The organism is Mesorhizobium sp. B2-3-4 (assembly GCF_006442315.1).
Classification (GTDB): domain Bacteria; phylum Pseudomonadota; class Alphaproteobacteria; order Rhizobiales; family Rhizobiaceae; genus Mesorhizobium.
This window is the reverse complement of sequence record NZ_VFVY01000012.1, coordinates 1-57,671: the sequence shown is the minus strand read 5'-3', so window position 1 is coordinate 57,671 and position 57,671 is coordinate 1. Positions and strand designations below refer to the sequence as shown.

The window sequence follows — 57,671 nt, the reverse complement described above, 5'->3', positions numbered from 1 at the left end:
AAGAACAGGCTGCGCAACAGCACATTGCGGCGCAGTTCGTTCATGACGAAGTGACAGCCGACGATCGCCACGGCAAACAGGAAGCGCCAATTGAGCAGTGCTGAAAGCACGCCGCCCTGGCCGAAGGCCCATCTTGCCAGAAGGCCGCCGACAATGGTGGCGAACAGCACGATCACCGCCCAGAAGATCGCATCGGCGGCATGGGTGAGAACGATGCTGGCGGCGCGGATCGGCAGGATCATCATCAGCATCGCGCTGAAGAAATAGACCGCCGCCAGCGGGATGAAGGTCGCGGCATCGGCAATGCCGTCGAGGCGCTTCACGCCGATAGCGCCGTAGGGGTAGCCGTGCCTGGCCACGGCCAGGCTCAGCGCCATGAGCAGAGCGGTAAAGACCGTGACCAGTGCGAAGGACGAAAGGGCTTTGCTCATGATGTTCCTGTCCAGTGCGAATCAGACAGGAACTTATGTAGCCGATGGTCGTAAACTGCGGGTAAGCTTCCCCGCCGCCAGTACCGCGAGGACAGTAACCGGCGGCGGCGAAACCACCCGGCGAAATCAGCTCCAGGCGTGCAGCGGCGGGTTTTCACCGTTGAGGAAATACTTGCCGAGGATGGAATATTTCCAGCGCACGGGATCGTGCAGCGTGTGCGTGCGGGCGTTGCGCCAATGGCGGTCGAGATTGTGCTCGGCCAGAGTCGAGCGTGTGCCGGCCAGTTCGAACAGCTTGTTGGTGGCGGCTATGGCGATCTCGGTCGACAGGATCTTCGCTTCCGCCGTGACTATCTGGGCATGCGCCACGGTTTCCGTGGTTGGCTCCGCGACCGCTCTGTCGATGGCGTGGCCAGCCTTCTCGAGCAGCGCCTGCGCCGCGTGCAGGCGCAGCGTCAGGTCGCCGATTGCCTGGATGGTGTAGGGATCGTCCCAGGCATTGTCGACGCCGCTGTCGATCCAGGCGCGGCTTCTCGTTCTGATGAAGTGAACCGTCTCGTCGATCGCCGCCTGGGCGATGCCGGTGTCGACCGCCACCTGGATGATCTGGAAGATGGCGCCGTCGGCGGTCGGCCGGTCAAAGCCCTTGTAGCCAGGCACCAGATGCGTCTTGGGCACCTTGACGTTGTCGATGATGACGGTGCCCGACAGCGTCGTGCGCTGGCCGAAGCTCGACCAGTCGTCGATGACGGTCAGGCCCGGCGCGCCCCGATCGGCGATGGCGTACCAGGCGCGGCCCTCGTCGTCGACGGCGACGATCGGCACGAGATGGGCGAGCAACGCGCCCGACGAATAGAATTTGCGGCCGTTGACGACGACATGATCGCCGGCATCGGTGAAGCGGGTCTCGAAATCGGCGGCGCGCTTGGAGCCGAATTCGGAAAAGGCGTTGCCGAACCGCGTGCCCTTCAGCGCTTCGGCAAACAGCAGCTTCTGCTGATCGAAATCGGAGACGGTACGGATGGCGGCGACGACGCCGAGATGGTTCTGGGCGATCTGGCCGATCGAGGAATCCGCCGCCGAGATGATCTCGACCACCTTGGCCAGCGTCGCATAGGACACTTCGGGCCCGCCGAACGCCCTGGGTACGTTGATCGACCACAGGCCGCTCTGCGAGAAGGCATCGAGCTCGGCGACCGGCCAGATCCGCTCGCGGTCGCGCTTGGACGAATCCTTGACGAACTCGGCGGCGAGCGCGTGGGCGATCGCGATCGCCTCGGCGTCGTTCTTGATGATGTGCGCCGGCGCCGATGGCCTGGCTACGGGCGGGACCGCGGCGGAAGCCTGGTCGGTCTTGACGGTTGAGACGGTCATTTCACTGCTCCTTCAAATTTTCGGTTCAAGCGACGGCATGGAGGTGGGTCGGCTTGGCGGCGGATGACGGCTGCTGGCCGAGATAGAGCGCCCTGATGTCCTCGCGCTGGCGAAGATCGGCGGCTGTGCCGGAGAGCACGGAGACGCCGTTTTCGAGCACCGTGGTCCGGTCGGCATAGCGAAGCGCCACCGCCGAATTCTGTTCAGCGACCAGGATCGACAGGCCGGTCTCACGGTTGAGTTTCCGCAGCGTCTGGAAGATGTCCTGGACGACGAGCGGGGCGAGGCCCATCGACGGTTCGTCGAGGACCAGCAGGCGTGGCCGCGACATCAGCGCCCGGCCGATCGCGGTCATCTGCTGTTCGCCGCCCGACGTCAGGCCAGACAAGGTCCGGCGTTTCTCCTTCAGGCGGGGGAAATAGACATAGATCCATTCGAGGTCCGCGCTGATCTCGGCGCGGCGGCCACCGCGGCCGATGCCGCCGGCGACCAGATTGTCCTCGACGGTGAGGCTCTTGAAGCAATGGCGGCCTTCCAGCACCGGCACCAGCCCGGCGCGCACGAGGTCGCCTGGCGTGCGGCGTGACACGTCCGAACCATCATAGTGAATCGAGCCGGCAGTGACCTGGCCGCGCTCGGCCGGCAAGAGGTTGGAGACAGCCTTCAGAGTGGTGGTCTTACCGGCGCCGTTGGCTCCCAGCAGCGCCAGGATTTCGCCGCGCCCGACCTGGAAGCCGACGCCATGCAGCGCGGTGATTGCGTTGATATAGGTGGCGTGGACGGTGTCGACGGCAAGGATGATTTCTGTGTCGGGCATGGTTGTTTCCGCGCTTCTCGAACCTGGACAGGCCGGGCGCTGCGGAGGCATCCGCAGCGCCCGATCTTGCGATCAGTTGGTGGTCACGGCGTTGGCATCGTCGGCGGTGCGCAGCTTGATGCCCTTCTCCTTGGCATAGGCTTCGGCTGACTTTTCGATGATCGGCCGCAGCAGCGCCCAGTCGGGGGCGATCCAGTCGGAGACGACGTTCCACTTCTTGCCGTCCCACTGCTGGAAGGTCACGTAGCCTTCGCCTTCGTGGTTGTCCCAGCTGACATTGATGGAATGGAACAGGTCCTTGGCGCCGAGTGCCTCGACCTTGGCCGGATCGAGCTTGAGGTGCTCGAAGCCCCAGCGGACTTCATCGCCGGTCAGCGTGCGGTGGCCGAACTTCTCCTGCGCGACGCGGATCGCCTCGACGTTGAGGATGCCGTTGACGATGCCCAGATTGTGGTAGACCGAGCCGATGCGCGACTTGTCCTCGAGGTTGCCCTTGCCGGCGTCGTACACCGTCTTCACGATTTCCTGCACCACCGGATAGGAATTGCCGGAGGCCTGGGTGGTGATGGCAGTGTAGCCCTTGGCGGCGTCGCCGGCGGGGATGACGTCCTCTTCCGAGTTCGACCAGACATTGCCGACGATATGGTCGACCGGATAGCCGACCTTGACCGCGGTCTTCAGCGCCACCGGGTTCATCACGCCCCAGCCGCGCAGGACGACGAAATCAGGCTTGGCGCGGCGAATGGTCAGCCATTGCGACTGCTGCTCGTTGCCGGGATGCGGCACTTCGATCTGCTGGACGGTGAAGCCATATTTCTGCGCCAGCAATTCGTAGATCGGGATCGTTTCCTTGCCATACGGCGAGCCATGATAGAGCACGACGATCTTCTTGCCCTTCAGCTTGTCGATGCCGCCTTCCTTCGAGGCGATGTAGTTCACAATGCCTGATGTCTCGCTGTAGGGGTTGAGCAGTAGTGGGAAGACGTAGGGGAAAACACGCCCGTCGGTGGAATCGGTGCGGCCGTGGTTGACCGTGATCAGCGGCACCTTGTCGGCGGTGATGCGGTCGATCATGGCGTAGGCGATGCCGACCGACAGCGGGTTCCAGGCGGCGGCGCCGGCATGGCTCTTCTGGCGCTCGTAGCATTCGACGCCGCGCTCGACCTCATACTGGGTCTCGCACTCGTCCCAGGTCAGCTTGACGCCGTTGACGCCGCCGTCGCGGATGTTGATGAGGTTCAGATAGTCGATGAAGCCGCCGAAGAAGCCGGTGCCGCCGGCCGCATAGGGCCCGACGCGGTAGCTCTGCAGCGGGAAGTACTGTTCGTCGGCGTGGGCGGCCGGCAAGGCCACCGACACGATCATCGCTGCGGACAGCGCCGCCGCCTTGATTGTGCTGAGGAACGTCATGGTCTGGAAACTCCTGAGATGGGCCGTCTTTGATCCGGCTTTTGGTTGATTTTCGAATGGGCTGTTCAGGTCGACTGCCAGGCAAACAGCAGCCGTCTTCGGACCCTGTCCCACAGGGCCACCAGCCCGTCCGGTTCGAGGATCAGAAACAGGATGATCAGCGCGCCGAGCACGATGCGCTGGCTCATGTCGAGCACGCCGGAATCGAAGACGTCGCCAAGCAGGAAGCCGCCGAGGCGCGACAAGCCAAGCGGGAAGACGACGATCAGGGCCGCGCCGAAGAAGGCGCCACGGATCGAGGCCAGGCCGCCGATGATGATGATGAACAGTATCTGGAACGAGCGGTCGAGATCGAAGCCGTCCGGCTCGACGGTCCTGAGATAGGCGAAGGCCCAGATGACGCCGGCGACGCCGATGATGAAGGACGAGATGGCGAAGGCCAAAAGCTTGGTCTTCAGCACCGGTATGCCGATGATGCGGGCGGCCGTCTCATTGTCGCGGATGGCGATGAAGTTGCGGCCCGTTTGCGAAGAGACTAGCCGATAGGCGAGGAAGGTGAGGATGCTGACGACGGTCAGCGCGAAGAGATAGCGGCCGACGGCACCATCCAGCGCGAAGCCGCCGATCGACAGTCTCGGCGCGTCGATGACACCGGAGGCGGAGTTGTTCGAGAACCAGCTGAACTTGGTCAGCGCCCATTGTACGAAGAACTGCGCGGCGAGCGTGGAGACGGCGAGGTAGAAGCCCTTCAACCGCAAGCTGGGCAGGCCAAAGACGATGCCGATGGCGGCGGCGACGAAGCCGGCGAGCACGATGGAGCCGACCAGTGGCAGGCTCTCGATCCGCAAGTTGAAATTATAGGCGGCGAAGGCACCCGCCGCCATGAAGGCGGCGCTGCCAAGCGAGACCTGGCCGGCATAGCCGGTGAGGATGTTCAAGCCGACGCCGGCGAGGCTCAGCGCCAGGAAGGGCAGCAGGATGGCCTCGAACAGATAGCTCGAACCGAAGAGGGGCACGACGCCATAAGCGAAGGCAAGCAGGAGTACGGGTGCGATCCATTTCGGCAGCACCGGCGCGGCGAAGACGTCGCCTGTAATCGCGGCCATGGCTCAGACCCTTTCCACGAGCTTCTGGCCGAACAGGCCGGAGGGACGGACGAGCAGGAAGACCAGCGCCACGACATAGGCGAACCAGCTCTCTATGCCGCCGCCGAAATAGTCGCCGATATAGACCTCGGCGAGCTTTTCGCTGGCGCCGATCAGCAGGCCGCCGACAATGGCGCCGAGGATGGAATCGAAGCCGCCGAGCACCAGCACCGGCAGCGCCTTGAGCACCACCAGCGAGAGCGAGAACTGCACACCGAGACGCGCGCCCCACAGTAGACCGGCGACCAGCGCGACGAGGCCGGCTGCGGCCCAGACCGTCGACCAGATCAGCGGCAATCTCAGACCGACCGCGAGGGCGGCGAACTGATCGTCGGCGACGGCGCGGAAGGCGAGGCCGATGCGGGTGTAGCGGAAGAACAGCGAGAGCAGCACAACCATGGCGGCGGCGACGACGGCGGCGAAAATGTCGAACTGGCTGATCAGCACGCCGCCGACTTCCAGCGGGACATCTTCGATGCCGAGGTCGAGGCCATGCACCTGCGTGCCCCAGATGAGCTGCGCGGCGCCTTCGATGATGTAGGAGAGCCCAAGCGTCGCCATGAACAAAGTGATCGGCGGCTTGTTGGTGAGCGGCCTGAGCACCGTGCGCTCGATGGCGATGCCGATGGCCACCATGATGGCGAAGGTGGCAACCAGCGCCAGTGCGAACGGCACGCCGCGCTCGACCAGGCTGACGAAGGTGAGTGCCGCGAACAGGAGCAGCGCGCCTTGCGCGAAATTCAAGACGCCCGATGTCTTGTAGATCAGCACGAAGCCGATCGCGACCAGCGAGTACATGACGCCTGAAAGCAGCCCGCCGACGAGCACCTCGATGAAGAACTGGTAGTCGAAATCGGCGATCATATGCCTGCCCTTCCTTCATCTTGAGAGAGGGCCTCATTGTCGGAGGCGACGCCGAGATAGGCATCGATGACACGCTGGTCGTTCCTGACCTCGTCGGGCGCGCCGTCGGCGATCTTGCGGCCATAGTCGAGCACGGCAATGCGGTCGGAGAGGCCCATGACGACACCGACATCATGCTCGATCAGCACGACGGTCGTGAAAAAACGGTCGCGCGCGGCGCGCACGAAATCGGCCATCTCGCTTTTTTCGCTCGCCGTCATGCCGGCCATCGGCTCGTCGAGCAGAAGCAGGCGCGGTTGCGCGACCAGAGCGCGGGCGAGTTCCACCCGCTTCTGCAGCCCGTAGGGCAAGGTGCCGGCAAGACGATCGCGAACGGCGGCGAGATCGAGGAATTCGAGGATCTGATCGGTACGGCTCAAGGCGTCGCGGCGCTCGCCGCGCGAGCGGCCGATGCCGAGCACCTGGCCGGCAAAGTTGGAGCGCACCCTGTAGGCGAGACCGGAAGCGACATTGTCGAGAACGCTGAGGCCCTTGAACAGAGCAAGGTTCTGGAAGGTCCGGGCGACGCCGAGATGCGCCAGGCGCTGCGTCGGCACCTGGGTGTAGCCTGCGCCGGCGAGCCGGACCTGGCCACGATCAGGACGGTAGACGCCGCTGATGACATTGATCAGCGAGCTCTTGCCGGCGCCATTCGGCCCGATGATCGCCCTGATCTCGCAGGGACGAACCGACAGGTCGATGTCGGCCAGCGCCACGACGCCGCCGAACGACAGGCCGATGCCCTGCAGCGAGAGCAGCGGCGCGGCAGCATGGGCAGCCGGTACCGCAGTGGTGGCGTTCTCCGGTTGCGCTCCAGCCGGCAGGCCGCGCGCGAATACCTCCGGCGCATAGACCGAGGCCTCCATCACTCCCAAGGCATAGCTGGCCAACGGCATTTCCATCATCCCCGACCGCGCCGGCAGGCGCGCAAAGCCTCATCGCCGCCCGAGGGTTCGAGCGCCGGTCATGCGTCGATGCGCTGGCCGGACTTCTGTCCGGCCAGTTCGTCCGGTTGAGCTATTCCGCGGCCAGCGATGCCGCCTGATCGGCGCCTTCCAACTCGCGAACGAGCGGGATGACATGCTTGCCGAAATACTCGACCTCTTCCTGGAAATGCAGGAAGCCGAGCAGGATGAGATCGGCGCCGGCGCGCTTGAGGTCGACGATGCGCTCGGCGACTTGCCGCGGCGTGCCGATCAGGTTCGAGCGGAAGCCGTCATTGTACTGGACGAGATCGTCGAAGGAAGACTTCGCCCAATTGCCCTCGCCTTCCGGCGACGACTTGCCGGCATTCTTGACCTCATGGCCGAAAGCGTTGACCGCTTCAGGATTGGCCTTGGTGATGATTTCGGCGAGCACCGCCTTGGCCTCGTCCTCGGTCTCGCGGACGATGGCGAAGGCGTTGACGCCGACCTTGACCGAGTGGTCGTTGGCTTTGGCTTTTGCCCTGATGTCGTCGACCTGCTTGGCGATCTCGACCGGCGTGTTACCGTTGGTGAAGTACCAGTCCGACACGCGCGATGCCATGTCGCGCGCGGCACGCGACGAACCGCCCTGGAAGATTTCGGGCAGTTGCGGCGGCTTCGGCTTCAGCGAATATTCGTTGAAGCGGTAGAAATCGCCGCGGAATGTGAAGCTGTCTTCGGTCCAGATCCCGCGCAGCGAACGGATGAACTCCTCGGAGCGGCGGTAGCGCTCGTCATGGTCCAGCCAATGCTCGCCGATGGCGTGGAATTCGCCACGGAACCAGCCGGAGACGAGATTGATGGCGACACGGCCATTGGTGAGATAGCTGATGGTGGCGAGCTGCTTGGCCGCCAGCGCCGGGTTCCACGGGCCGGGCAGGATGGCCGCGATCACCTTGAGCGTCGTAGTCGCCGCCAGCAGGTCGTGGCTGAACGCCACCGATTCGTGCTGCTCGTCGGCGCCGTAACCGGCGGTGAAACGGATCTGGCTCAGCGCATAGTCGAAGCCGGCTTTCTCGGCGATCTGCGCCAGTTTGCGATTGTATTCAGCCGAATGGTTGGTGCGCTGCTCGATGTTGGAGATCACCAGTCCGCCCGACACGTTGGGCACCCAGTAGGCGAATTTGACCGCGTCGTTTTCTGCGTGTGCCATGAACTATCTCCCATTCAGGCGGTTGATTGGCCGGCTGCAGCCGGATGCCGCCAATATTTATTATGTTTATGGAATTTATATACAAAGATGGATTTTCCGTTTTTGACGCCCTTTCCGGACGGAAATACCAATTTTTTGCCACCACACCGGCCTGCGGTGTCAGCGAAATCCGGCAGTCGCGCCAGGCTTCGGAGCCGCTTCAATCAGCCTCACGACCTCGGCCGCGACCGACTGGGCGTGACGGGCGACTTCCGGCAGGCCCATCAGCTCGCCGAAAGTGCCGCGCGCCAGCGGGCCGGCGACCAGCAGCGTCGCCACCGGTCTGCCGTCGCGGCCGATGGCGCGGCTGCCCAGGCTGGTGTCGATGCCCAGCCTGTAGGCATCGGCCCTGACCAGACCGGCCTCGGCCAGCGAGCGCAGCGCCGGATTGGACTGAAGCGCCTGACCATGAGCGGGGCCTGTCGTGTTGATGACGGCATCGAAGCGCACCGTCTCAATCGCTGTGCGGCCGCGCCGCTGGAAGCTGACGGCCAGGCCGTCTTCCTCATCGTTCGATGCGACAAGCCTGGCAGCGATGGTGTCGAATGTGCCCGCCGCCTGGCGGCGCTCTAGCACCTCGGCGACCTGCGGTGCGATCCTGAAGCGATGCACATCCCAGAAGACGCGCAGATGGCGGACCAGCCTTGCCCGCTCACGCGGCGCAAGGGCGGCCCACAGCGCCGCCCCCTGCGAGCGAAGCTGGTCGAACACCGACTGCCAGTTGGCGCCGGCATGCCGCGCCGCCGCCAGCGTGGCGCGGATGGTCTTGAGCAGTCCAAGCGCCGTCGTGGCCGGCACCGAGGCAAAGTCGCCGAAAGGCTCGCCCCTCGCGTCGGGATGGCCGCGTGAGCGCAGACCGCGCCGTGACAGCGCCAGGATGCGGCCGCGATGGCCACGGCGATCGAGTTCTGCGACCATGTCGGCGGACGTCAGCCCCGAGCCGACGATCAGCACCGAGGCCTCCGGCCCGATCCCGGCAAGCGCCGATGCGGCGTAGGGATCGGCGACGAAGCCCGGCGCTTCCGTCAGCGAGGCCAGCGCGTCGGGAATTCCGGGCTGGGGATGTGTCGCCGCCAGCACCACGATGTCGGCGGTGACCGCTCCGGCAGCGGTGTGCACTGTCCAGCCGGCGCCATTGGCCTCCTGCACGACCCGCGTGGCCTGGGCTTTGACGTGGCGGATAGCGCCGGATTTGAGGTATGGTGCGAGTTGCTCAGCGACATAGCGGCCGAAGACACGCCGGCGCGGAAACACATCGCCATTGGTCCACAACGCATCCGCGTCGCGTTTGATTTCCCCGCTGGCCGCCAGCCAGCGCGCGAAATGCTGCGCATCGTCAGGCGCCATGCTCATCCTGACGGCCGGGACGTTGACCCGGTGCGACGGCTCCTGGCTGGAATAGGCAAGGCCGCCGCCAATCACCGGGCGCGGCTCGATCACCGAGATCGACAGCCGCTCCGGCCCGCGCGCCAGATGCCAGGCCACGGCAGCGCCCGAAAAGCCGCCGCCGATGATGGCGACGCTAAGCTGGCGGGCCGGAGGCAGCGCGTTCACGAGGCGCTGGCGAGCGATTTCGGCCGGTGATCGCCGGCGATCGTCTCGCCGAACGGGCCGGTGTTGACGGACGAGCCGGCCGATTTGACCGGATGGTCGGTCGGCAGCTTCGGCAGCACCAGTTCGCCGAAGCGATAGGCTTCTTCCAGATGCGGGTAGCCGGACAGGATGAAGGTGTCGATGCCGAGGCGCCGGTATTCGTCGATGCGCTCGGCTACCGTATCGGGATCGCCGACCAGTGCGGTGCCCGCGCCGCCGCGCACCAGGCCGACGCCGGCCCACAGATTGGGGGCGATCTCCAGCTTGTCGCGGCTGCCGCCATGCAGCGCGCTCATGCGCGCCTGGCCGACCGAATCCATGCGGGCAAAGACCTTTTGCGCCGAGGCGATGGTGGCGTCGTCGAGCCGGCTGATGAGCCTGTCGGCGGCGGCCCAGGCCTCTTCGGTGGTTTCACGCGCAATGACATGCAGGCGAATACCGAAGGAGAGTTGGCGGCCGGCCTTCTCGGCCAGCTCGCGAACGGCGTCGAGCTTGCGCTCGACATCGGCGGGGGGCTCGCCCCAGGTCAGGTACTTGTCGATCTCCTGCGCCGCCACTTGCGACCCGGCATCGGAGGAACCGCCGAAATAGAGCGGCGGATAGGGCGTCTGCACCGGCGGGAACAGCAGGCGGCCATCCTCGATCTTGAAATGCTTGCCCTGATGCTCGACCGTCTCGCCGCGCAGCACGCTTTTGTAGATCCGCAGGAATTCCTGCGTCACCTCGTAGCGCTCGGCATGCGACAGGAAAATGCCGTCGCCCTTGTTCTCCAGCGGGTCGCCGCCGGTGACGACATTGATCAGCAGACGGCCGTTGGAGATGCGGTCGAGCGTGGCGGTCATGCGCGCGGCGAGCGTCGGCGACTGCAGTCCGGGCCGCACGGCGACGAGGAAACGCAGGCGCTCGGTGAGCGGCGCCAGCGCCGAGGCCACCACCCAGGAATCCTCACAGGCACGGCCGGTCGGCAGCAGCACGCCGTAATAGCCCAGCGTGTCAGCGGCCTTCGCCACTTGCGTCAGGTAAGGCAGGTCGACGGCCCTGCCGCCCTCCGTCGTGCCGAGATAGCGGCTGTCGCCATGTGTCGGCAGGAACCACAGAACCTTGATGCGGTCGGGAATGTCGCGAGGGGTGGTCATGACGCGTTCCTGAAGCGAGAACCAGATCGCGCCCAGATTGCTTATTCTATAAATTCTGTAGAGTTAGTTTATTCTAAATCCGAACCGGGAATTGGAAATTCTCTCCTACTTCGATGCAGCGACGGTCGGCAGCGGAAACCGGCGGCGACGGAGCGGAGCTGGTGCGACAGCTATCCTGTGCCCGCAAGGAATGATGTCCTCCCATGCGACAATGCCCCCGGCGAGCCACTGGTCCATGGCCTCGGTGAGGCGCTCGGTGCGTGGCAAGGACATGCTATCGGTTGCTCGCGCATGACCTATGAAGCTCGCAAGCCGGTCAGCGAGATCCTCTTTCGAGGCGACGAGAAAAGCCGCTCGCTGCTGCTTGTTGGGGCTGCCAGCAGCGAGCGTAAAGCAGATGTCGGACAATGATGGCGATGGATTTTGCCGGAGCCATTCCAGCAGCCGTTCGGCGGCTCGCATGATTTCCCCGGTATCCTCGCCGGAGAGCAGGATGGGCAGGACATCCATGTCAGGGGCCGCGATTGCAGATGGTTGACTCAGGATCACATGAGCGTTGCAGCCGCCCAGTCCGTAGGCGTGGATGCCTGCCGAGAACGGTTGGTTGCTGTTGCCGGCAATATCCCGCAAGGGCGTGTTCTCCCGCAGGATCGGCGTCGAGCCGGGACGAAGGTCGGCATCCTCGATCAGGCTATGATGCGACCTCGTTGCCGGCATCACGCCATGCTTCATCGCCATGACCACCTTGATGATCTGGGACAGCCCGCCGGCGGCTTCGAGGAAACCGATATTGCCTTTCACCGATCCGATGGCGATGCCGTCGTCGAACACATGCTGGAAGGCCAGCAATTCGCTGAGGTCGCCGGCGCCGCCATTGCCATGCGCCTCGATATAGGCGACGGCGTCCGGGCCAAGGCCATGCCGGCGATAGGTCTTGCGGATCAGCTCGGCCTGAGCCGCGGCGCTCGGGCGGGTAAGCCCGCCCGATGTGGCGCCCTGGTGATTGACGCCGCAGCCGGTGATCACGGCGTGGATGGTGTCGCGGTCGGCAAGCGCGTTGTCCAGCTGTTTGATGACCAGGGCCGCCACGCCTTCGCCCAGCACCTGCCCGCGCGAGTCCCGGTCGAACGGCGCGCAGCATCCGGAAAGGCTGAGCAGGCCGAGTTCCTGCAGCATGACCAGCCGGCTCGGCTCCAGCAACAGGCTGACGCCGCCAACGACGGCCTGTTCACATTCACCGTTGCGGATCGCCTCGACGGCGCGGTGCACCGCGACCAGGGAACTGGAACAGGCCGTGTCGACAACCTCGCTCGGCCCGTTGAGATCGAGGACGTAGGAGATGCGGTTCGGCACCATCACATGCGCGCTGCCGGCGGCCAGGTACATGCGCGAGATCTCGTCCCACTCACCCGCCCGCGCATAGAACTGGAAATCGGGATTGTAGACGGCAACGAACACTCCGGTCGTGCGCCGCCTGAAATCCTCCAGCGCATAGCCCGCGTTCTCGACGGCGAGCCAGGCCTCCTCCAGCATCAGGCGCTGATGCGGATCGATGGTCTCGGCCTCACGCGGGGAGATGCGGAAGAGGGTGTTGTCGAACGCGAATATATCGGCGAGCACGCCCATCCTGGGCACCTGGATACGGTCATTGCCGCACCAGGCCCACCGTTCGCGTGGCGGCGGCGAAAACAGGTCCGCGCCTTCGATGAGGGAGCGATAATACGCTTCGGGACCGGTGCTGCCGGGAAAGCGGCAGGACATGCCGACGATCGCCATCGCGGCGGGGACGGTGGCGGCCGCCGCTCTGTGCCGCAAGCTGGGTCGATTTTCCGGATGAGTCCACATGGCGGTCGCGGGCTACGCCTCGACCGTTTCGAAACTGTGCTTCAACTCGGCCAGATATGGCAGGTTCAGGCGGATGTCGGCCACGGACGGGCCGTAGTCCAGCAGACAGGCGATCTCATCGACGCCCGCCGAAGCGGCGGCGAGCGCGAAGCGGCGGGTGTCGGCAACAGTGCCGAACAGTGCGGCGGTGCCGAAATAGCGCTCGAACGAGTATTCGGCCATCTTGTCGATCTCGTCGGAGGAAAGCTGGCGCCCGACATCGACCGCACCGCCCTGCAGATGGCTCATCAGGCTGGTCTTGATATAATCGAGAAAGGGGCCCCTGACCGCCCTGTGCACCGTGTCGATGTCTTCGTGGACAAATGTGTGCAGCATCAGCGTCACGGTGCCGGTGGCCGGATCGAGCCCGGCGCTCTCGCGACCCTGGCGGTAGAGTTCGACCTTCCGCGCCAGTTGCTCCAGTGAAATGCCGGAAAGCATGGTCAGCACGTTCATTCCGAGTTCGCCCGCCCGGCGGAAGGATTCCGGCTGCTTGGTCGCGGTGAGCCACAGGTTCAGCTCCGGCTGCAGCGGACGCGGATAGGTGACGATCTCGGTCGGCTTGCCCGCACCGTTGGGATAGGAAATCGGCCGGCCCCGCCACAGGTTGCGGATTTCCTCGATGCGCTCGAACCAGATATCGCGCAGGTTGGGAAAGGAGGCCGGCGCCAGGACGAAGTCGTTGACGTTCCAGCCGCTCGCCAGCGCAAGGTCGACGCGGCCATTGGAGAGATGGTCGACCACCGACCAGGATTCGACGATGCTTGCCGGGTGATGCAAGGGCACCACGACGCTGCCGGCGCGCAGGCGGATTGTCCTGGTGATCGAGGCCAGATAGGCCGCCACGACCGCCGGGTTCGGATAGATACCGCCCATCGTATGGAAATGGCGCTCCGGCACCCAGACGGCTTCGAAACCGTGCCGGTCGCCATAGCGGGCCATTTCGGAGATGACGGCGTAGGCGCCGCCCGCCTCTTCCGGATAGGAATTGGAGAAAAAGATCAGGCTGAACTTCATGGGTTTGTCCTCGTCGGCTGCATCCCGGATCCGCCAGGTCCGGCAGGCGATGCAGCCACATCACGCAAGTCGCCGCAGAAGACAGAGAGGGCCGGCCTTGCTGAACCAACGGCCGGCCCTTTGGATCAGAATGCCGGCTCGACCGAGTTGACGTTTTCCTTGGTGACGACGGTCAGCGGGATCGGCAGCCGGTCCTTGACCTCCTTGCCATCGATGATCTGCGCCATCGTATTGATGGCCAGGCGGCCGTCCTCGACCGGCGACTGGACGATGGTCGAATACATCTCGTTGGTCCGGATCGATTCGAACGCGTCCTTCTGGCCGTTGATGCCGACGATCGGCGGTGCCGCCTTGGACGGATTGGCCTCCTTCCAGGCGTCGATGAAGCCGCGTGCCATGGTGTCGTCATTGGCGTAGACGCCGCTGATCTGGTCGCCGAAACGGGTGATCAGGTCGCGGCTGACCACCAGCGCCTTCTGCTGGTCGAAGTCGGCATTGACGGTGTCGAGCACCTTGATGTCGGCGTTGGTCTCCTTCAGCCGGTCGGTGAAGCCGGTGACGCGGCCGATGGTCGTGCCATTGCCGGCCTGGCCGGCGATGATCACGACCGAGCCCTTGCCGCCGAGCGCCTTGCTCAGCGAATCGGCCGCCAGCTTGCCTTCCTCATAGACGTCAGGTCCGGTGAAGGACTTGATGAACGGCTTGGCGTCGTCGCTCATCGGCGAATTGATGAGGATCGCCGGGATGTTCGCCTGTTGCGCGCGGGCAAGGCCCGGAATGTAGGCCTGCGGGTCGAGCGGCCACAGGATGATGCCGTCGACCTTGCGCGCCACGCAGGTGTTGAGCTGCTCGGTGCCCTTCTGGACGTCGAAGTCCTGGCTGAGGCTGAGGATATCGACGCCGAGTTCCTTGGCGCGGGCCTCGAGCGCCTTGTTGGCCGGCGTCGCATAGGCATGCGAATCCGCCGCCGTCACATAGCAAACCGTCTTGGCGTTGGCCCAACCTGTCGATGCCAGCAGCGCCGCCACCGCAGCGGCCTGGAGCAGGCCTCTTGTTCCAATCATATTGTTCCTCCCAATCATGCTTTTCCTCCTTGAGTGATTGGATTGTCGCTGATGAGCGCGGGGCGCGTGCCCGGAGCCCTCCCCTTGGTAGTAACGGCCCGATCGAGCACGACGAGCAAGATCAGGATGAGCCCCGATACGACCTGCTGGACGTATGCGGGAACAGACTGGAACTCCATCGCGATGGTCAGCGAGCCGATGGTCAGCACGCCGCCAAGCGTGCCGAGCGCGGATCCCCTGCCGCCTTCGAGGCGGGTTCCGCCGACGACGACCGCGGCAATGACGGCGACCGTCAGTTCCGAACCGAAGACGGGCGAACCGGTGTTGGTGACGAGGCTCTGGAGAACCCCGGCCAGGCCGGCGAGCGTGCCGGCGAAGACGAAGCCGAGAAAGACGATCCGATCCGAGGCGATGCCGCTCTCCTTGGCGGCCGCCGGATTGGAGCCGACGGCAAAGACGTTACGGCCCGGAATGGTGCGCGTCAGCCAGACATGCAGCAGCACGATCAGGATGATGAACAGCGCGCTGCGGATGGTGAAGACATCGAGATAGATCTTGGCCAGCGCCAGCGACAGCATGATGTCGGTGCCCGTCACCGGCTGGCTGTTGGTGATCCAGTGCGCCAGCGAACGGAAGATCAGCATCGTGGCCAGCGTCAGCACCAGCGAGTTGACTTTCAGCCCGACGACCAGCCCGCCATTGATGGCACCGGCGACCGCGCCGACCAGGATGCCGACGATGGCGGCGGGCAAGATGCCGATCTCGCGCTGCAGGATGACCGAGACAATCCCGGCCAGGGCAAACACCGCGCCGCCGGAAAGATCGATCTGGCCCGATATCAAAAGCACGGTCAGGCCGATGGCGATCAGGCCGATCGTGGCCGCGCGATCGAGGCCGAGGCCGAGGGTCGACGCCGAGAAATAGCCGGGAACCACCAGCGCGGAAATGATGAGCGTCAGGCCGAGGATGATCACGACCCTGTGGCGCGAGGCAAGCGCGAGGAACCGCATCACGCCACCCCCCGCTTGCGCAATGCCGCGTCCATGCCGACCGCGCCGACGATCAGGATGCCGAGGACAAAACCCTGGATCGGCGTGCGCACGCCGTCGAGCACCATCACATTGGTCAGGAGTTGCACGAAGATCAGGCCGGCGATCGCCCGCGGCACGGAGCCGAAGCCGCCGATGATCGACACGCCGCCGACCACCACGGCGGTGATGGCACTGAATTCATAGCCGGCGCCGATCAGTGGCCGCGCGCTCTGCAAGGTCAGCCCGAGCAGGCCGCCGCTGATGCCGGAGGCGAGTGCCGTGATGACGAAGGCGCCGGCCTTCACCGCCTGCACGGGAACGGCGCTTGCCTCGGCGGCGCTGTAATTGCCGCCTGTGGCGAGCGTCCATCTGCCCCAGAAGGAGCGCGACAGGACGAAATGGCCGATGAGCGCAATGGCCAGGAAGATCAGGACCACGACCGGAATGCCGAACAACCGGCCCTTGGCGAATTCGGCGGACGCCGGATTGCTGCCATAGACGATGACGCCGCCGACCGCGGCCTGGACGATGCCCAGCCCGATGGTGCCGATGCCGAGCGTGGCTATGATGGGGTTGATGCCGACATAGCCGACCAGAACGCCGTTGATCAGGCCAATCAGGCCGGCGAGGCCGACCGCGAGCACAAAGGCCGGCAGCGGCCCGATCATCGGCTGCAACCCGAGCGACAGGATGGCGCCGCATGCGATCGTGGCCGGCACGGACAGATCGGCCAGGCCGCCGACCACCAGCACGAAGGTCATGCCGACGACGACGATGCCGACGATCGACATCGAGGTCAGGACATTGAGCAGATTGCCCGACGTGAAGAAAGCCGGGCTGACAAGCGAGCCGTAGGCCATCACGGCCAGGATGGCGAAGGCGAGCCCGGCCTTCGACAGGGCGTCGACAAGCTTGCTGCCGCGCGTAAAACGGTCGTTGCGGGTCACGCCGCTGATCTCCATGGCCGCATCGGTCACGCCATTTCCTCCCCGGTCGCCAGGGCCATGATGCGCTCCTCGCTGAGTTCGGCGCGCTGCAGCGGCTCGCAGGCATGGCCGTCGCGCATGACCACGACGCGGTCGCAGACGCCCAGGATTTCGGGCAGTTCCGAGGAGATCATCACCACCGCCATGCCGCTTGCGACGAGCTGGCCGATGATGTTGTGGATCTCGGCCTTGGCGCCGACATCGACGCCGCGCGTCGGCTCGTCGAGGATCAAGGCCGACGGCCTGGCGGCAAGCCATTTGGCGATGACCGCCTTCTGCTGGTTGCCGCCGGAAAGGAGGTTGATGCGCCGCTCGCCATCGGGTGGCGAAATCGAGAACTGCTTTACGTAGTCCGCCGCCAATGCGCGGTCGGCGCTGCGCCTGATGCGCCCGAGACGGCTCAGACGGCGCAGGATGGGCAGGCTGATGTTTTCGCGGATCGACATGCCCGGCACGATGCCGTCGCCCTTGCGATCTTCCGGAACATAGGCAATGCCAGCCTTGACGGCCTGCGAGGGAGACTTGATCGAGACCTTGCGGCCGTTGACGCTGACCGTGCCTTCCGCGAGGCGCGACAGGCCGAAGATTGCGCGTGCCACTTCGGTGCGGCCGGCGCCGACCAGGCCGGTCAGGCCCAGAATCTCGCCGGCCCGAACATCGAAGCTGACATCACGGAAGCGCGCGCCGTCGCTGATGCGCTCGACGCGCAGCACGGACTTGCCGATCTCGGCCGGGCTCTTTGGGAAGACATTGCTGACCTCGCGGCCGACCATCAACCGGATCATCTGCGCGGCGGTTATGCCTTCGATCGGACGCGTCTCGATCATCGAGCCGTCGCGCAACACGGTCACCTCGTCGGCTATCTCCAGCACTTCCTTCAGCCGGTGGCTGATGTAGATGATGGCGATGCCGTCATCGCGCATCTTGCGCAATATCCTGAACAGCGCCGCCGTCTCGTGTTCGCTGAGGCTCGATGTCGGCTCATCCAGGACGATGATGCGGGGCTGCGCGGCATAGGCCTTGGCGATCTCGACCAATTGCTGCTGGCTGATCGAGAGATTGCCGAGCCGTTCGCGCGGGTTGATTTCCGCTCCGAGCTCGTCAAGGACGGCGGCGGCCTTGCTGACCATTTCTCCCTTGCGCAGCCAGCTCCATTTGCCGGGCATGCGGCCGAGATAGACGTTCTCCGCAACGGTCAGGTCCGGCACCAGATTGATTTCCTGGTGCACCATGCGGATGCCGAGCGCCTGTGCGTCGGCGGGGCGTCGCATGCGCACCTCGGCGCCACCGACCTTGATGGTGCCGCTGGTCGGCGCGTAGGAGCCGTTGAGCACCTTCATCAGCGTCGACTTGCCAGCGCCATTCTCACCCACGACCGCATGGACCGTGCCGAACCTGACGGCGAAGTTGACGTTGGACAGAGCCTTCACGCCCGGAAAGGTCTTGCTGATGCCTCTCATGTCCAAGGCGCAATTGGCGGCGGCAGTCATGTCTGGCTAGGTTCCTCCCTGGCAGGCCGGCGGCACTATTGCACTAATATAACAGTTCTGACAAGCTGATTTCGGCGGCTTGTTCGTCGCTGTGGGAAAGCTGGCCGGCCAGCCCACAGGGCAGGTGCATTGTATTTGACATTCTAATATAATTTGACCATTTCAGGTGAACGAAGACACGGGATTTCCCATGGACCTAGATCCTTCGACCCTCAATCGAGCCCTGCCGCTCCGTGACCAGATCTACCACAAGATCCGCAACCTGATCGTTGTCGGGCGGCTGAAGCCGGGGGAAGTCATCAACGAAGTGGCCATAGCGGAGGCGCTCGGCGTCTCGCGCACCCCGGTTCGGGAAGCGGTCAAGCGCATCAGCGACGAGGGCCTGGTCAAGATCCTGGCGCAGACCGGCACCTACGTCGCGCCGATCAGCCGTGCCGACCTTGAGGAAGCCTATGTCATCCGCCGGGCGTTGGAGATGGAAAGCGCGCGGCGCGCGGCCGTCAAGCTGACGCCACCGGCCGCCGAATTGCTGGAGGACAACATGGCGGCGCACAAGCTTGCCATATCGCGCGGCCGGTATGCGACCGCGATCCAGCTCGATGATGTCTTCCATCGCACCATTGCCGAGATCTGCGGCCTGCCGATGATCTGGCGGGCGGTCGATATCTCCAAGGCGCAGATGGACCGCGGCCGCTACCTTGCCATTCCGAAGCCCGGCTATGGCGAACAGACGATCGAGCAGCACGAAGCCATTCTCGACGCGTTGAAGCGACATGATGCCGAGGGCGCCGCGCAGGCGATGGAAAGCCATCTCGAGACATCCTTCCGCAACACGCTTGAAGTCGCCGCCGAACTTCTCGGCTGAAGCGGCCGCAAACCGCAACCGGGATATGATCGGCACATGCGCAGAATGGGACTTTGTATCGGCCTGAAGGCCGAGACGATCGCGGAATACAAGCGCGTCCATGCCGCGGTCTGGCCGGAAGTGCTTGATGTCATCAGCCGCGCCAACATCCGCAACTATTCCATTTTCCTGCGCGAACCCGAGAACCTTCTCTTCGCCTATTGGGAATATCACGGCGACGATTTCACTGCCGATGCCGCGCGGATGGGCGAGTCCGCCGCGATGCGCAAATGGTGGGATCTGTGCGATCCCATGCAACAGCCGCTGACGACACGCGCCGACGGGGAATGGTGGGCGGCCATGGAAGAGGTCTTCCATCTCGACTGACGGCCGATTGACCCGTTTATCGCTGTTTCATCGCGATGCGCGATTTCCGCCAGGAATGATCCGCACCCCGCATCCATCCACATGACGGCGCAATTGCCGCCGACAGCATCACCAGCCCTTTGCGATGTTCGCGCGGCGCGGCCACCGAAGCCGCCGCTTGACCACTGACATTCTATTATATTAGTATTCCGAATCATCTTTTGCCCTGACTTGGTCGGGGCCGCCTTTTCAGAGTTTGGGTAATGACGCGGTTCATCAAGCTATCGCAGGCCGACAACATCCTCCTGGCGGTCGATCCGCTGGCGGCCGGCGAAAAGGCCGGCGACGTGGCCGCGAGGGCGCGCATCCCACGCGGCCACAAGATGGCCATGCATGATATCGCGGCGGACCAACCGATCGTGAAATACGGCCAGACCATCGGCTTTGCGCGCGGGCCGATCGCGGCCGGAGATTGGGTGCACGAGCACAATGTCTACCTGCGCGATTTCGAACGCGACTACGGGCATGGCACCCACGCCAGGGAAACGCCTGTCCTTCCCGACGACGAACGGGCGACCTTCATGGGCTACCGCAGGCCGAACGGCAAAGTCGGCACGCGCAACTTTGTCGCCGTGCTGACTTCGGTAAACTGCTCGGCCAGCGTCGCCCGCTTCATCGTCGAAGAGGTCAACCGTTCAGGCATGCTGCGCGACTATCCCAATGTCGATGGGGTCATTTCGCTCGTCCACGGCACCGGCTGCGGCATCGACACCAAGGGCCCGGCCTACGATCTCCTGAAGCGGACGCAGTGGGGGTTCGCCACCAATCCCAATGTCGGCGGCGTGCTGATGGTAGGGCTCGGCTGCGAAGCCTTCCAGATCCCGCGCTGGATGCAATCCTACAAGATCGAGGAAAGCACCACCTTCCGCACGATGACGATCCAGGAAACCGGCGGCACGCGCAAGACGGTCGAGGCCGGCGTCAAGGCCATCGTCGAGATGCTGCCGATCGTCAATGCGGCCGAGCGGACGCCGCAGCCGGCTTCCGAACTGGTGCTGGCGCTGCAATGCGGCGGGTCGGACGGCTATTCCGGCATCAGCGCCAATCCGGCGCTGGGCGCGGCGGTGGACCTGCTGGTTGCCCAAGGGGGGACTGCCGTGCTTTCGGAAACGCCCGAAATCTACGGCGCCGAACATCTGTTGACCCGTCGCGCCGAAAGCCAGGCGGTCGGCGAGAAGCTCGTCGAGCGCATCCGCTGGTGGGAGGACTATACCGCTCGGCACGACATGGAGATGAACAACAATCCATCGCCCGGCAACAAGCTCGGCGGGCTGACCACCATCCTTGAGAAATCGCTGGGCGCTTCCGCCAAGGGTGGGACGACCAATCTGCGCGCCGTGCTGGAATATGCCGAACCGATCAACGAACGCGGCCTCGTCTTCATGGACACGCCCGGCTACGACCCGGTCTCGGCGACCGGGCAGGTGGCCGGCGGCGCCAACATATTGTGCTTCACCACCGGGCGCGGTTCGGCATTCGGCTGCAAGCCGACGCCGTCGATCAAGCTCGCCTCCAACTCCTTCATCTTCGAGCAGATGCGCGACGACATGGACATCAATTGCGGCGACATCCTCGACGGCGTGACCCTGGCGGACAAGGGCGAGGAAATCTTCGCTGAAATCCTGCGCGTAGCATCGGGCGGGCGCACCAAGTCGGAATCACTCGGCTATGGCGACAACGAGTTCGTGCCCTGGAGCCTCGGCGCGACGATGTGACGATGGCCTGGCTGACCCGGGAGGCCAGCCCGCCCGTTTCCTCAGCCAACCAGGCCGCTGGCTTCCAGTGCCCGCCACAGTTCTTCGGGCAGCGGCCTTTCGAACCACTCGACATTCTGCCGGACGCGGTCCGGGTGCTTGGCGCCGATCAGTACCGAGGTCACCGCGCGATGCCTGAAGGGGAATTGTATCGCGGCGGCGGCCAGCGGCACGCCGAATTCATCGCAAACGGCCGATAATTCGTCGACTTTGCGGGCGACGGTTTCGGGAACGTCCTGATAGTTGAACTTGCGGTTGCCGGTGTTGCCGGCGGCGAGAATGCCTGAATTGAAAACGCCGCCGATGACGATCGACATTCCGACGGCCGCGGCCTTTTCCAGCAGCGTGTCGGCATTCTGCTCGAGCAGCGTGTGACGCCCGGCGAGCAAGGTGCAGTCGAGGCGCGCCTCGCTCATCGCGTCGAGCACCACCTCGGCCTCGTTGACGCCCAGTCCGAAGCCGCCAATGATGCCGGCATCGCGCAGGTCGGAGAGTGCGCGGAAGCCGCCGCCCCTGGTCAGCGCCGACCAGTGATGCGCGGCGGCATCGGCGTGTGTCAGCTTGCCGATATCGTGCACGAACAGGATGTCGATGCGCGCCCGCCCCATGCGCTGCTGGCTGTCATCGAAGCTGCGCATGATGGCGTCATAGGAATAGTCGAACACTTCCCGGAACGGCAGGCCGTTCTGCCAGCCGGCATCGAGCGGGTTCTTCTCGGCCTCCGGCGGCAATTCGAGGCCAGGCCTTTGGCGTGTCATCAGGCGGCCGACCTTGGTGCTGACGACTGGCGCGATATTCGCGGCGTGCTCGCGCAGAAAGTGGCCGAGCATGTGCTCGGCGCGGCCAAGGCCATACATGGGTGCCGCGTCGAAATAGCCGATACCGGCATCGGACGCCGCCTGCAGCGTCGCCATGCAGGTCTCGGCATCGACCGGCGCATAGAGGCCGCCAAGCGAGGCGCAGCCCATGCCGAGCGCGGTGAGTTCCAACCCCGTTTCACCGACGGCGCGCTTCTGCGTAACCTTCACCCGATCCTCCCCAATCCTGCAGTCTGGAAAATTCACCTCAGTGGCTTGCCGGGGTTGTTACACTAATATAATGATCCAGATCAACCACGTATCCGACATTGGATGCGCGGCACCGGCGGCTTTGACGATCCGTCGGGCGCGGCGTGGAAGGATGCCTCACGGCGGCCGCGACAAATTTGAAACGGGAGAGAAACGCTCGGCATGAACAGGATCGATCTTGACGGCCAACACGCAGTGGTCACAGGAGGCGCGCAGGGCCTCGGTTTCGCAATGGCAAAGCGTTTTGTCGCTTCGGGCGCGACGGTTACCTTGTGGGATCTCGACGAGGCGCGCCTCGACATGGCCCAGCGGGAACTTGGCAAGGCGGCCACGACGCTGGTCGTGGACATAGCCGATTGGGGTTCGGTCGACGCCGCCCGCGCCAGGACGGAAGAGATCGCCAACAAGATCTCCATCCTCGTCAACTCGGCAGGCATTGCCGGCCCTGCCGCCCCACTCGACACCTACGATGTCGATGTGTGGAAGAAGATCATCGACATCAACGTCAACGGCACCTTCTACGTCAACCGCGCCGTGGTTCCCGGCATGAAGGAGCGCAATTACGGGCGCATCGTCAACATCGCTTCCGTCGCCGGCAAGGAAGGCAATCCCAACGCCGCCGCCTATTCCGCCTCGAAGGCGGCGGTGATCGGCATGACCAAGTCGCTGGGCAAGGAACTGGCGCAGTACGACATCGCGGTCAACTGCATCTCGCCGGCCACGGCGCAGACGCGCATCCTCGAACAGCTGACGGCCGAGCACATCGAGTACATGCGCTCGCGCATTCCGCGCGGCCGCCTGCTCGAGGTCGACGAGGCCGCGGCCATGGTTGCCTGGCTGGTCTCGAAGGAGAACAGCTTCACCACGGCCTCGACCTTCGATCTGTCGGGCGGACGCACGACCTACTAGTCGGACATCCCTGGGCCACCACCGGGCGGCGGACGGGTCATATTGCCAGCCGGCAATACGGGGATTGCCAGCGATTTGAAAAATGGAAGGAAGCCATGGCCAGCCAGAAGTTTGCGGCGAGTGTTATCATCCCGACCTACAACCGCCAGGAGATGCTCTACCAGAACCTGCAATCGCTGAAGGCAAGCAACATCCCGAAGGACGATTTCGAGATCATCGTCGTCGACGACGGCTCCTCCGACAACACACTCGACGTGGTGCGCAACTTCAGCGACAGCTGCCAGATCCGCTATGTCTACCAGGAAGACCGCGGCTACCGGGCGGGACGAGCCCGGAACCAGGGGATAGAGCTGGCCGAAGGTGCCGTCTGCATCTTCTTGGACTGCGGGATCGTCGTCTCGCAGGGTTTCGTAAAGGCCCATATCGACGCCCATGCCAAACCCAATTCCGTGGTGCTGGGCTATCTCTATGGCTTCTCGAATACCGATGACCATGCCGAGGAACTCGAGGCGGCGATCGCGGCAATCGACCTGAGCGACGTCGACGACACGATCGACAGACTGCGCGCGACGGGCCGGTTCCCCGATCTGAGGGAACGCACCTATGCGGCTTGCAGGGATAATATGTCAGCCCTTCCCGTGCCGTGGTCGATCGCCTGGTCCGGCAATATTTCGGTGCGGCGCGACAGGCTCGGCGACCGCTTTCGCTTCGACGATAATTACCGGACATGGGGCGCGGAGGACATCGACTTCTCACTGACGCTGTTCGAGAGCGGCGCCGAGTTCTCAATCTGCCGCGCCGCGTGCGGCATCCATCTGCCGCATTCAAAATCGCACGAGGTGAATTCGAGATCCTCGCGGCCGAACAAGATCTATCTCCACGGCAAGTTCGACCGCCCCGAAACCAAACTCCTGATCGACATCCAGTCGTGGGAACTCAACGAGTTTCTCATGCGCGAGAGGACGGCCAAAATTGCTTAGCCGGCTTGTATTTGAAAGGTTCCTGGCATGAAATTTCTTCGCTACGGCGAGTCGGGCGCCGAAAAGCCCGGCGTGCTCGACGGTGCCGGCCATATTCGCGACCTCTCCGGTGTCGTCGGCGATATCGGCGGCAAGTGGCTCGCCGACCTATCCTGGGCCAGCAAGCTCGACATCGACAGACTGCCTCTGGTCGCAGGCCAGCCCCGGCTCGGGCCGTGCGTGGCGGGCACCGGCAAATTCATCTGCATCGGGCTGAACTATGCCGACCACGCTGCCGAATCGGGCCTTCAGGTGCCGCCGGAGCCGGTGATCTTCATGAAGGCCACCTCGGCGATCTGCGGACCCAACGACGATGTCGTCATCCCGCGCGGCTCGACCGCGACCGACTGGGAAGTCGAACTCGGCGTGGTGATCGGCAAACCGGCGAAGTACGTCTCGGAGGCGCAAGCGCTTGAGCATGTCGCGGGTTACTGCGTCATCAACGACGTCTCGGAACGCGATTTCCAGACCAAGCGCTCCGGACAATGGACCAAGGGAAAATCCTGCGACACGTTCGGCCCCGTCGGCCCCTGGCTTGTCACGCGCGATGAGGTCGCCGATCCGCAGCGCCTGAAGATGTGGTTGAAAGTCAGCGGCGAGACCAAGCAGAATGGCTCGACCGGAACCATGGTCTATGGCGTCGCCCACATCATCAGCTATCTCTCGCAATTCATGACATTGCATCCCGGAGACATCGTCTCGACAGGCACGCCGCCGGGCGTCGGCCAAGGCTTCAAGCCACCCCATTATCTGAAGCCCGGAGACAGCGTAGAGCTCGGGATCGAAGGCCTCGGCACTCAGCGGCAGACCGTTCGCGCCGATAGCTGACAGGCGAAAGCCAGCTCGCTTGCAAGCCGGCTTTCTCGCTTTAACGGCGCATGCCGGCACGGACGAGGTCGGCCAGTTCGCCGAACGGCCTGGTGAAGATGTCCTCCAACTCCGGCCTCACCCCGTACTCGGCCTCGATGCGGTTCGCCAGAAGCGGCGCCATCAGCGAATCGCCACCAAGGTCGAGAAAATAGTCCTGCGGCCCGACATCCTCGCTCTTCAGGATCTTGCGCGCCTGCTCCAGGATCCAGTCTTGCACGGCGGCCGAGCTCACATCCGTCATATTGTCCATCTCTTCGTCGCTCCCTTCCTTCCTGTGTCAGCCGACCGGCAGGCCCATGTCCGAGGTTGGCGCCTCCGCCGGTTCGTTCCACAGCCGATCCCGATACTCCGCCCCGGTCAGGATCGGCTGGCATGGCGCCAGGATGCGGGCGACATGCGCCTCTGCATCGTCCTGGAACAGGTCGCGCCCGATCGCGGAGACGAGCTGAGGTATGCCGTGGCGCATGCCGCTGACCTCGCCGGGATTGCGGCCGTTGCTGAGCATCGCTCCGGCGCTGAAGAAGTGGATGTTGCCGAGATAGGGCGCCGTTCCCGCCGTCTTCTCGGTGAAGGCGAAGCCCGGCGAAAGATAGGGATAGCGGCCCAGATCCGCGTTCTCCTCGCCGGGTTGCGGGCGGTAACGATCGCGCCACAGAGCGATGTGTTCGACCAGCCCAGCCAGTTCCGGCCGCGCCGACAGGTCGACGCCATAGCCTGTTCCGGCAATGACAAAATCGAATTTCAGCCCCGTGTCGCGACCGCCCAGGCCGAGACCGATCTCGCCGCCATCGACGGCAAGCGCCGGATCACGAGCACCGAGATGCAAGTAGAAGGACTGGAAGCGCCGGGCGCGGCGCACCGTATCGGGCACCGGGCCCTGCGCGCGCCGGCAAAGCACGCTCATGATGCGCCATCTCTGGGCGTCGGGCAGGTCGCGGAAATGCTCCACCGAGCCCGGGAAATAGAGCATGCGCATCAGCGAATAGCGCTCGATGTCGTCGTGCCGGCAAAACAGATGAACGGCTGCCGCTCCGCGTTCGAGCGCGACGGCCGCCGTATCGAATGCGGCGGACGCGGCACCGAAAACGGCGATGCGCTTGCCCTTCAACGTTGCAAAGTCGATCGGCTCCTCGGCATGGGCATAGAGCGCTGCCGGCAATGAGCGCTTGATGAAGGCAGGGAGATTGAGGCCGCCGCTGCCGGCAAAGCCGGTGGCCAGCACCAGTTTTCGGCAGGTCTCCTCGACCGGACGGCCGGCGACGGAAAGTCGGAGCCTGAAGCCCTGTGCGACCGGCTCAACGGCTTCCAGGCGGGTGCCGAAACGCACCGCGACGCCGGTTGCCTCCCGGTACCATTTGAGATAGGCGGCCCAGTCGAGCCGCGGGATCGATGTCAAGGCCGCGAACGCAGCCTCGCCATGACGGGCCTCGTACCATGCCTGGAAACCGAGTTCTGGTATGCCGAGCTCGGGCCCAGGCAATAACTTGGGCGAGCGCAGATTGTTCATACGCGCGGTTGTCAGCCAGACACCTTCAGCGCCATCGTCGGCCGCGTCTATCACCGTCGTCCTGGCGATCCCCGCCCGCCGCAAGGCGAAGGCTATCGCCACACCGGACTGTCCGCCGCCGACGACAACCACGTCATGATCGATTTCCGGGCGCACCGGCACCCAGTTGTCAGGGTACGCGCCGTGCAGGCGCAAGGCGCGTGCGACGGCCTCATCGTGCCTGGAAATCGAGATGGCGCGCGCCGGCTCCGACAGACCGCCCTCCCCGCGAATAACGGGTTCGTTCCGCATCAATCCTCCTCACCTGTCCCGTGCTGCCGACAATCCGAGCCCGCGTCCAACCCGACCCGAGATGCGGAGGCGTCGGCAACCGTATTGCCGCTTGCCCAGATTATTACACTAATATATTAGAACCATGCAAGGCGCCCGTGGCGGAACGGCGCTGCTCGCAACGGAGGAGAAGCGAGATGCAAAACGTGCATGGTCCGGCGGCCGGCAATGGCAACCGGGAGTTTTTGCTCGAAGGGATCCAGCAAGCATACTGGGTCGGGCAAAGCGGTGCGATCGAGCTCAGCACACCGGCTCGCTACTATGTCGAGGCCGACATTCCCGGTCACCTTGGTGACGGCCTGACCCAAGCCCTGCGACGCCTGGTCGAGCGACACGAGATGCTGCGGGCGGTGATCCACCCTTCCGGCAATCAGGAGATCCTGCGGGAGGTCGGGCCTTACGAGATCACGGTCGAGGATTTGCGCTCCCTGCGCGAGGCCGAGCGGGCGTGGCGCGTCGATACGCTTCGCACCGAAATGAGAGCCGCCGAGATACCCTCCGGCGCGTGGCCACAATTCGATATTCGCGCGACGCGCAATGATGAAGGCATCCGGCTCCACTTGCGTTTTGCCCTGTGGATGATGGATGGCTGGAGCTTCCATATCCTGTTGCGCGAACTGCTGGCGCTGAGCGCCGACCCGACGGCCGAATTGCCCGAAATCGCGATGTCGTTTGCCGACTATGTGAAAGCGCAGGGCGACGCACGGCAGAGCCCGCGCTGGCACAGGGCCTGGGACTACTGGCAGCCGCGGCTGGCCGATTTTCCCGGCCCTCCCGCACTGCCGCTCAGCCGCGGCCTTGGCGAAGGGCAAAAGCCGCGCTTCGGGCATCTTGCCCGCACGCTCGGCCCGGCCCAGTGGCGGAGGATCGTGGATATCTGCGCCAGGATGCGGACAACGCCCAGCCTGTTGGCCTGCGCCGTCTACACCGAAGTGCTGTCGCGCTATGCCGGCAGCCAGCATTTCGCGATCACCGTGCTCCATTCCGGCCGCTTCCAGCACCTGCCGCGCGCGGCGAATGTGTTCGGCAATTTCGGCACCACGATCCTCGTCGAAGTCGATGCCTCGCGCACGGGAAGCTTCCTCGATCGCGTCAAGGCCCTGCAGCGCCAGTTCTGGCGCGACAGCGAACGCATCGAAGTCAGCGGCATCGACGTCTCGCGCGCCATCCAGCAGCGCGCCGGGACCGGACCGGGCATCGGCATTCCGGTCACATTCACGGCTGTCACGCCAGCGGATATGTCCGGGCGGCAGGACCCCATGCACGCCCGCATAGACCCGACTTCGGCCCGGCTCGAAGTACCGCAGGTCCATCTCGATCATCAGATGCATCTCGGCGAAGACGGCTCCGCCGTCTTCAACTGGGACTATGTCGAACAGATCTTTCCTGCCGGCTTCGTCGAAGAGCTTTGCCAGACGCATTTCGACCTGATGTCCCGGCTGGCGGCGGACGAGCAGCTCTGGCACCGCAAGGATCCGTCGGGCGTTCGCGAGGCGCCGGCGACGGCGGCCATTCCCGCCGGCGAATTGCAGCGGCTGGAGGCAACCTTCGACCGCCAGGCTGTCGGCCATCCTGACCGTGTGGCGGTGATCGCCGGCGAACGGGTCATGACCTATGGCGAGCTGCGCCGCCGCGCTCTGGCCGTCGCACACGAGCTTGCCCGGCGCGGTGTGCGGCGCGGCGAGCTGGTGGCGGTGTCGATGATGAAGGGCTGGGAGCAGGTCGCGGCCGTTCTTGGCATCCTCTATGCCGGCGCGGCCTATGTTCCGATCGATCCGGAGCTTCCGGAGGAGCGCCGCAACCTGCTCTTTTCAGGCAGTGGCGCGGCCATCGTGCTGACCCAGCGGGCCCTGAATGCATCGCTTGCCTGGCCGGCCCGGATCGCGGGCATCTCGGTTGATGGTCTGGGCGAGGCGACATCGGACATGACGGTCGGCGAGCCGGGAACAACCGCCGATCTTGCCTATGTGATCTTCACGTCCGGTTCCACCGGCACACCCAAGGGCGTCATGATCGATCATCGTGGCGCGGCCAACACGATTGCCGATCTCAATGCCCGCTTCACGGTCGGACCCGAGGACAAGGTGCTGGCGCTGTCGTCGCTGAGTTTCGACCTCTCCGTCTACGACATTTTCGGCATGTTGGCCGTGGGCGCGACCATCGTCATGCCCGATGCCGGCCGCGCCAAGGAAGCATCGCACTGGCGCGAGCTGACACGGCGCCATGGTGTGACGATCTGGAACTCGGTTCCCGCCCTCATGCAGCTCGCCGTCGAGGGCACGCATGGCGCCATCATGCCGTCGCTGCGGCTGGTGATGCTCAGCGGCGACTGGATTCCGCTGAACCTGCCGGAACGCATCCGTCCGGCGGCGCCCGCTGCGTTGCTCTACAGTCTCGGCGGAGCAACGGAGGCATCCATCTGGTCTATCCTCTACCCGATCGGCGAGATCGACAGGGAGTGGCGTTCCATTCCCTATGGCCATGCCATGGACCACCAGTCTATCCACGTGCTGGACGCCGATCTGATGGTCTGTCCGCCATGGGTGCCCGGCGACCTCTATATTGGCGGCATCGGCGTGGCGCTCGGTTATTGGCGCGACGAGGCCAAGACGTCCGCCAGCTTCATCACCCATCCCGGCACCGGCGAACGGCTCTACCGCACCGGGGATCTCGGCCGTTATCTGGGCGACGGAGAGATCGAGTTCCTCGGACGCAAGGATTTCCAGGTCAAGATCCAGGGCTACAGGGTCGAATGCGCCGAGGTGGAAGCCGCCTTGCTGGCCGGGCCGGAGATCGAGGCAACCGTGGTGTCGGCCGCCGCCGACAGCGCCGGCACGCGCCACCTCGTCGCCTATGTCGTGGCCAAGCCGGACCGGAAGGAGCTCGACATCGCTGCGTTGCGCGAACGGCTGCGGACGACCTTGCCCGCCTATATGGTACCGGCATTCTTCGTGACGCTGGACAGGCTGCCGCTCAGCGACAATGGCAAGGTGGTGCGAGCGGCCCTGCCCAAACCCGAGTTCGGCATCCGCGAGACGCGGGAGCGGTCTTACGCACCGCCACGCGGCGGACTGGAAGAGACGATCGCGCGGCTGTGGCGAGAGGTGCTGGCCACAGACGACATCGGCCGCGAGGACAATTTCTTCGCGCTGGGAGGGTCTTCCTTCGCCGGCATGCGGCTGATGGCGAAGCTGGAAGAGCGTTTCGGCCGCCGCATGCCCTTTGCCATGCTGGTCAGCCATCCGACCCTGGCGGCGATGGCCGACGTGGTGCGCGGCGACGTCGAAACCCATGACGCCTCGCTGGCGATGCGCATCCGCGCCGGGGACGAGACCGCACCGCTGTTCTGCGTCCATCCGGTCGGCGGCAATGTCATGTGTTACACCGCCCTCGCGCAGGCTTTGCCGCCGGGCCGGGCAATGCATGGCATACGCGCGCCGGGCCTGGTTTCCGATACGGAGACGCCACTCGATTCCATCGCCGCCATGGCCATGCGCTACATCGAGGAGATCCGCTCGATACAGCCCAATGGTCCCTATCACCTGCTCGGCTGGTCGCTCGGCGGTCTCGTGGTGCAGGAGATGGCATGCCGTCTCGCGGCCGAAGGAGAGACGCTCGGCCTCGTGGCGATGATCGACAGCGCCGTGCCCAAGCCTCGCGGCCCCGCCACGGACCAAAAGCCGACCGACCGCTTCCGGCAATTCGCGGCCGACCTGGCCGCCATCGCGAACCTGTCGCTGGACCCTTCGGACAAGGCGATGGAGCACTTGACCGAAGGCGAACGGTTCGCGGGGCTGGCGAGGCGAATGGAAGAAGCCGGCGCGCCGGCCGACATTACGGCGCTGAGATTGGTCTACAATGTCTTCCAGGCCGGCTGGTCGGCGCTGGACAGACATATGCCACGCAACGCCGATGCCAGGCTGCTGTTGTTCGCGGCCGCCAACCGGGCCGATGCCGGTTGCATGAAGGAGGCATGGCGAAAAATCATCCCCGGCATCGAGATCGTCGACATGGAGGCCGACCACTACACCATCGTCCGCGCGCCGACGATCAACACCATAGCCACGAGAATTGCCGGGGTCATGGCGGCAGCCGATGCATCGGATGGTCCCACGGCCGGCGCCGGTGGCCTGGCCGTGACGGCGGCTTTTCCGGGCGATCACCCACAACAGCTCGACTGAAGGGGCATGGTTCCTTGTCGGCAAACCACTTAGCGCCGGACCGAAGCCAGTCGGCATCAGGAAACGGTGCCGGGGCCTCGTCAGCGGCGGGCCGGTGGATTGATGGCGCGTGTCCGTCGCGGCACGATTTCCGGTTTACCGCCTGGCACCGCGGTCGCAATGCCGGCGATGTGTCCGGAGGCAAGATGGAGGCTGCGAAATGCCCATCGCGAGGGATCGTCCTCGATTGGGTCGGTAAAGTGGGCAAGGGGCGGGAGGGCCTCCAGATCGAGGACCACACTCTTCATCGGCAGGGCAAGGCCCATGCCGCGCGCCTTCACATAGGCCTCCTTGAGCGTCCACGACGTGAAGAAGAAGTCTCGTCTTGCCTGCCCGTTCATCGCCTCGAAACGGAGGCGTTCCCGAGGCGAAAGCACCGCGGCCGCAAGTTCGTCGAGACCGGCATCGCGGTCGCGCGGCTCGACATCGACGCCGATCTCCGCGATTGCGGCGACCGCGCATGCGACCAGGCCGTGTGTGTGGGACAGGCTGAAATGAAGATCGTCGATGCCCAGGCTGTCGTCAATGAAGGGGCGGCCGTAGCGGTTGGCGCCGAAGCGCCAGTGCTCCGGAGCGATATCGCGATAGCCCGACAGCGTGGTCCGGATCAGGCCGCGCGCGGCGAGGTGCTGAAGCCGGGCGGATTCGGATTTGAAGGCGTCATGCCGTTCGCGTTCAGGCGGGCTCAAAAGCCGCAGGCAGGCGGCCTGTTCGTCGGCGCCGAAATCGTCGAGCGGCACGTACCAGAGATCGACCTGGCCTCGCCCTGGATGACCTTGCTTCATCGACATGCCTGGAGATCGTCTGGAGGTGACGGCCTCCATTCAGTTCGAGGCAAATCGATCGCGGCAAGATGAGGTTTCATGAGCGGAGGAATAGGATGCGCGTCTTCATGTTCCCGGGACAGGGATCACAGTTCACCGGAATGGGCAAGGAACTGTTCGACGAAAGCAGGATGTTCGGCCCGCTCGAAAGCCGGATCGATCGGATAGCCGGCTTCTCCGTCCGCAAGATGTGCCTCGAAGGCGACGAGGAGACGCTGCGGCGAACCGACATCACGCAGCCCTGTCTCTACATCGTCAATGCGCTCCATCACGAACAGCAGCTGGCCATGGGCAAGGCGCCGCATTGGCTCGCCGGCCACAGCCTTGGCGAATACAATGCGCTGCAGGCGGCCGGTGCCTTCGACCTGCTCGACGGACTGCGCATGGTGGTGCGGCGCGGCCAGTTGATGGCGGCGCTCGACACGGGCGGCATGGCCGCCGTGATCGGCCTCTCCGCCGATGCCATCTCCAGGGCGCTGTCGCAGGGGGGATTAGACGATGTCGACATCGCCAACCTCAACACGCCGGATCAGACCGTGATTTCGGGACCTGCGCGCGGCATCGAGGCGGCCGAGACGGCGATGACGGGTGCTGGCGCGACCGCTTTCGTGCGGCTGCCCGTGGGGGCGGCCTTCCATTCCCGCTTGATGGCGCCGGCAGCCGAAGCATTCAATGGCTTCCTGCGTGACATCGCCTTCCGGCCACTGCGCAAGACCGTCATTTCAAACGTCACCGCCCGCCCCTATCCCGGCGACGGCGATCCCGAAACGACGATCCGTCCGCAGCTGGTGCGGCAGTTGAAATCGATGGTGCTGTGGGCGCCGACGATCGGCTATCTCAAGGCCAAGGGTGCCAGCGACTTCATCGAGGTCGGCCCAGGCTCGATCCTGACGCGCATGGCGGCAAAAATCCCGCCGCTCGACCGGGATGGAATGGCGGCCTGAAAGCATCAAGCACGTAAGCGTGGACAGGGAAGCATCATGATCATCGACGCCCACCATCATCTGTGGCAGCCCGCGCGTGGCGACTATCACTGGATGCGCGGAGCCACAGACATACTGCTGCGCGACTACATGCCCAGGGATATGGCGCCGCTTCTCGAGCGCTTCGGCGTGACCAGGACCATTGTCGTCCAGGCCGCGCAGACGCGAGCAGAAACCGACTTCCTGCTGGCGCTTGCCGCAGAGACGGATTTCATTGCCGGCGTCGTCGGCTGGCTCGACATGGAGAGCGAGGATTTCGCCCTACAGCTTGCTTCCTACAGGACCAGGCCGAAATTCGTTGGCATAAGACCGATGCTGCAGGACCTGCCCGATGACGAGTGGATCCTGCGGCCCGCCGTTCTGCGCAGCTTGGGAGCGATCGCCGACAGCGGCCTCGCCTTCGACGTCCTGACCTTCCCGCGCCACCTCGGCGCAGTCGCATCGGCTTTGGAAAAAGTGTCGGGACTGCGCGCCGTGATCGATCACATCTCCAAGCCGCCGATTGCCGCGGGAACGCTGGACCCATGGCGCGATCCGATCGCCCGCGTCGCCGGCTTCGATGGCGTGCATTGCAAGATCTCGGGCATGGTCACGGAGGCCGACGCCGCCCGCTGGCGGGTCTCGGATCTCGAGCCCTATGTGCATCATGTCGTCGCCTGCTTCGGGCCGGAGCGGCTGATGTTCGGCAGCGACTGGCCGGTCTGCCGCCTCGCCAGCGAGTATGGCGACGTGCTGGCGGCGGCGATGCTCAGCCTGCCGCCCGAATTGCGCTCCGATCCGCGGATTTTCTCGGCCAATGCCGCCCGCTTCTATCGGATTTGAAGCAAGCCCGGCGCGGGCCATGGGCCAGGTTCTGGTCTAGTCAAAATCGGCCCCATTCGACGTTGCGGATACTATTATATTAGTGTAACTGTTCTTGGGCGAATGTTCCACGGCGGCCGGACAGCGGCAGAAAACGATGCTCCGACGCCGGCTCATTTTCGAAGATCGGGAGGAGCCGTCTTCGAAAAAGCGGCATGAGAGGATGACGCATGACACGAGAGTTTTCCGAAACCCTGGTCCATATCGCGCGGGACAGGGCGCAGCGGCTCGGCGACAAGGTCGCCTATGCCAATCTCAGGGACGGCAAGGAGGAACAGCGGCAGATCAGCTACCGGCAGTTGGACGAATCCTGCCGGCGCATCGGTGCCGCCCTGCAGCGCCGCAACGCCGCGGGTGAACGGATCCTGCTGTTGTTTCCGCAAGGCGCGGAGTTCGTGCTCGGCTTTTTCGGCACGCTCTATGGCGGAGCGATCGCCGTTCCCGCCCACACGCCCAAGCCCAACAAGCGGAGCTGGGCGACATTCGAGGCCATCGTCGCGGATTGCCGCCCCCGCTTCATCCTCACCTGCCATTCGATCCGCGACAACATCGTCGCCTGGTCGAAACCCTATCCGTCGATCAGCGCATTGGAACTGCTGTGCGTGGAGGATCTGGAGAGCGAAGGCCTTGCCGACGACTGGGATGGACTGGCCGAGGCCAGAACCGACATCGCCTTCCTGCAATACACATCCGGTTCGACCAGCACGCCGAAGGGTGTGATGGTGAGCCACGCGAACCTGATCCACAATGCCGGCCTCACCGCCCGCCATATGGGCCATGACGACAAGACCGTCATCGTCAGCTGGCTGCCGCTGTTTCATGACCTGGGGCTGATCGGCATCGTGGTCCAGACCCTTCAAGTCGGCGCCACCTGCTACATGATGAGCCCGGCGGCCTTCAGCGGAAACCCGGCGCTCTGGCTGCAGGCGATCAGCCGTTACCGTGCCACATCGAGCATGTCCTCCGATTTCGGCTATCGGCTTTGCGTCAAGTCGATCCGCCCCGAACAACTCGAAGGCGTCGATCTCAGTTCGTGGCGCAACGCCCTCAACGCCGCCGAGCCCATTCATGCCTCGACGCTGGCCAGCTTCCAGGAACGGTTCGCGCCTTTCGGCTTTGCCGAGGACGCTTTCTTTCCAGCCTATGGCCTGGCGGAGGCGACGCTTCTCAGCACCACCTCGCGTGTCGGCGAGAAGCCGGTGATCATGCGTGTGGACAGGGTCGCGCTGGCGCGGGGCGAATTCGTTCCCGCGGAGGGGCCGGACGCCGTCGCGCTCGTCAGCTCCGGGCGGCCAGCGCATGACATGGAAGTCGCCATCGTCGATCCGGAAACACAGGCGCGCTGCGCCGACGGCGCGATCGGCGAAGTGTGGGTGCGCGGACCAAGCATTGCCCGGGCCTATTGGCAGGCGCCCGATGCAAGCCGGCAAACCTTCGCGCAAAGCCCCGCCGACGAAAGCGAGCCGCATTTCCTGCGCACCGGCGACCTTGGTTTTCTCTGGAACGAGGAACTCTATATAGCCGGCCGGCTCAAGGACCTGATCATTTCGCGGGGCCGCAACCTCTATCCGCAGGATATCGAACTGACGGTCAAGGACAGCCATCCGGCATTCCGCACCGTGAACGGCGCGGCCTTCTCGGTCGACAATGACGACGGCGAAACGATCGTCGTCGTGCATGAGATCGAGCGCACCGCGCGCAATGCCACCGATCTGACGGAGCTGGAGAAAACCGTCCGCAACGCGGTCTGGCAGGAACACGACATCAGCCTCGCCGATATCGTGTTCATTCCGCCGGCCTCGTTACCGAAGACGACCAGCGGCAAGGTGCAGCGACGCCTGACAAAGGCGCTCTATGTCTCGGGCGAAATGACGCCGCTCAAAACGCGCGGCCAAGGCAGCGAACCCGCCATGCCGACCCCAGCGCAACGACCGGACGGCGACAAGAGCTTCGGCCGGCAAGAACTGCAGGAGCGGATCTTGACACAGGCACAGGCGCTGGCAGGCACCAAGGCGCCCGTCGAGGCCACCGACAGTTTCGGCACGATCGGCATCGATTCCGTGCTGGCGGCGCGGCTTGCTGTCATCCTGAACGAGACATTGAACCTGTCGCTCGAACCAACGATCTTCTGGCAGTACCCGACACCCGAACTGCTTGCCCGTCACCTGGCACCAGCGCCGATCACCGCGACCGCCAAGCCGGCCGCACAGGCGCGCTCGAAGGACGACCTGCTTCGCGCCCTGAAGGCGGCGCTCGGTGAGCCGACGCTCGAAAGGCAGGAGTAGGACGGTGGCCGAGGCAGCCCGTTTCACGGCGGCGCTCGTGACGGAGCGCGGCAGGTCGCTCAGTCCAGCCGAGCAACACTGGCGCGAGCCGATCGCCATCATCGGCATGGACGCGCGCTTTCCCGGTTCGCGCACACCAGCGCAATATTGGGACAATCTTGCCGCCTGCCGCGATTTGATCGGTCCGTTGCCGCATGGTCGGGCCGGCGGCGAAGCCGGTGTCGTCGAAGCCGGCTTCCTGGAGGAGGTCGACGCCTTCGATGCATCGTTCTTCGGGATCTCGCCCGAGGAAGCGCGCCTGATGGATCCGCTGCAGCGTCTGGCGCTGGAATCGGCATGGCACTGCGTCGAGGAGGCCGGCTACCGCGCCGCCGATCTGGCGCGAACGCCAACGGGTGTCTTCTTCGCGACGGGCAAATCCGACTATGAGGAATTGCTCTACCGCAACGATATCGCGGCCGACGCGGCGCTGGCGACCGGGGTGGCGACCTCGATCATCGCCAACAGGGTTTCCTTCACGCTTGGCGTTACTGGCCCAAGCCTCGCGGTCGATTCCGCCTGCTCCGGCTCGCTGGCTGCCCTGCATATCGCCGCGCAGTCGATCCGCAACGGCGATTGCGCGATGGCGCTTGTGGGCGCCGTGAACCTCATCCTCGGTCCGACCCTGTCGCAGTCGCTCCGCAAGGAAGGGACGCTGAGCGCCGACTGCCGGACCCGAAGCTTCGACGCCTCGGGCAGCGGCTATGCGCGCGGTGAGGGCGCGGTCTCGCTGCTCTTGAAGGCGCGCTCGCAAGCCGAAGCCGACGGCGATCACATCCATGGCCTGCTGATCGGCTCGGCGATCAGCCATGGCGGCCGCGCCAACTGGCTGACGGCCCCCAATGCCGTCGGCCAGAAACAACTGATCGCCACGGCGTGGCGGCGCGCCGGGATCGATCCACGCACTGTGACTTACGTCGAAGCGCATGGGACGGCGACGCCGCTCGGAGATCCGATCGAGTTCAACGCCCTCTGCGGGGCCTATGATGAACTTGCCGGGGACAGGAATGACGATGGGGTGCAACCGCGCTGCGGCATCGGTTCGGTGAAGGCCAATATCGGACATCTCGAATCTGCCTCGGGCCTCGCCGGCATCGTCAAGGTGCTGCTGTCGATGCGGCATGCCAGCATCCCGGGCAACCCGCACCTGCGCACCGTCAATCCGCTGTGCAAAACGCAAGGGACGCCGTTCGACTTCGTGCGGCGGACCGTGCCATGGCAGCGCCAGCGCGCGAGCGATGGCGGCCTGGCGCCCTACCGGGCCGGCGTCAGCGCATTCGGCTTCGGCGGCGCCTATGGCCATGCCGTGATCGAGGAATATTTGCCGGCTGAGAGCGATGTCGTTGCCGACGCCGAGGCGGCTCCGGTGCTGCCGATCCTGCCGATCTCGGCCAGGGATGGCGGCCGGCTGCGTGACTATGCCGAGCAGCTACGGCTCTTCGCACAGGACCAGGTTGCGGGACCTGCTACCGGAAGCGAGACCGCTCGGGGCCTCGAAGACTTCCTCTACACGTTTCAAGTCGGACGGGTTCTGCTGCCCAGACGCGTGGCGATCGTCGCCAAGAACTGGCAGGACCTTGCTCTTTCCCTAGCCAATTTCGTCGCCGGCAAGGACGATCCCGATATCATCGCAAGCGCGGACGGCCCGGAGCCGGCACCGGGAGACGAACTGGAGGCGCTGTCGCGGCGCTTCACGCGCCAGTGGGTCGGCGGCGCGAAAGTCGATTTTGCCGGCTTCTACACGCCGGGCCAGCGCAAGCGGATAGCCGCCCCCGTCTATCCCTTCGCGCGCACGCGCTTCTGGTTCACCGACCGTGAGACATCAGCGGCGCGGCTGCAGGCCGCTGGATCGTAGAGCATGCGCAGGCCCCTACCGGGACCGTGGCCGGGGCCGGGGCCGAGTGTTTTCAGACTGTTCGAGGCACCAAGATGAATTCCCAAACCGATATTTCCGCGACCGCCTCGAACAGGCCTGCCGATCCGTTGCAGGACATACGGTCGCTGGCGGCGGCGATCCTCGAAACTGACCCCGACAGTCTCGATCCGGACGAGGTGCTTGGCTATCTCGGTTTCGACTCGGCCTCGCTGAAGCTCCTGGCGAGCAGGCTTTCCGGGCATTTCAGCACACAGGTCGACACCATACTGCTCTTCACCTACCCGACGTTGCGTTCCCTGTCCGAGCACCTCGCCGAACAGGGCCAGAGACAGCCGGCGGGCGCGGGCGAGGCGCAAGCCGGGCTCGGGCAGCAAGACGACGATCCGAACCGCGATATCGCCATCGTCGGCATCGGCTGCCGCCTGCCGGGCGCTGCTTCGAAGGAAGAATTCTGGGACAACCAGGCCGCGCGCCGCAACTGCATTGGCGAAGTGCCCAGGCAGCGCTGGGACTGGCGGGCGCTGTCCGGCGATCCCTTGCGCGAGAGCGGCCGAACCGATGTGAAATGGGCCGGCTTCATCAAGGGCGAGGACCAGTTCTCCCCCGAATTCTTCGGCATCTCGGTCTATGAAGCCGAGCAGATGGATCCGCAGCAACGCCTGTTCCTCAAGGCCGCCTGGGAGGCGATCTGGGACGCCGGCCACGATCCCAAACAGCTTGCCGACGGCGCCGTCGGCGTCTTCGCCGGAGTCCAGTTCCAGGACTACCAGAAACTTCTCGATCTCAAAGGGGTCCTCAGCGCGCAGGCCTGCACGGGCAACGCCCACGCCATGCTCGCCAACCGCGTGTCCTTCCTCCTCGACGTGCACGGGCCGAGCGAGGCGATCGACACCGCCTGCTCGAGCAGTCTCGTGGCAATTCACAATGCGGTCAGGGCGATCCGCAACGGCGAATGCGATCTCGCCATCGCCGGCGGCGTGAACCTGCTGCTGGCACCTGACCTGTTCGTCATGGGCCGCCAGCTCGGCGTGCTGTCGCCCACCGGCCAATGCCGCACCTTCGACGCGGGCGCGGACGGCTATGCGCGCGGCGAAGGCGTCGCCGCTCTGCTGCTGAAACCGCTGGAGAAGGCGGTTGCGGACCGCGACCACATCTACGGCGTCATCAAGGGAACCGCGGTCAACCATGGCGGCAAGGCGGCATCGCTGACCGCGCCCAACAGCCGGGCGCAGGCGGACCTGGTAATGCGCGCCTTCAGGGATGCGCGGCTGACCCCAAACGACGTGTCCTACGTCGAAATGCACGGCACAGGCACCGAGCTTGGCGACCCGATCGAAGTGGAAGGCGTCAAGGCGGCGTTCCACAAACTGCGCGCCGAAAACGGCCTGCCGGCCTCGCCTTGTGCGTTAGGCTCGGTGAAAACCAATATCGGCCATCTGGAGCCGGCGGCAGGCGTGGCCGGCGTGACCAATGTCGTCATGGCCATGGCGAACCGGACGTTGCCGGGCCTGTCGAACTTCCGCCACCTCAACCCGCACATCCGGTTGGAGGATGGATTTTCGGTCCAGTCCGAGACCACACCCTGGCAAGCCGCGACGCCCGACCTGCCGCTCGGCGCGGTGGTCAATTCCTTCGGCTTCGGCGGTGCCAATGCCTGCGTGGTGCTGCGGGAGCATCGCCGGCCGCGCCGGCAACCAACGGCGGGAGGCAAGCTCTTCGTGCCGGTCACGGCATCGAATGCCGCGCTGATGAAGGTTCACGCGGCGGCACTGGCGCGGGCCATCGGCGCGCTGGAACAGCGGGAGGACGACGGCCTGCTGGCGGATATCGCGTTCACGCTGCAAGGCCGCAAAGAGAGCCGCGCGATGCGCGCTATAGTGCGCGCATCCTCGATCTCCGATCTCCTGGAAGGGCTGACGGCGATCGCCGATGGGCATGCCCTGCCCAAAACCGTGGCGACATCAGGCTCCAAACAATCGGCGCCGGCGGACTGGCCCGACCACGTGACGCGGTGGCTCGACACCGGCGCCACCGACTGGCCCGACATCGTCCACGCCGGACGCCGTCCGCTGCCCATTTCACCCTGGCCGGACAGGAGCTGCTGGTTCGAGCCGAGAGCCGGCAGCGCGGTCGTTGCCGGTGATGCCGCCGCAGATCCGGCACGCATGATCTATTTCGAACCGTGCTGGCAGTCGGCAGACGTGAGCGTCGGACGGCCGCTCGACGGCAGATGCATCTGGGTCATCGGCCGCAATGAAGCGCAGATCGAGGCTTTCGAAACCGGGCTACGCGATGCGGTGACGCCGAAAACCACGCTTGTCACATCGCTCGTCGGCGCGATGTCAGCGCCGGAGCCGTCGCTCGATGTGTGGAACCTGGCCGGTGACGAACCGGATATCGTGATCATCCTGCCACCCGAGCCGGCCCTGGGGCCGCGCATGCTGGCTCAGGAGGAAACAGGCATTCTGTTTGGGTTGGCGAAAGCCCTCATGGAGCAGTCGTTCGGCAGGGAGGTCGACCTGTTCTATGTGGCGGGGCAGGACTTTGGTCTCTCGCCGGTCACGGATGCGCTGCCGGCGTTCGCCAAATCGGCCTTTCTGGAGAATGAGCGCCTGAAGATGCACACGCTCTATTTCAGCGACCCCGCAGAGCAGGATTGGCGCCGGCTGCTGGCCGCCGAAGTCATCGCCGCGGCGCCCCGAACGCCGCTCACGATCCGCTTTGCTCCAACACGCGCGGTGCGGGGATTGCGGGAGGCCGGCATGGCGGCGGGCTCCAGCGCTACCGGTACATGGTTCCGGCCTGACGGTGTCTACCTCATTGCCGGCGGCGCGGGCGAACTTGGCTTCCGGCTGCTCGACACTCTCATTGGCGAGGTCGATGCCACGTTCATCCTGTGCGGGCGTTCGCCAGGGGAAGGTGCTGTTGCGCAGCGCATCGATGCCCTTCGCGCGAGGGCGAACCGACCGGGCTCAGTCCACTATGTCAGCTGCGACATAGCAGAGATCGGCCAGACGCGCGGCATGATCGAGGGCGTGCTGGCCACGCATGGCCGCCTGAACGGCATCGTCAACATGGTGACCGCCCATAATGACGCCTACCTCTACAGAAAGGACTGGGAGGACTTCACCGCCGTCAGCGCTTCCAAGGTGCAGGGCACCGTCAACCTCGACCTTGCGACTGCCAAGCTCGATCTCGATTTCTTCGTCGCGTTTTCGTCACTGGCGGCGCTCGGCCTCGCGGGCGGCAGCGACTATGCCTATGGCTGCGCCTTCCAGAACGCGTTTGCCGGCTGGCGTAATCGGGCTGTTGCAGCCGGGCGCAGGAGCGGCGCAAGCCACGCCATCAGCTGGTCACGATGGAAATGGGACAAATATGTCACCGAAAGCTTCGACGACTGGTTCGCTTCACTGGGCTATGCGTTTCTCGACATCGCGGCCGGGCTTGACGCGTGGCGCACGGTGCTGGGCCGAGGTAGCGGCGAGATTTTCGCGCTGCAAGGCTGGCGCGAGCCGATCTTGCAGCATCTCGACCTCGACGCGGGATTGCTGCGCTCGAGCCAGGTCGGCTCCCTCGCGGAAGGCGCTTCCGCCCCGGCACCAATCCCGGTCGACATTGCCGCCCCGATCGAAATTCCGTCAGCACGGCAATCCGTTTCGCAAGCTCCAGCCCGGCAAAGCCCACAGGCCGAAGCGCGGACGGGAAACAGTCCACGGGGTGACATGGAGGGCGCGCTGTCGGCGATCGTCAGCGAGCTGCTCAAGCTGGACGAGCTCGATCCGCACAGCCCCTTCCCCAGCATCGGCCTCGATTCGGTGATGGCGATCCGGCTGATCGTGCTTGTCGAACAGCGCCTGGCAAGGCGGCTGTCCCCCAAGGACCTGCTGCAATATCCCTCCGTGGCGCAGCTTGCCGGCCACATGCGCGCCCAGGATGCGCCGGCGCTGCCGGCGGACCTTGCAGCCGGCGACGATCTGGATGCAGTCGCCACCTACCTGGCATCGAGCCTGAAGAAGATGCTGCGTGCCGACGAGATTTTGCCCGACGCGAAATTCGGCAATCTTGGCGTCGATTCGATCATGGCCGTGAAGCTGGCGTCCGAATTCGACAGGCGCTTCGAAATCGGCATCTCGCCACGCTGGTTCATCGACTTTCCGTCGATCGAGCGCATGGCTCGCGAGATCGAAAGCCGCAGATCGGCACGCCATTGATCACCTCACCGCTGTCAGGCCGCCGGCTGGACATCGCCGGCCGCTGAAGAGGATCGGTTTTCAGCGGAATGGACGGGTGCCGGATCGCCCCCGCCGCATTTGGCGAGCAGCGCTTCGGCGTAGAGGCGGACGAAGCCGGTATGAGGCCGCCGCAGGAAATCGGCATGGTCGAGCCGCCAGTGCTGCTCGATGCCAGCCATGATGGCGGGATTGCTCCAGGTGGAATAGCCGCCCGCCGTATAGACAGTCACCTCGCCCGCGAACAGCCGCTCGTCGGTGACCAGGAAATCGACCCTGACATAATCGAGATCGCCCGCGATACGCGGCGCGATAAGGACCGCCTGGCGTATGCAATCGACCAGGCGCGCCGTCACCGGAAGTGCCTGATCCTCCCTGGGATAGTCGATATCGCGACCCGGCAAGGGATTGCCCTCGGGATCGAATAGCCGCGACATGCGGATCTTCTTGTCCTCGGCCCTGACGTGGCAAACGACACCGCTGCAGAGCTGAACCTTGATTTCGGTGGCGATCTCGCCGCCGCTGAGCGGAAGCATCTCCTCGACCAGTATTTCCGGCACGATCGACCAATAGCCCCATTCGCTGTTGCGGCGCCCCTGCCGTCTGGCGAGCCATCGCCTTGCTTGCCGCACGATCGCGGCGCGGTCGTGCTGGCCGTTCGAAACGAAGACATTCATGTCGCAGCCATGGTTGGCCTTGACCACCACGTCGCCGGCAAGCAACGCAACCGGGATGGAATCGGGATCGCTGCCGCGCCACAAGGTCCTGGGCAGCGGCAGATCTGGGCAGACACGGCTGATATAGTCCTTCGCGGCGAGCTTGTCCGACAGGGTCACGAACAACGGATTGTGGTCGATAAGCCGGCGCCAGAGCATGCATTCATTGTATCGCTGCGGCGCGGCTGGATTGGGCAGGTAGCCCATCTTTCTCGTGAAGCGCGCGACAAGCAGCGGATGCCGCAGCGTGATCAGCAGGCGCGCCAGGGCCAGCACAAGGCGGTGTTTCGGCGAAAGCTCGGCGTTCGCCTTCATGTTGGCCAATCGAGGCCGACGCTCCCCCAGCAGATTGAATCGCCTGACCACCACCGCCCTCAGCCCATTCCAGCCAAATAAGCATCGACGCCCCGTGCCGACAAGCTCGGCGGCGCGCATCTTGCGGCTCGATCTTCGCGAGCTCAACCACCTGGCGGTCAAGTCGTGGAGCCAAACTTAGCCATCCAGAGCCTAAGACTGGTCGCTGGCTGCCAATGCAGTCTCGCGGCGGAGATGAATGGTTGATCCCCTCAGCAGAGCTGCCCGCTGCCGGCCGGCACAGGCTTTTTGCACCTCGTTGGAACGGCAAGATAAAACGCAAGTTTCGAAGGCATGCGGCGCACCGTGGATGGGCCGCTGGCCAAGGGCAAACTTGGTCGGCCCGCGCCGATCCCCCGATGGGCGCGGGCCATCCCCTTCGCGTTATCAGACGCATTCCTCGTAGACTAATTTAGGCGCGCATGGTTTACCTGTCGCGCGGCGACGCTAGGTTAACGCAGATGATTTCGAAAATATCCAAGCGCGGGTGCGACGAGTCACGCGATTTCCTTGAGGCAGTCGGCCATCCGACCAGGCTGTTGGTCCTGGCCCATTTGCTTGATGGCGAGCTATCGGTAAACGTGCTGTTGGAGAAGCTAGGTATCGATCACTCCCAGGCGGCCCTCTCGCAACACCTGGCCAAGCTGCGCAAGGCCGGACTCGTGGATACTCGCCGGGATAGCCAGTGGATATACTATTCCTGCAAATCGCCCGCCGTGCACCAGTTGTTTGCCTTCCTGGAGGCGACATTTGGCGATGTCGACGCCAAGACGTCGAAGCAGCCCGCCCTTATCTCCGCATGACGAAGACCAGGTTCGGCTTCCGATGCGGTTTGCCCGTCTCGATCCGTTCCGCGCCATAAGCCTGGTCTGTTCCGAATGCGGCGCTCGCCGGCCCGGTCGGCGCGCTTTTTTCTGTCCTGCAGGTAACGCTCGCCGTCGCCGCGATGCCGCACGAGTGGCGAGACCTGCCTGGTCGGGCCACCTGCTTATCCCTTCTCGCCGCCCGAAGGGCGTCCTTACAAGGGTGAATTCTTGTTGTTGCGGCGAATATGGTTAGCATGTTAAGTTCTTGATTGCATCGGTGCTGCCGTTGCCTCTCAAATCCCGCATCAAGACGGGAGAGAAACGAAGATGGGAGGAGACTATGCTCGGCCACCATATGAGCGTCGCCGACGGTGAGGCTTTCCTGTCCGCGTCGCGGACGCTGTTCGGCCCCATCACCCAACGCTTCTCGCGCGGCGAGGGGCCGTCCCTGCCCAAGCTGGTCTCGGTCAATCTCGGCTCCTGCCGGCTTTCCGAGATCAAGGCCAAATCGCATCTTGTGGTCAGCGACCGCGCCATCTGGCGCAGTTTCGATCCCGACTCGATCAAGATCCTGATGCAGCTCAGCGGCCGCAGCCGCTTCGAACAGCAGCAGACGGCGGTCGATCTCGGCCCGCGCGCGGCGATCATTTATGATCCGCTGCGCAGTTATTGCCTGCAGAACCTCAGCGAAGTCGACCAGCTCATCCTGCAGGTGCCGCGCTCGACCTTCGGCGACGACACGCTGGCGCGCCTTTCGGCGCCAGTGCCATTGCCCGGCCAGGACGACAGCCTCACCCATATCGTGTCCGGCCTGATGCAGATGGCGATCGGCACCGCGCACAAGCTCGACGAAGCCGGCTGCCGCCGCGTCGGCGAAAGCCTGATCCAGCTCGTCAACGGGCTGATCCAGGCCAAGCCGATGGCGCCGGACTTCCGCCGCTCGCCGCTGGAAGCGCTGCGCGAGCGCATTGTTGCCTATATCGACGCCAACCTCGCCCGCAGCACTCTTTCGGCCGAAGATATAGCCCGCCACATGGGCTGCTCCCGCCGCTACCTGCACCGCGCCTTCGAAGGCGAGGGCATGACACTGGAACGCTTCGTCTGGGACAGGCGGCTGGAGCGCAGCAAGGAGGAATTGTTGTCCCCTGCCCGCGCCTCAGCCTCGATTTCCGAAATCGCCTTTGCCTGCGGTTTCAATTCCAGCGCGCATTTTTCGCGGGCCTTCAAGAGCAAGTACGATGTGGCGCCGAGGGAGTTGCGGGAGAGGTTGGGAACGGTGGTGCATTAGGGGGCGTCGGCCTGAGCTGAACGGAAGAGTTTCAACGCCGCGCTCATCGGGCAGTTCATCGTTTTACTGGCACATATTCGTGGCGTCGCGGGCTCGAACTGAGCGTTGCCTTGCGGAGCGCGCTGCGGGTTTTCTACCCAACTCTTACGCCAGCCTTGCCTTGCCCGCAAAACTGCGCATCAGCCCCTTCGGCAGGAACAGCATCGCCAGGATGATCGTCAGCCCCGAGATCACCGGGTGATAGTCGGGCACGACAATGCGCGCGAGGTCGAAGACCGCGTACATCACCAGCGCGCCGAGGATCGGGCCGAGCAGCGTACCGGTGCCGCCGACCACCGTCATCATCAGCGGCAGCAGCATCCAGTCGAGGTCGAAGACCGAGTCCGGGCCGACATGGAAGATATAGAAGGTGTAGAGGCTGCCGGCGACTCCGGCGATGAAGGCGCTGCCAGCAAACGCCGCGACCTTGACCTTCAGCACATCGATGCCGTTGGCCGACGCCGCCATCTCGTCGTCGCGCACCGCGATCATCGCCAGGCCGTAGCGCGAGCGCATCAGGGCGCCGATGGCGAGCGCGGTGGCGACCATCAGGCCGAGTGCGACCCAGTAATGCGGACGCAGCGTGTCGAACATGCCGGCGGGCGCGACGATGCCGAAGGCACTGCCGGTAAAATCGCCGCCATTGACGAACAGCACCTTGACGATTTCGCCGAAGCCGAGCGTGCCCAACGCGAAATAGTCGCCGCGCAGCTTGGACAGCAGCGGCAGGCCGATGATGGCGGCGGCAAGGGCCGCCACAACGCCGCCCAGCGCCATCGTCACCGGATCGAAATAGTAGATGCCGGGATGCGTGTCATAGAGCGAGCCCCAGAGATAGTTGCCGGTCCACAGGATGGCGGTGGTATAGGCGCCCAGCCCGAAGAAGGCGTGGCTGCCGAGGCTGATCTGGCCGCCATAGCCGGCCACCAGGTTCCAGCTCTGCGCCATGATGGCATAGAGGAAGACGAAGAACAGGAATGAGAAATAATAGGCGTCGACAGCGCCTGGCACGAATGGCAGCAGCGCGAGCGCCGCGACGGCGACGATGGCGATCCATTTAAAGGCGTTGCTCATCTCTCAAGCCTTCTTGTAGGGCCGACTGAACAGGCCTTCCGGTTTGAACATCAGCACCGCCAGGAACACGCCGTAGGCGATGGCGTTCGTCCAGCCGCCCGAGATGAAGAACTGGACATAGGCTTCGATCAGGCCGAGCAAGATACCGCCGGCGAGCGCGCCGGTGACGTTGCCGATGCCGCCCAGCGCCAGCGCCACCAGCGCCTTGAGGCTGAAGATGAAGCCGGCGAACGGATTGAACGGGAAGGTGGTCGCCACGGCGACGCCGGCGGCACCCGCAAGCGCGATGCCGATGGCAAAGGCGATGGCGTTGACGCGGTGCGGGCTGATGCCCATCAGCGTCGCGGCGTCCATGTCCTCGGAGGCGGCGCGCACGGCCTTGCCGACGATGGTCTTGCGCAGGAAGAGCATCACCAGTCCGGTGCCGGCGAGTGCGATCAGGAAACCCATGGTGCGGGTAAATGAGGTGCGCACGCCAAGCAGTTCGATGCCGGTCGCGGTATAGCTCGTCACCACGCCGGCGGTGTTGCCGCCCCAGACGACGGTCATCAAGTTCTGGACCAGGAACATCAGGCCGACGGCGATCAGCAGCGAGACGTTGCGGTCCTCCTCGGCGGCGGCCTTGCGGAACAGGCCATGATACATCAGCCAGCCGACGCCGAGCCCGACCGGCACGACGATGAGCAGCGACAGGAACGGGTCGATGCCGAGGCCGTAGAACAGCGCCCGCACGAAATAGGCGGCGAGAATGATCATCGCGCCCTGGGCGAGAAAGATCAGACGCATGGTGCCGAAGATGAGGCTGAGACCCACCGCGGCGACGCCATACATAGCGCCGCCGAGCGCGCCGTTGAGCGAGAGCTGGAGCAGGATGTCGGGTGGAGGGAGGTTGAACATCGATTACTCCAACGCGCCCATATAGGCTTTCTGGATTTCGGGATCGGCGATGAGTTCGGCGCCGGTGCCCTGCATGGCGAGCGAGCCGGTTTTCAGCACGAAGGCATAGTCGGCGACTTTCAGCGCCTGGTGGATGTTCTGCTCGACCAAGAGGATGGTGACGCCCTGGCCGTGCAAGGTCTGGATCAGCGAGAACATCTGCTGCACGACCAGCGGGCTCAGCCCCAGCGACGGTTCGTCGAGGATGAGCAGCGACGGCTCCGACATGGTGGCGCGCGCGATCGCCAGCATCTGTTGCTCGCCGCCTGAGAGCGAACCGGCCTTCTGGTGGACGCGCTCCTTCAGACGCGGAAACAGTGCATAGGCCCTATCGAGCAACTCCCTGGTGCGCGGCCGCGCCTTGGGCTGGAAGGCGCCGAGCTCGAGGTTTTCCAGCACCGTCATCTGGCGGAACAGGCCGCGCCCTTCCGGCACATGCGCGATGCCCATCGAGGCGATCTCCTGCGGCGCCTTGCCGACCAGCGATTGGCCGGCCAGCCTGATGTCGCCGCTTTTCGGCTTGAGCAGGCCGGAGACGGTCCTGAGCAATGTGGTCTTGCCGGCGCCGTTGGCACCGACGATGGCGACAATGGTGCCGGGGTCGACATGGAGCGAGACGCCCCACAGCGCGCCGACGTCGCCATAGGCGACCTGGAGATCGCTTACTTCAAGCAGCCGGTTCGCCAAGATAGGCCTCTATGACTTTGCGGTTCTGGGTGACTTCGCGCGGCGTGCCGTCGGCGATCTTCTCGCCATGGTCGAGCACGATGACGCGGCTGCACACTTTCATGATGGCGTCGACCTTGTGCTCGACCCAGAGCATCGAAAGGCCACGCTCGGCGCGGACGCGCCTGATAACGTCGACCATGCGCTGAATCTCGGTCGGGTTGAGGCCGGCCATCGGCTCGTCGAGGAGCAGCAGCGCCGGGTCCGACGCGACGGCGCGGGCGATCTCCAGCATGCGGCGATCGGAGAGCGTCATATGGGCGGTGCGCATGTCGCGCCGGGCAGTGAGGCCGACCAGTTCGAGCGCGGCGTTCGCCGCCTCGGTCGCATGCTTGACGCGGCCCCCTGCCCCGTAGACGGCGCCGACCATGACGTTCTCGAAGGCGGTCATGGTCAGGAAGGTGCGTACCAGCTGGAAGGTGCGGGCGATGCCGAGCCTGGAGATGCGGTGTGGCGCAATGCCGGTGATGTCCTTGCCACGAAACAGCACTCGCCCCTGCGTCGGCGCATAGATGGCGGTGATGACGTTGAACAGCGTCGACTTGCCGGCGCCGTTGGGGCCGATCAGCCCGATCAGTTCGTTGGGACCGACCGCGATGTCGACATTGTTGAGCACGACGAGCCCGCCGAACCGCTTCTGGACCGCCTCGAGGCGAAGCAGGGTTTCGTCTGGCTGCATCGTGTTTCCGTCTCTCCGGGGATGTGATTGGGTTTGGGAAGCTGTCAGGATTTGGCGCCGCCCGCGCGGCCAGCCATTTCTCCCCGTCACTATACGGGGAGAAATGCTTGGCAGGGCAATAAGGGGCAGCGCCGACGCCCGAAAGGTGTTTCCCTTACGAGCGCGCCCTGCCCCTCGCCTGTCAGCGCTTGTCCCAGGCCGGGGCCGGCTTGTAGGTCCAGGTGCCGTCCGGATAGATCAGCTGGTGTTTGCCCTGCCACCATTGCGTGGCGACGCTCGGGATCAGCGCGAAGCCGGTCTCGTCGAACTTCAGGTCGCCGACCACGGTGTCCTTGAACTCCTGGCCGAAGATCGCGTCATGGATCGCCGAAGCATCCGTGCTGCCCGCCTTCTCGATCGCCTGCGCCAACACTTGCGCATTGGCATAGAAGGCGCCGACTGTGACGGAGTCCTTCTTGTACTCGGCCTCGTAGCGGTCGCCGAGTTCCTTGGCGCCCTTGTAGGGGTAGCTCGCCGACCAGAAGCCGTCGGTCATGATGTAATCGGAGTCCGGCCCCAGTGCTTCATGGAACTCGCCGGTCCAGGTGCCTTTCCAGCCGTGGAAATATGGCACGGAGAAGCCGAGTTCCTTCATTTGCCTGAGCAGCGTGATGGTATCGGCGGGCGAGCCGAAGACCAGCATGGCGTCGACGTCGGCGGCCTTGAGCTTGGTGATCAGCGCCGAGTAATCGGTGGCGCCGATCGCCCATGGATCGTCGACGGCAAAGGTGTAGCCGTACTTCTTCGCCGCCGCCTGGAAGGCGCCGCCAAAGCCCTTGCCGTCGGGCGAATCCTCGGTGACCAAAGCGGGGTGCTTCGGCTTCTCGCCGGCGGGCAGCTTGTCCCAGACCTCGAACGGCACCTCGGCGCCGGGGCCAGGATGGAAGAAGAACAGCGCCGAGTATTTGAGCTTCAACGGCTGCCATTCGAACGGGAAGGCCGTCGTGATCATGTAGAACTTCTTGTACTTTTCGGCGACGATGGCGCCGGCGATGTTCATCGGCCCGGAATGGGTCGACAGCAGCGCGTCGACCTTCTGCACCTTGATCAGGTTTTCGAGCGCCGACGCCACCTTGCCTTCGGAGCTTTCGTCGTCGGCGACGACGAGGCGCACCGGCAGCTTCTTGCCGGCGGACTTGACCATGATGCCGCCGGCCTTGTTGATGTCGGCGACAGCCTGCTCATAAGCCCATTTCTGTTCCTTGCCGTCGCCGGCCAGCGGCCCGGTCAGCGAGATCGGCGCGCCTATGACGATTTCGGTGTCGCCGGCATTGGCGGCGACCGTGCCGGCGGCACTGAGCGCGGTGGACAGCAACAGGCCGGCCAGCATTCCCTTCAACGTGATTTCCATTCCATCCTCCCAGGTTCATCGGGCCAGCGCATCAGGGCCAGCCCGCATTCACGGCGCCAGTGCTTCAGCCCATCGCGGCTGCGACCAGCTTGGTGTCGGTGAACTGTTCGAAGCTGACGGCCTTGCCGTCCCGCATTTCCCAGACATGGACGACGCGCGCAGACATCGCCTTGCCGGTCTTTTTGTAGACGCCCGAATAGGTGCCGATTCCGACGATGGTGCTGTCGCCATCGACCAGCGTGTCGACCTTCAGCGCGTAACCCTCCCACTCCTCGCCGATGCGCTTGAAGACGCCTGATATGATGGCGTCGGCACCGACATAAGTTCCCGCATAGGGAAAGCCCGCCATTTCGGTCCACGCCGTCTTGTCGGTGACTGGCGCCATCATCGCCTGGAGATCCTTGTTGTCGGAGCCGGCGTAGTGCGCCTTGATGACTTCGTAATTCCTGCTCATGCCATTCACCTGTTCGCTCAGACGGGCGCTTTGCCCGGGTCGTAGACGGTTGTGGATTTCTTCTCGATGAAGGCGCCGGCCGGCTTGTTCTCGACCTTGCCCTGGCTGGTGATGCCGAGGAATTTGCCAGTCGAGCGCATCGTGTCCCAATTGTAGAAGAACAGCGAAGCGACCGGGATGATGAACTCGCGGAAGCCGAAGACATAAAGCTTGTCGTCGAACTTCCAGGTGGTGGCGAGATCGACGTCGCCATGGCCGCGCTGAATGCCGACGAGATTCTGCCAGGCATAGCGTTCAGAGCTCAGATAGATGTGCTCGTAGACGTGATTGGGGCTGTATGTGTAGTGCGCGGTCAGGCCAATCAGGTCGCGTGTCGGCGCGGGCTCGGTGCCGGCAGGCGGAACCGAGGCGTCGCCAAGCACGCCCGCCGAATAGACCTGCGCGACTCGCGGTTCGCCGGGCGCCTCGCCGGGCTCGCGAACCCGCTCTCGCACCGAAAGCACGCGCCGCGTTTTCGTGTCGATGATGAAGGCCTCGTCCTGCGTCGGCCGCGTGGCGAAAACCATGTTGACGAAGAAGACTTGCGGCGCGACTTCCAGCGCCTCGTACCAGTCAGCCCCGGCATCGCTGCCTTCGCTCCAGGCCACGGTATCTGCCGATGTGAAGGCGAGATCGATGACGCGGCCGGTATTCAGCGTGATCTTGAAGGTCTGGCCGCGCAACGCGTCCGTCGTCGGCAGACGGTTGCTGGCGATGCCGGCGGCGAAATCGTCGAAATGCTTCCAGTCGGCAGGTCTGTTCTGGTCGTTCATGGTACCCTCCACATCAATCGACGAAGGCAAGCGTCGGCAGGTCGACGACGGTGGCGCCGCCATCGATGGTCAGGATCGAACCGTTCATCATAGCTGCCTCGCCCGAGGCCACGAAGCAGATGACGTTGGACACTTCTTCCGGCGTTGCCGGGCGGCCGAGCGGCACGTCCCTGGTGACCAGGCGATAAGCTTCCTCGATGGAGCCGAGACCGTGCTTTTCGACAACGACCTGCATCTGCTCGTCGGCCATGTCGGTCGCCACCCAGCCGGGGCAGATGATGTTGGTGCGCACGCCCTGGCGGCCATAGTCGCGCGCAAGCGATTTGCCGAGGCCGACGCAGGCGTGCTTCATGGTGACGTAGCCGGCCGCCGCCGGTCCGGCGAACAGGCCGGCGATCGAGGCGACGACGACGATGTTGCCCTTCCGCGCGATCAGGTCCGGCAGGCACTCGCGGGCACAGACGAACGTGGTGTCGAGATTGAGGCGCGTCGCCAGCGCCCAGGTCTCGTCGCTCATCGACACGGTCGGACCGACGCCGTGGCCACCGGCATTGGCGACGAGAATGTCGACCGGGCCGAATCTGTCATGCACTTGCGCAAGGGCAGCGCGGACGGACCCGGCGTCGGCGGCATCGCCCTGCACCACCAGCCCGCCAATATCCCTGACGACTGCCTCTAGCGGCTCGCGCCGCCGGCCCATCAGCACCACGCTGGCCCCGTCGGCGGCCATGCGCCGTGCGACGGCCGCACCGATGCCGGTGCCGCCACCGGTGATGAATGCCGTCTTGCCGGAAAATCTCATTGGTCCATCCCGATTGGTGCTGTCGCGCCGGCTACGGCAGGTCTTGGCCATGTGCCGATCTTGTTCAGGGATAGTGCGCCGGAGCCGCCCCGCAGTCTTGTCCGAGTGGGAACTTTGTTTTGACTGAACGCGCACTTCGGAGCCGTCTTTGCGAAGCGCCGCGCGACATCCGAGCCGCGCGGCGGCCACCACAGGTCCGCCTGCTGCAGTGACTTACTTCTTGATCGCCTCCAGATCGATGGCGATGTCTACTTCAGGCCCGAGGCCGAACCCGTCGGCGGCCTTGGCCATCGGAAAGTCCGCCGTGCTCACCTTGCCCGTGGCGCTGAAGGCCGCCTTGGTCAGCGTCGCATCCCATGGCGCCGGCGCCTCGTTGAGCAGCTTGACGTCGAGCGTGATTTCCTTGCTGACGCCGCTGATGGTGAGATTGCCGGTGACCTTGCCGGTCTTGTCGTCGACCTTCTCGACCTTGGTGCTTTCGAAGGAGATCGTCGGGAATTCGGCGGCGTTGAAGAAATCAGGACCCTTCAGATCGCTGTCGCGCTGATCGAAGGCGGTGTGGATGGAGCCGACGTCGAGCTCCGCCTTGACGCTGCTCCTGGTGACGTCGGCCTTGTCCATCACAATGGCACCCTTGACCGCGTCGAACTGGCCGTGCGCGATGCCGTAGATACCGTGCTTGATGGTAAAGGTGACCCAGGCGTGCTGGCCGTCGATCTCGTAATTGTCGGCATAGGCCGCCGATGCCAGCATCGAAGCGCCGGCGAATGCCAGCGCGGCAATCAATCTCTTCGTCCTCACATATGTCTCCCTGTTTGTTGGTTGTTGGAGCGGCTCAGGAAAAGCCAAGGGCGGCCCCGTGCGGCGCCCAGACGATCGCCGTCACGATGGCCAGTATCGCCGGAACGGCGATCACGACACCGGCAACCAACGGCCGCAAAGGCCGGGCGCCGGGAAGCAGGCCTTGCAGCCGGCCGCGCATGAGCACGGCGGCGAGCGGCGGCAAGGATGACAGGACGAGCGCCAGGGGATTGGCCTTTGGCGCCAGCAAGGCCACCTGGATCAGCACCGTGGCGGCAGCGAAGAGCAACAGGAATTCGACACCTTTGCTCAAGGTGGAGACTGCGCCGCCGCGCAACGTCGTGAGATACTGGACAAGGCACCAGCCGCCGGTCAGCGCGGCGAGCGAGCCGAGCAATTGCCCGGTGACGATCGACGCGCCAAGCACCGAGACGATGGCCCCGGAGAGCGACAGGGACAGCGCGGCCGCCGGCGCCAGGAACGGCTCTTCGGCCGCAGGCGATGGCGAGGATGGCTGCGCCATGAGCATCGCCGCACCGATGAGGACCAGCAGAGCAACGGCAAGTGCTGCGATCATCTGCAGGTCGAGCGAGCCGGCGGCAATGCGACGCCAGCCGAGCCACAGGAACGCCGTGGCAAGGGCAGCAGCGGTGAGAACGCCGGCCGTCCGGCCCGCCAGGATCCGCTCAGGCAAAAAACCGATGACGATGCCGGCAATGGCGAGATAGATCAGCTTCTGGCTGGCGGCGACCGGCGGCATGACGGGCGGGCCGAGCGTGTCCCAATAGAAGAACAGGACCAGTGCGGCCCAAAACAGTATGCGCACGGGCGACGATGCCGGAACGACAAACCGTGAAAGCAGGGCCAGGACGATGCCCAGGACCAGCGGCAGCGCCGCCGTGATGACCATCGCATTGCCGAGAATTGCGCTCAACCGCCGTCGCCTCCAGCACCGTTCAAGACCGCGCCCGCGCAGCCGATCTCGTTGCCCAATCTTGATTGGCCAAGGGCGCGCCGTCTTGTCCGAGCGGGAACTTTGTTTTGACTGAAAGCGCACTCGCGCCCGCGGCGGCTTGAAGCGCGTCGGCACGCTCCATAACCCTGCCGGAACTGTTCGTCGGATTTCGAGGAGGAATGGCGTGAACGAGAGAACCGTACCGCCGATCAGCGCCGCTGCCGCAGCCTTCCTGGCGCGGTCGCACCGGCCCTTCATCAACGGCCGTTTCGTCGACGGCCTTGCGGGCGACGGCCTCGCCGTCGACGATTCCGCTTCGGGTGAGATCGTCGCGCATGTGCCGGAAAGCGGCCCGGAACTCGTCGACCAGGCGGTGCGTGCCGCGCGCGCCGCGCTCGAAGGCCCATGGGCCTCGATGCGGCCGGTCGACCGCCAGAACCTGATGCTGAGGCTTGCCGATGCGGTCGAGACCGACGCCGACCTTCTAGCCGAGATCGAGAGCATCGAGAACGGCAAGTCGCTGGGCGTCGCCCGCATGCTGAGCGCCGGCGGCACCGTCGACTGGCTGCGCTACTATGCCGGCTGGGCGACCAAGATCGAGGGTTCGACTTTCCAGGTCTCGATCCCGGTGCCGCCCGGCGCCAAGCACCACGCAATGACCGTCATGGAACCGGTCGGCGTCGTCGGCGCCATCGTGCCGTGGAATTTCCCGCTGCTGATCGGCATGTGGAAGATCGCTCCGGCGCTGGCCTGCGGCTGCACGGTCGTCCTGAAGCCGCCGCAGGAAACGCCGCTCGGCCTGCTCAGACTCGCCGAGCTGATCGAAGCGGTCGGCTTCCCGCCCGGCGTCGTCAACATCGTCACCGGCAGCGGGGCCGTCACCGGCGAAGCGCTGATCCGCCATCCCGGCGTCGACAAACTGACCTTCACCGGCTCGACGGAAGTGGGAAAACGCGTCGGCCATGCCGCGGTCGACCGCATCGCGCGCTTTACGCTGGAGCTCGGCTCGAAATCGCCGATGATCCTGTTGTCCGACATGGAAGACGGCATCGAGCCGCTGCTGGCCGGGCTCGGCATGTTCTTCAACCAGGGCCAGGTCTGCACCTCGGCGGCGAGATTGTTGATCGAGAAGTCGATCTACGAGCGCACGCTGGCGCGCCTGGCCGAGATCGCCGACGGCATGACGATGGGCGCCGGCCGCGATGCCGAGGCGCAGATCAACCCGCTGGTCTCGGCCAAGCATCGCAACAGCGTGCAGGGCTTCGTCGAGCGAAGCCTCGCGGCAGGCGTCGAACGCGTCAGCGGCGCGCGTGCGGTTCCGGCCGGGGGACACTATGTGGCGCCGACAATCCTGCATCATGTCCGCCCCGACATGGAGATCGTGCGCGAAGAGGTGTTCGGACCGGTGGTGGCGGCAATGCCGGTCGCCGATCTCGATGAGGCGATCCGCATCGCCAACGACACGCGCTACGGCCTGTCGGCCTCGATCTGGACCCGCGACATGGGCAAGGCGATGAGCGCCATCCACGGGCTCAAGGCTGGCACGGTGTGGGTCAACTCGCACAACACGCTCGATCCGGCAGCGCCATTCGGCGGCTTCAAGCAGTCCGGCATCGGCCGTGAGCATGGCCGCGCGGCGATCGAGGGCTACCTCGAGACCAAGACCGCTATCATGCGCTACGCCTGACCGATATGGCCGAGGTTTACGACTACATCGTTGCCGGCGCCGGCTCGGCAGGCTGCACGGTGGCGAACCGGCTGGTCGCGGCGGGCAAGCGCGTGCTGGTCGTCGAGGCGGGCCCGGCCGACAACACGCGCTTCATCGACATGCCCGCCACCTTCGCCAGGGTGATCGGCACGGCGCGAAGCTGGATCTACCAGTCGGAGCCGGAGCCGAGCGTCGGTGGCCGCTCGCTGCCGATCCCGCAAGGACGCACGCTCGGCGGCGGCTCGTCGATCAACGCCATGCTTTACGTCAGGGGCCAGCCACAGGACTATGACGGCTGGCGCGATCTCGGCTGCCCGGGCTGGGGCTGGGACGAGGTGCTGCCGGTCTTCACGCGGCTGGAGCGCAACGAAAGGCTGGCCGGCGAATGGCATGGCAATGCCGGGCCGCTGCCGGTCTCCGATCCGCGCTATCGTCACCCGCTGTCGCTTGCCTATATCAAGGCGGCGCAGCAGGCCGGCTACCGCTACAATGATGACTTCAACGGTGAGCACCAGGAAGGCGTCGGTTTCTACCAGACGACGACCTGGAACGGTGAACGGCAATCCGCCGCCAAGGTGTTTCTGCGGCCGCTCGCCGGCAATGCCAATCTCAAAATCGTCACCGATGCGCTGGTGACCGGGCTGACGCTGGAGAATGGCGCGGCGACCGGCCTGACCTACAGAACGCCGGACGGGCAGAGCCACACCGCTTCGGCGAAGGCCGAAGTCATCCTCGCCGCTGGCGCGCTGGCGACGCCGAAGCTGATGATGCTGTCCGGTCTTGGCCCGGCCGCGCATCTCACGGAGCTGGGCATTCCCGTGATCCGCGACATGCCGGCGGTCGGCCGCGATCTGCAGGACCATGTCGCAGCCCCGCTCTACGCTTTGACCCGCAAGCCGATCTCCCTGCTCGGCGAGGATCGCGGGCTGAAGGCGCTGCGCCACGGCATCGAATATCTGCTGTTCCGTCGTGGCCTGCTCACCTCCAATGTCGTCGAGAGCGGCGGCTTCTTCGATACCGATGGAGACGGCCGGCCCGACGTGCAGTTCCATGTGCTGCCGGTGATGATCGAGAACGCCGAGCATGGCTCGGTCGAGCGCCACGGCATGGAGTTGAACCCATGCGTGCTGCGGCCGAAGTCGCGCGGCTCAATGCTGCTGCGCTCCCGCGATGCGAACGATCCGATCCGTTTCACCACCGGCTTCCTGTCGCATGCCGATGACCTCGCCATGCTTGTGGCCGGCATGAAGGTCGCCCGCACCATTCTGCGCCAGCCGGCGCTGCGCGAGGTCGTCGCCGAGGAAGTGGCTCCGGGCAGATCGGACGATATCGCCGACAAAGTGATCGTCGATCAGATCATCCGCCACGCCAAGACCGTCTACCATCCCTGCGGCACCTGCCGCATGGGAATGGATGAGGGCGCGGTGGTCGATCCCAGGCTGCGCGTGCGCGGCGTGCCGCGCCTGCGCATCGCGGATGCCTCGATCATGCCGCGCTTGACCAGCGGCAATACCAACGCACCGGCGATCATGATCGGCGACCGTTGCGCCGATTTCATCTTGAAAGCATGCAGCTAGAGCGTTTCATGTTTTGACGGAAACGTAACCAGCGTTTTCGAAATAGTTCCTGCATTCGGCTGCCTCGATGGTT

General features: G+C 64.8%; 47 protein-coding genes (1 of these 47 running past the window's edge). 16 read left to right on the top strand and 31 right to left on the bottom strand.

Going from position 1 to position 57,671, the window contains the following annotated elements; genetic code table 11:
- From FJ967_RS18660 to FJ967_RS18585, 16 genes are all read right to left on the bottom strand, one after another.
- On the bottom strand, window positions 1–431 hold the 5' portion of the coding sequence (locus FJ967_RS18660; RefSeq protein WP_140733292.1) for a hypothetical protein. It extends 55 nt beyond the left edge of the window; the window shows 431 of its 486 coding nt (coding positions 1–431); it begins with the start codon at window positions 429–431; its stop codon lies beyond the left edge, outside the window.
- 126 nt (window positions 432–557) lie between these two features.
- A complete protein-coding gene (locus tag FJ967_RS18655) occupies window positions 558–1,805 on the bottom strand; it encodes an SfnB family sulfur acquisition oxidoreductase (RefSeq protein WP_140733291.1) in 1,248 nt (415 codons plus the stop codon).
- 25 nt (window positions 1,806–1,830) lie between these two features.
- Complete coding sequence (locus tag FJ967_RS18650) at window positions 1,831–2,622, bottom strand: ABC transporter ATP-binding protein (protein WP_140733290.1); 792 nt, start codon at window positions 2,620–2,622, stop codon at window positions 1,831–1,833.
- Window positions 2,623–2,694: 72 nt separating this feature from the next.
- Window positions 2,695–4,032, bottom strand: coding sequence for an ABC transporter substrate-binding protein (locus tag FJ967_RS18645; RefSeq protein WP_140733289.1), 1,338 nt, complete (start codon window positions 4,030–4,032; stop codon window positions 2,695–2,697).
- Window positions 4,033–4,097: 65 nt separating this feature from the next.
- Window positions 4,098–5,138, bottom strand: coding sequence for a branched-chain amino acid ABC transporter permease (locus FJ967_RS18640; RefSeq protein WP_140733288.1), 1,041 nt, complete (start codon window positions 5,136–5,138; stop codon window positions 4,098–4,100).
- Window positions 5,139–5,141: 3 nt separating this feature from the next.
- Complete coding sequence (locus FJ967_RS18635; protein ID WP_140733287.1) at window positions 5,142–6,041, bottom strand: branched-chain amino acid ABC transporter permease; 900 nt, start codon at window positions 6,039–6,041, stop codon at window positions 5,142–5,144.
- Complete coding sequence (locus tag FJ967_RS18630) at window positions 6,038–6,976, bottom strand: ABC transporter ATP-binding protein (protein WP_140733286.1); 939 nt, start codon at window positions 6,974–6,976, stop codon at window positions 6,038–6,040. The genes FJ967_RS18635 and FJ967_RS18630 overlap by 4 nt, the downstream gene beginning before the upstream one ends.
- A gap of 121 nt (window positions 6,977–7,097) precedes the next feature.
- Window positions 7,098–8,198, bottom strand: a complete 1,101-nt coding sequence (gene sfnG / locus FJ967_RS18625; protein ID WP_140733285.1) for a dimethylsulfone monooxygenase SfnG — start codon at window positions 8,196–8,198, stop codon at window positions 7,098–7,100.
- Window positions 8,199–8,357: 159 nt separating this feature from the next.
- Window positions 8,358–9,791: an FAD/NAD(P)-binding protein gene (locus FJ967_RS18620; RefSeq protein ID WP_140733284.1), complete on the bottom strand. Its 1,434-nt coding sequence runs from the start codon at window positions 9,789–9,791 to the stop codon at window positions 8,358–8,360.
- On the bottom strand, window positions 9,788–10,966 hold the full coding sequence (gene ssuD, locus FJ967_RS18615) for an FMNH2-dependent alkanesulfonate monooxygenase (RefSeq protein ID WP_140733283.1): 1,179 nt from the start codon (window positions 10,964–10,966) through the stop codon (window positions 9,788–9,790). The genes FJ967_RS18620 and ssuD overlap by 4 nt, the downstream gene beginning before the upstream one ends.
- 105 nt (window positions 10,967–11,071) lie before the next feature.
- Window positions 11,072–12,781 (bottom strand): polyketide synthase, encoded by a 1,710-nt coding sequence (locus FJ967_RS18610; protein WP_181175982.1) that lies wholly within the window; start codon window positions 12,779–12,781, stop codon window positions 11,072–11,074.
- A gap of 42 nt (window positions 12,782–12,823) precedes the next feature.
- Entirely contained in the window at window positions 12,824–13,867 is a 1,044-nt protein-coding gene (locus tag FJ967_RS18605; RefSeq protein ID WP_140733281.1) for a MupA/Atu3671 family FMN-dependent luciferase-like monooxygenase, read from the bottom strand.
- Window positions 13,868–13,992: 125 nt separating this feature from the next.
- Window positions 13,993–14,931, bottom strand: a complete 939-nt coding sequence (locus FJ967_RS18600; RefSeq protein ID WP_140733280.1) for a sugar ABC transporter substrate-binding protein — start codon at window positions 14,929–14,931, stop codon at window positions 13,993–13,995.
- Between the two features lie 14 nt (window positions 14,932–14,945).
- Window positions 14,946–15,941, bottom strand: a complete 996-nt coding sequence (locus FJ967_RS18595; RefSeq protein WP_140733412.1) for an ABC transporter permease — start codon at window positions 15,939–15,941, stop codon at window positions 14,946–14,948.
- Window positions 15,941–16,939, bottom strand: coding sequence for an ABC transporter permease (locus FJ967_RS18590; protein WP_246675308.1), 999 nt, complete (start codon window positions 16,937–16,939; stop codon window positions 15,941–15,943). The genes FJ967_RS18595 and FJ967_RS18590 overlap by 1 nt, the downstream gene beginning before the upstream one ends.
- Window positions 16,936–18,408, bottom strand: coding sequence for a sugar ABC transporter ATP-binding protein (locus FJ967_RS18585; protein WP_246675307.1), 1,473 nt, complete (start codon window positions 18,406–18,408; stop codon window positions 16,936–16,938). Before FJ967_RS18585 ends, FJ967_RS18590 begins: the two co-directional genes overlap by 4 nt.
- A 220-nt stretch (window positions 18,409–18,628) precedes the next feature.
- Between FJ967_RS18585 and FJ967_RS18580 the strand changes: the two genes are divergently transcribed.
- The 3 genes from FJ967_RS18580 (at window position 18,629) to FJ967_RS18570 (ending at window position 21,423) form a co-directional block, all read left to right on the top strand.
- Window positions 18,629–19,303: a GntR family transcriptional regulator gene (locus FJ967_RS18580; protein WP_140733278.1), complete on the top strand. Its 675-nt coding sequence runs from the start codon at window positions 18,629–18,631 to the stop codon at window positions 19,301–19,303.
- Between the two features lie 36 nt (window positions 19,304–19,339).
- Window positions 19,340–19,669: an L-rhamnose mutarotase gene (locus tag FJ967_RS18575; RefSeq protein ID WP_140733277.1), complete on the top strand. Its 330-nt coding sequence runs from the start codon at window positions 19,340–19,342 to the stop codon at window positions 19,667–19,669.
- A gap of 242 nt (window positions 19,670–19,911) precedes the next feature.
- Complete coding sequence (locus FJ967_RS18570) at window positions 19,912–21,423, top strand: altronate dehydratase family protein (protein WP_140733276.1); 1,512 nt, start codon at window positions 19,912–19,914, stop codon at window positions 21,421–21,423.
- A 41-nt stretch (window positions 21,424–21,464) separates the two neighbouring features.
- Here the strand turns inward: FJ967_RS18570 and FJ967_RS18565 are convergent, their stop codons facing one another.
- Window positions 21,465–22,430: an aldo/keto reductase gene (locus tag FJ967_RS18565; RefSeq protein WP_140733410.1), complete on the bottom strand. Its 966-nt coding sequence runs from the start codon at window positions 22,428–22,430 to the stop codon at window positions 21,465–21,467.
- Between the two features lie 261 nt (window positions 22,431–22,691).
- On the opposite strand from FJ967_RS18565, the gene FJ967_RS18560 reads away from it, so the two are divergent.
- The 3 genes from FJ967_RS18560 to FJ967_RS18550 all read left to right on the top strand — a co-directional run bounded on the left by FJ967_RS18560 (window position 22,692) and on the right by FJ967_RS18550 (window position 25,285).
- Complete coding sequence (locus FJ967_RS18560) at window positions 22,692–23,438, top strand: SDR family NAD(P)-dependent oxidoreductase (RefSeq protein ID WP_140733275.1); 747 nt, start codon at window positions 22,692–22,694, stop codon at window positions 23,436–23,438.
- Between the two features lie 95 nt (window positions 23,439–23,533).
- Window positions 23,534–24,418 (top strand): glycosyltransferase, encoded by an 885-nt coding sequence (locus FJ967_RS18555; protein WP_140733274.1) that lies wholly within the window; start codon window positions 23,534–23,536, stop codon window positions 24,416–24,418.
- A 27-nt stretch (window positions 24,419–24,445) separates the two neighbouring features.
- Window positions 24,446–25,285 (top strand): fumarylacetoacetate hydrolase family protein, encoded by an 840-nt coding sequence (locus FJ967_RS18550; RefSeq protein WP_140733273.1) that lies wholly within the window; start codon window positions 24,446–24,448, stop codon window positions 25,283–25,285.
- A 40-nt stretch (window positions 25,286–25,325) separates the two neighbouring features.
- Here the strand turns inward: FJ967_RS18550 and FJ967_RS18545 are convergent, their stop codons facing one another.
- Both FJ967_RS18545 and FJ967_RS18540 read right to left on the bottom strand, forming a co-directional pair.
- Window positions 25,326–25,577: an acyl carrier protein gene (locus FJ967_RS18545; RefSeq protein WP_140733272.1), complete on the bottom strand. Its 252-nt coding sequence runs from the start codon at window positions 25,575–25,577 to the stop codon at window positions 25,326–25,328.
- Window positions 25,578–25,604: 27 nt separating this feature from the next.
- Complete coding sequence (locus tag FJ967_RS18540) at window positions 25,605–27,125, bottom strand: NAD(P)/FAD-dependent oxidoreductase (RefSeq protein WP_140733271.1); 1,521 nt, start codon at window positions 27,123–27,125, stop codon at window positions 25,605–25,607.
- 176 nt (window positions 27,126–27,301) lie between these two features.
- On the opposite strand from FJ967_RS18540, the gene FJ967_RS18535 reads away from it, so the two are divergent.
- Window positions 27,302–31,345 (top strand): non-ribosomal peptide synthetase, encoded by a 4,044-nt coding sequence (locus FJ967_RS18535; protein WP_140733270.1) that lies wholly within the window; start codon window positions 27,302–27,304, stop codon window positions 31,343–31,345.
- An 80-nt stretch (window positions 31,346–31,425) separates the two neighbouring features.
- On the opposite strand, the gene FJ967_RS18530 is transcribed toward FJ967_RS18535, so the two are convergent.
- Complete coding sequence (locus FJ967_RS18530; RefSeq protein WP_210243583.1) at window positions 31,426–32,175, bottom strand: 4'-phosphopantetheinyl transferase superfamily protein; 750 nt, start codon at window positions 32,173–32,175, stop codon at window positions 31,426–31,428.
- 89 nt (window positions 32,176–32,264) lie between these two features.
- Between FJ967_RS18530 and fabD the strand changes: the two genes are divergently transcribed.
- From fabD to FJ967_RS18505, 5 genes are all read left to right on the top strand, one after another.
- Window positions 32,265–33,152 (top strand): ACP S-malonyltransferase, encoded by an 888-nt coding sequence (gene fabD, locus FJ967_RS18525; RefSeq protein WP_181175978.1) that lies wholly within the window; start codon window positions 32,265–32,267, stop codon window positions 33,150–33,152.
- Window positions 33,153–33,188: 36 nt separating this feature from the next.
- A complete protein-coding gene (locus FJ967_RS18520; protein ID WP_140733267.1) occupies window positions 33,189–34,013 on the top strand; it encodes an amidohydrolase family protein in 825 nt (274 codons plus the stop codon).
- 209 nt (window positions 34,014–34,222) lie between these two features.
- A complete protein-coding gene (locus FJ967_RS18515; RefSeq protein WP_140733266.1) occupies window positions 34,223–36,337 on the top strand; it encodes an AMP-binding protein in 2,115 nt (704 codons plus the stop codon).
- A 4-nt stretch (window positions 36,338–36,341) separates the two neighbouring features.
- Complete coding sequence (locus FJ967_RS18510; protein WP_140733265.1) at window positions 36,342–38,231, top strand: polyketide synthase; 1,890 nt, start codon at window positions 36,342–36,344, stop codon at window positions 38,229–38,231.
- Between the two features lie 74 nt (window positions 38,232–38,305).
- Window positions 38,306–42,463, top strand: coding sequence for a beta-ketoacyl synthase N-terminal-like domain-containing protein (locus FJ967_RS18505; protein WP_140733264.1), 4,158 nt, complete (start codon window positions 38,306–38,308; stop codon window positions 42,461–42,463).
- A 14-nt stretch (window positions 42,464–42,477) separates the two neighbouring features.
- On the opposite strand, the gene FJ967_RS18500 is transcribed toward FJ967_RS18505, so the two are convergent.
- Window positions 42,478–43,512 carry an ATP-grasp fold amidoligase family protein gene (locus tag FJ967_RS18500; protein WP_246675314.1) on the bottom strand — a complete coding sequence of 345 codons (1,035 nt, stop codon included), beginning with the start codon at window positions 43,510–43,512 and terminating at the stop codon, window positions 42,478–42,480.
- Window positions 43,513–43,973: 461 nt separating this feature from the next.
- Between FJ967_RS18500 and FJ967_RS18495 the strand changes: the two genes are divergently transcribed.
- Both FJ967_RS18495 and FJ967_RS18490 read left to right on the top strand, forming a co-directional pair.
- On the top strand, window positions 43,974–44,354 hold the full coding sequence (locus tag FJ967_RS18495) for a metalloregulator ArsR/SmtB family transcription factor (RefSeq protein ID WP_246675306.1): 381 nt from the start codon (window positions 43,974–43,976) through the stop codon (window positions 44,352–44,354).
- Between the two features lie 343 nt (window positions 44,355–44,697).
- The gene (locus FJ967_RS18490; protein WP_140733262.1) at window positions 44,698–45,645 is read left to right on the top strand and encodes an AraC family transcriptional regulator; all 948 of its coding nucleotides are present in this window, start codon (window positions 44,698–44,700) and stop codon (window positions 45,643–45,645) included.
- A gap of 144 nt (window positions 45,646–45,789) precedes the next feature.
- On the opposite strand, the gene FJ967_RS18485 is transcribed toward FJ967_RS18490, so the two are convergent.
- The 10 genes from FJ967_RS18485 to FJ967_RS18440 all read right to left on the bottom strand — a co-directional run bounded on the left by FJ967_RS18485 (window position 45,790) and on the right by FJ967_RS18440 (window position 54,292).
- Window positions 45,790–46,758, bottom strand: a complete 969-nt coding sequence (locus tag FJ967_RS18485; RefSeq protein WP_140733261.1) for a branched-chain amino acid ABC transporter permease — start codon at window positions 46,756–46,758, stop codon at window positions 45,790–45,792.
- A gap of 3 nt (window positions 46,759–46,761) precedes the next feature.
- Window positions 46,762–47,655 carry a branched-chain amino acid ABC transporter permease gene (locus tag FJ967_RS18480; protein WP_140733260.1) on the bottom strand — a complete coding sequence of 298 codons (894 nt, stop codon included), beginning with the start codon at window positions 47,653–47,655 and terminating at the stop codon, window positions 46,762–46,764.
- A gap of 3 nt (window positions 47,656–47,658) precedes the next feature.
- A complete protein-coding gene (locus tag FJ967_RS18475) occupies window positions 47,659–48,381 on the bottom strand; it encodes an ABC transporter ATP-binding protein (protein ID WP_140733259.1) in 723 nt (240 codons plus the stop codon).
- Window positions 48,362–49,099: an ABC transporter ATP-binding protein gene (locus tag FJ967_RS18470; RefSeq protein ID WP_140733258.1), complete on the bottom strand. Its 738-nt coding sequence runs from the start codon at window positions 49,097–49,099 to the stop codon at window positions 48,362–48,364. Before FJ967_RS18470 ends, FJ967_RS18475 begins: the two co-directional genes overlap by 20 nt.
- A 181-nt stretch (window positions 49,100–49,280) precedes the next feature.
- A complete protein-coding gene (locus tag FJ967_RS18465) occupies window positions 49,281–50,489 on the bottom strand; it encodes an amino acid ABC transporter substrate-binding protein (RefSeq protein ID WP_140733257.1) in 1,209 nt (402 codons plus the stop codon).
- 64 nt (window positions 50,490–50,553) lie between these two features.
- Window positions 50,554–50,943, bottom strand: coding sequence for a nuclear transport factor 2 family protein (locus tag FJ967_RS18460; RefSeq protein ID WP_140733256.1), 390 nt, complete (start codon window positions 50,941–50,943; stop codon window positions 50,554–50,556).
- Window positions 50,944–50,960: 17 nt separating this feature from the next.
- Entirely contained in the window at window positions 50,961–51,755 is a 795-nt protein-coding gene (locus tag FJ967_RS18455) for a MoaF C-terminal domain-containing protein (RefSeq protein ID WP_140733255.1), read from the bottom strand.
- Window positions 51,756–51,768: 13 nt separating this feature from the next.
- Entirely contained in the window at window positions 51,769–52,557 is a 789-nt protein-coding gene (locus FJ967_RS18450; protein WP_140733254.1) for an SDR family oxidoreductase, read from the bottom strand.
- A 213-nt stretch (window positions 52,558–52,770) separates the two neighbouring features.
- Window positions 52,771–53,358 carry a YceI family protein gene (locus FJ967_RS18445; RefSeq protein ID WP_246675305.1) on the bottom strand — a complete coding sequence of 196 codons (588 nt, stop codon included), beginning with the start codon at window positions 53,356–53,358 and terminating at the stop codon, window positions 52,771–52,773.
- A gap of 34 nt (window positions 53,359–53,392) precedes the next feature.
- Window positions 53,393–54,292, bottom strand: coding sequence for a hypothetical protein (locus FJ967_RS18440; RefSeq protein ID WP_140733253.1), 900 nt, complete (start codon window positions 54,290–54,292; stop codon window positions 53,393–53,395).
- A gap of 205 nt (window positions 54,293–54,497) precedes the next feature.
- Here FJ967_RS18440 and FJ967_RS18435 point away from each other — a divergent pair, with 205 nt between their 5' ends.
- Window positions 54,498–56,000: an aldehyde dehydrogenase family protein gene (locus tag FJ967_RS18435; RefSeq protein WP_210243582.1), complete on the top strand. Its 1,503-nt coding sequence runs from the start codon at window positions 54,498–54,500 to the stop codon at window positions 55,998–56,000.
- A 5-nt stretch (window positions 56,001–56,005) separates the two neighbouring features.
- The gene (locus FJ967_RS18430) at window positions 56,006–57,598 is read left to right on the top strand and encodes a GMC family oxidoreductase N-terminal domain-containing protein (RefSeq protein WP_140733252.1); all 1,593 of its coding nucleotides are present in this window, start codon (window positions 56,006–56,008) and stop codon (window positions 57,596–57,598) included.
- The last annotated feature ends 73 nt before the right edge of the window (window positions 57,599–57,671 follow it).

What these genes read in the sequence shown, in the direction of transcription:
- FJ967_RS18595 (WP_140733412.1), bottom strand. Translation starts at nt 15,941, where the DNA reads ATGCGGTTCCTCGCGCTTGCCTCGCGCCACAGGGTCGTGATCATCCTC.
- FJ967_RS18655 (WP_140733291.1), bottom strand. Translation starts at nt 1,805, where the DNA reads ATGACCGTCTCAACCGTCAAGACCGACCAGGCTTCCGCCGCGGTCCCG.
- FJ967_RS18460 (WP_140733256.1), bottom strand. Translation starts at nt 50,943, where the DNA reads ATGAGCAGGAATTACGAAGTCATCAAGGCGCACTACGCCGGCTCCGAC.
- FJ967_RS18600 (WP_140733280.1), bottom strand. Translation starts at nt 14,931, where the DNA reads ATGATTGGAACAAGAGGCCTGCTCCAGGCCGCTGCGGTGGCGGCGCTG.
- FJ967_RS18505 (WP_140733264.1), top strand. Translation starts at nt 38,306, where the DNA reads ATGAATTCCCAAACCGATATTTCCGCGACCGCCTCGAACAGGCCTGCC.
- FJ967_RS18470 (WP_140733258.1), bottom strand. Translation starts at nt 49,099, where the DNA reads ATGCAGCCAGACGAAACCCTGCTTCGCCTCGAGGCGGTCCAGAAGCGG.
- FJ967_RS18530 (WP_210243583.1), bottom strand. Translation starts at nt 32,175, where the DNA reads ATGTCGATGAAGCAAGGTCATCCAGGGCGAGGCCAGGTCGATCTCTGG.
- FJ967_RS18555 (WP_140733274.1), top strand. Translation starts at nt 23,534, where the DNA reads ATGGCCAGCCAGAAGTTTGCGGCGAGTGTTATCATCCCGACCTACAAC.
- FJ967_RS18480 (WP_140733260.1), bottom strand. Translation starts at nt 47,655, where the DNA reads ATGTTCAACCTCCCTCCACCCGACATCCTGCTCCAGCTCTCGCTCAAC.
- FJ967_RS18580 (WP_140733278.1), top strand. Translation starts at nt 18,629, where the DNA reads ATGGACCTAGATCCTTCGACCCTCAATCGAGCCCTGCCGCTCCGTGAC.
- FJ967_RS18645 (WP_140733289.1), bottom strand. Translation starts at nt 4,032, where the DNA reads ATGACGTTCCTCAGCACAATCAAGGCGGCGGCGCTGTCCGCAGCGATG.
- FJ967_RS18640 (WP_140733288.1), bottom strand. Translation starts at nt 5,138, where the DNA reads ATGGCCGCGATTACAGGCGACGTCTTCGCCGCGCCGGTGCTGCCGAAA.
- FJ967_RS18490 (WP_140733262.1), top strand. Translation starts at nt 44,698, where the DNA reads ATGCTCGGCCACCATATGAGCGTCGCCGACGGTGAGGCTTTCCTGTCC.
- FJ967_RS18560 (WP_140733275.1), top strand. Translation starts at nt 22,692, where the DNA reads ATGAACAGGATCGATCTTGACGGCCAACACGCAGTGGTCACAGGAGGC.
- FJ967_RS18515 (WP_140733266.1), top strand. Translation starts at nt 34,223, where the DNA reads ATGACACGAGAGTTTTCCGAAACCCTGGTCCATATCGCGCGGGACAGG.
- FJ967_RS18500 (WP_246675314.1), bottom strand. Translation starts at nt 43,512, where the DNA reads ATGAAGGCGAACGCCGAGCTTTCGCCGAAACACCGCCTTGTGCTGGCC.
- FJ967_RS18545 (WP_140733272.1), bottom strand. Translation starts at nt 25,577, where the DNA reads ATGGACAATATGACGGATGTGAGCTCGGCCGCCGTGCAAGACTGGATC.
- ssuD (WP_140733283.1), bottom strand. Translation starts at nt 10,966, where the DNA reads ATGACCACCCCTCGCGACATTCCCGACCGCATCAAGGTTCTGTGGTTC.
- FJ967_RS18570 (WP_140733276.1), top strand. Translation starts at nt 19,912, where the DNA reads ATGACGCGGTTCATCAAGCTATCGCAGGCCGACAACATCCTCCTGGCG.
- FJ967_RS18605 (WP_140733281.1), bottom strand. Translation starts at nt 13,867, where the DNA reads ATGAAGTTCAGCCTGATCTTTTTCTCCAATTCCTATCCGGAAGAGGCG.
- FJ967_RS18430 (WP_140733252.1), top strand. Translation starts at nt 56,006, where the DNA reads ATGGCCGAGGTTTACGACTACATCGTTGCCGGCGCCGGCTCGGCAGGC.
- FJ967_RS18650 (WP_140733290.1), bottom strand. Translation starts at nt 2,622, where the DNA reads ATGCCCGACACAGAAATCATCCTTGCCGTCGACACCGTCCACGCCACC.
- FJ967_RS18535 (WP_140733270.1), top strand. Translation starts at nt 27,302, where the DNA reads ATGCAAAACGTGCATGGTCCGGCGGCCGGCAATGGCAACCGGGAGTTT.
- FJ967_RS18550 (WP_140733273.1), top strand. Translation starts at nt 24,446, where the DNA reads ATGAAATTTCTTCGCTACGGCGAGTCGGGCGCCGAAAAGCCCGGCGTG.
- FJ967_RS18565 (WP_140733410.1), bottom strand. Translation starts at nt 22,430, where the DNA reads ATGGGCTGCGCCTCGCTTGGCGGCCTCTATGCGCCGGTCGATGCCGAG.
- FJ967_RS18455 (WP_140733255.1), bottom strand. Translation starts at nt 51,755, where the DNA reads ATGAACGACCAGAACAGACCTGCCGACTGGAAGCATTTCGACGATTTC.
- FJ967_RS18450 (WP_140733254.1), bottom strand. Translation starts at nt 52,557, where the DNA reads ATGAGATTTTCCGGCAAGACGGCATTCATCACCGGTGGCGGCACCGGC.
- FJ967_RS18485 (WP_140733261.1), bottom strand. Translation starts at nt 46,758, where the DNA reads ATGAGCAACGCCTTTAAATGGATCGCCATCGTCGCCGTCGCGGCGCTC.
- FJ967_RS18635 (WP_140733287.1), bottom strand. Translation starts at nt 6,041, where the DNA reads ATGATCGCCGATTTCGACTACCAGTTCTTCATCGAGGTGCTCGTCGGC.
- FJ967_RS18540 (WP_140733271.1), bottom strand. Translation starts at nt 27,125, where the DNA reads ATGCGGAACGAACCCGTTATTCGCGGGGAGGGCGGTCTGTCGGAGCCG.
- fabD (WP_181175978.1), top strand. Translation starts at nt 32,265, where the DNA reads ATGCGCGTCTTCATGTTCCCGGGACAGGGATCACAGTTCACCGGAATG.
- FJ967_RS18520 (WP_140733267.1), top strand. Translation starts at nt 33,189, where the DNA reads ATGATCATCGACGCCCACCATCATCTGTGGCAGCCCGCGCGTGGCGAC.
- sfnG (WP_140733285.1), bottom strand. Translation starts at nt 8,198, where the DNA reads ATGGCACACGCAGAAAACGACGCGGTCAAATTCGCCTACTGGGTGCCC.
- FJ967_RS18630 (WP_140733286.1), bottom strand. Translation starts at nt 6,976, where the DNA reads ATGCCGTTGGCCAGCTATGCCTTGGGAGTGATGGAGGCCTCGGTCTAT.
- FJ967_RS18495 (WP_246675306.1), top strand. Translation starts at nt 43,974, where the DNA reads ATGGTTTACCTGTCGCGCGGCGACGCTAGGTTAACGCAGATGATTTCG.
- FJ967_RS18585 (WP_246675307.1), bottom strand. Translation starts at nt 18,408, where the DNA reads ATGAGAGGCATCAGCAAGACCTTTCCGGGCGTGAAGGCTCTGTCCAAC.
- FJ967_RS18575 (WP_140733277.1), top strand. Translation starts at nt 19,340, where the DNA reads ATGCGCAGAATGGGACTTTGTATCGGCCTGAAGGCCGAGACGATCGCG.
- FJ967_RS18465 (WP_140733257.1), bottom strand. Translation starts at nt 50,489, where the DNA reads ATGGAAATCACGTTGAAGGGAATGCTGGCCGGCCTGTTGCTGTCCACC.